The sequence below is a fragment of the Oceanisphaera psychrotolerans genome (assembly GCF_001870485.1).
GTDB lineage: Bacteria > Pseudomonadota > Gammaproteobacteria > Enterobacterales > Aeromonadaceae > Oceanimonas > Oceanimonas psychrotolerans.
The window spans coordinates 57,095-101,363 of record NZ_MDKE01000003.1 but is presented as its reverse complement, the minus strand read 5'-3'; the positions used below and the strand labels follow the sequence as shown (position 1 = coordinate 101,363).

Annotated in this window: 31 protein-coding genes and 4 pseudogenes (1 of these 35 only partly in view); 12 read left to right on the top strand and 23 right to left on the bottom strand. The window is 60.2% G+C overall.

What is annotated here, in order from left to right; translation table 11 throughout:
* Window positions 1-364: pseudogene (locus BFR47_RS17910) on the top strand (ribonuclease E); the annotation flags it as partial.
* 58 nt (window positions 365-422) lie between these two features.
* Here the strand turns inward: BFR47_RS17910 and BFR47_RS01425 are convergent.
* From BFR47_RS01425 to apbC, 4 genes and pseudogenes are all read right to left on the bottom strand, one after another.
* Window positions 423-856: pseudogene (locus BFR47_RS01425) on the bottom strand (low molecular weight protein-tyrosine-phosphatase).
* Window positions 857-1,244: 388 nt separating this feature from the next.
* A complete protein-coding gene (locus BFR47_RS01420) occupies window positions 1,245-3,167 on the bottom strand; it encodes an AsmA family protein (protein ID WP_071471405.1) in 1,923 nt (640 codons plus the stop codon).
* Window positions 3,168-3,188: 21 nt separating this feature from the next.
* On the bottom strand, window positions 3,189-3,770 hold the full coding sequence (gene dcd, locus BFR47_RS01415) for a dCTP deaminase (protein ID WP_071471404.1): 582 nt from the start codon (window positions 3,768-3,770) through the stop codon (window positions 3,189-3,191).
* 103 nt (window positions 3,771-3,873) lie between these two features.
* A pseudogene (gene apbC / locus BFR47_RS01410) lies at window positions 3,874-4,946 on the bottom strand (iron-sulfur cluster carrier protein ApbC).
* A gap of 251 nt (window positions 4,947-5,197) precedes the next feature.
* Here apbC and metG point away from each other — a divergent pair.
* A complete protein-coding gene (metG, locus tag BFR47_RS01405; RefSeq protein ID WP_071471413.1) occupies window positions 5,198-7,234 on the top strand; it encodes a methionine--tRNA ligase in 2,037 nt (678 codons plus the stop codon).
* Between the two features lie 98 nt (window positions 7,235-7,332).
* Here the strand turns inward: metG and BFR47_RS01400 are convergent, their stop codons facing one another.
* The 3 genes from BFR47_RS01400 to pabB form a co-directional block, all read right to left on the bottom strand.
* Entirely contained in the window at window positions 7,333-8,715 is a 1,383-nt protein-coding gene (locus BFR47_RS01400) for an L-serine ammonia-lyase (RefSeq protein WP_071471403.1), read from the bottom strand.
* A 187-nt stretch (window positions 8,716-8,902) separates the two neighbouring features.
* The gene (locus tag BFR47_RS01395; protein ID WP_071471402.1) at window positions 8,903-9,466 is read right to left on the bottom strand and encodes a CoA pyrophosphatase; all 564 of its coding nucleotides are present in this window, start codon (window positions 9,464-9,466) and stop codon (window positions 8,903-8,905) included.
* Window positions 9,463-10,839 carry an aminodeoxychorismate synthase component I gene (gene pabB / locus BFR47_RS01390; protein WP_071471401.1) on the bottom strand — a complete coding sequence of 459 codons (1,377 nt, stop codon included), beginning with the start codon at window positions 10,837-10,839 and terminating at the stop codon, window positions 9,463-9,465. The genes BFR47_RS01395 and pabB overlap by 4 nt, the downstream gene beginning before the upstream one ends.
* Before the next feature lie 128 nt (window positions 10,840-10,967).
* Here pabB and BFR47_RS01385 point away from each other — a divergent pair, with 128 nt between their 5' ends.
* On the top strand, window positions 10,968-12,488 hold the full coding sequence (locus tag BFR47_RS01385; RefSeq protein ID WP_071471400.1) for a fumarate hydratase: 1,521 nt from the start codon (window positions 10,968-10,970) through the stop codon (window positions 12,486-12,488).
* 290 nt (window positions 12,489-12,778) lie between these two features.
* Here the strand turns inward: BFR47_RS01385 and yccX are convergent, their stop codons facing one another.
* Window positions 12,779-13,051 (bottom strand): acylphosphatase, encoded by a 273-nt coding sequence (gene yccX / locus BFR47_RS01380; RefSeq protein ID WP_071471399.1) that lies wholly within the window; start codon window positions 13,049-13,051, stop codon window positions 12,779-12,781.
* Between the two features lie 77 nt (window positions 13,052-13,128).
* On the opposite strand from yccX, the gene BFR47_RS01375 reads away from it, so the two are divergent.
* The 6 genes from BFR47_RS01375 to glpK all read left to right on the top strand — a co-directional run bounded on the left by BFR47_RS01375 (window position 13,129) and on the right by glpK (window position 20,299).
* Window positions 13,129-14,322: a class I SAM-dependent methyltransferase gene (locus tag BFR47_RS01375; protein WP_071471398.1), complete on the top strand. Its 1,194-nt coding sequence runs from the start codon at window positions 13,129-13,131 to the stop codon at window positions 14,320-14,322.
* 292 nt (window positions 14,323-14,614) lie between these two features.
* Window positions 14,615-15,652, top strand: coding sequence for a selenide, water dikinase SelD (selD, locus tag BFR47_RS01370; protein ID WP_071471397.1), 1,038 nt, complete (start codon window positions 14,615-14,617; stop codon window positions 15,650-15,652).
* A gap of 10 nt (window positions 15,653-15,662) precedes the next feature.
* Window positions 15,663-16,754 carry a tRNA 2-selenouridine(34) synthase MnmH gene (gene mnmH / locus BFR47_RS01365; RefSeq protein WP_071471396.1) on the top strand — a complete coding sequence of 364 codons (1,092 nt, stop codon included), beginning with the start codon at window positions 15,663-15,665 and terminating at the stop codon, window positions 16,752-16,754.
* A gap of 27 nt (window positions 16,755-16,781) precedes the next feature.
* Entirely contained in the window at window positions 16,782-17,414 is a 633-nt protein-coding gene (locus BFR47_RS01360) for an MBL fold metallo-hydrolase (protein WP_071471395.1), read from the top strand.
* Between the two features lie 507 nt (window positions 17,415-17,921).
* Entirely contained in the window at window positions 17,922-18,767 is an 846-nt protein-coding gene (locus tag BFR47_RS01355) for an MIP/aquaporin family protein (RefSeq protein WP_071471394.1), read from the top strand.
* 26 nt (window positions 18,768-18,793) lie between these two features.
* Window positions 18,794-20,299 carry a glycerol kinase GlpK gene (gene glpK, locus BFR47_RS01350; protein ID WP_071471393.1) on the top strand — a complete coding sequence of 502 codons (1,506 nt, stop codon included), beginning with the start codon at window positions 18,794-18,796 and terminating at the stop codon, window positions 20,297-20,299.
* A gap of 131 nt (window positions 20,300-20,430) precedes the next feature.
* Here the strand turns inward: glpK and BFR47_RS01345 are convergent, their stop codons facing one another.
* Window positions 20,431-21,192: a DeoR/GlpR family transcriptional regulator gene (locus tag BFR47_RS01345; RefSeq protein ID WP_071471392.1), complete on the bottom strand. Its 762-nt coding sequence runs from the start codon at window positions 21,190-21,192 to the stop codon at window positions 20,431-20,433.
* Between the two features lie 293 nt (window positions 21,193-21,485).
* Between BFR47_RS01345 and glpD (BFR47_RS01340) the strand changes: the two genes are divergently transcribed.
* Window positions 21,486-23,000, top strand: coding sequence for a glycerol-3-phosphate dehydrogenase (gene glpD, locus BFR47_RS01340; RefSeq protein ID WP_071471391.1), 1,515 nt, complete (start codon window positions 21,486-21,488; stop codon window positions 22,998-23,000).
* Window positions 23,001-23,138: 138 nt separating this feature from the next.
* Here the strand turns inward: glpD (BFR47_RS01340) and BFR47_RS01335 are convergent, their stop codons facing one another.
* On the bottom strand, window positions 23,139-23,753 hold the full coding sequence (locus BFR47_RS01335) for a hypothetical protein (protein WP_071471390.1): 615 nt from the start codon (window positions 23,751-23,753) through the stop codon (window positions 23,139-23,141).
* 93 nt (window positions 23,754-23,846) lie between these two features.
* On the opposite strand from BFR47_RS01335, the gene mepA reads away from it, so the two are divergent.
* Window positions 23,847-24,605, top strand: a complete 759-nt coding sequence (mepA, locus tag BFR47_RS01330; RefSeq protein WP_071471389.1) for a penicillin-insensitive murein endopeptidase — start codon at window positions 23,847-23,849, stop codon at window positions 24,603-24,605.
* A 14-nt stretch (window positions 24,606-24,619) separates the two neighbouring features.
* Here the strand turns inward: mepA and BFR47_RS01325 are convergent, their stop codons facing one another.
* Genes BFR47_RS01325 through BFR47_RS01300 form a run of 7 tightly spaced genes read right to left on the bottom strand, consistent with a single transcriptional unit; the run spans window position 24,620 to window position 36,463 of the window.
* A complete protein-coding gene (locus BFR47_RS01325; RefSeq protein WP_071471388.1) occupies window positions 24,620-25,405 on the bottom strand; it encodes a response regulator in 786 nt (261 codons plus the stop codon).
* Entirely contained in the window at window positions 25,375-28,203 is a 2,829-nt protein-coding gene (locus BFR47_RS01320) for an ATP-binding protein (RefSeq protein ID WP_175514042.1), read from the bottom strand. Before BFR47_RS01320 ends, BFR47_RS01325 begins: the two co-directional genes overlap by 31 nt.
* A 5-nt stretch (window positions 28,204-28,208) precedes the next feature.
* On the bottom strand, window positions 28,209-31,091 hold the full coding sequence (locus BFR47_RS01315; protein ID WP_071471386.1) for an ATP-binding protein: 2,883 nt from the start codon (window positions 31,089-31,091) through the stop codon (window positions 28,209-28,211).
* A 2-nt stretch (window positions 31,092-31,093) separates the two neighbouring features.
* On the bottom strand, window positions 31,094-31,456 hold the full coding sequence (locus tag BFR47_RS18940) for an EAL domain-containing protein (protein WP_217645421.1): 363 nt from the start codon (window positions 31,454-31,456) through the stop codon (window positions 31,094-31,096).
* Window positions 31,457-31,467: 11 nt separating this feature from the next.
* Window positions 31,468-32,301 (bottom strand): EAL domain-containing response regulator, encoded by an 834-nt coding sequence (locus BFR47_RS01310; protein ID WP_217645420.1) that lies wholly within the window; start codon window positions 32,299-32,301, stop codon window positions 31,468-31,470.
* A 38-nt stretch (window positions 32,302-32,339) separates the two neighbouring features.
* Window positions 32,340-35,279, bottom strand: a complete 2,940-nt coding sequence (locus tag BFR47_RS01305) for a PAS domain-containing hybrid sensor histidine kinase/response regulator (RefSeq protein ID WP_139215076.1) — start codon at window positions 35,277-35,279, stop codon at window positions 32,340-32,342.
* On the bottom strand, window positions 35,186-36,463 hold the full coding sequence (locus BFR47_RS01300) for a CHASE domain-containing protein (protein ID WP_175514041.1): 1,278 nt from the start codon (window positions 36,461-36,463) through the stop codon (window positions 35,186-35,188). Before BFR47_RS01300 ends, BFR47_RS01305 begins: the two co-directional genes overlap by 94 nt.
* Before the next feature lie 362 nt (window positions 36,464-36,825).
* Here BFR47_RS01300 and glpD (BFR47_RS01295) point away from each other — a divergent pair.
* Window positions 36,826-38,333 (top strand): annotated as a pseudogene (gene glpD / locus BFR47_RS01295) (glycerol-3-phosphate dehydrogenase).
* 21 nt (window positions 38,334-38,354) lie between these two features.
* On the opposite strand, the gene BFR47_RS01290 reads toward glpD (BFR47_RS01295), so the two are convergent.
* From BFR47_RS01290 to BFR47_RS01260, 6 genes are all read right to left on the bottom strand, one after another.
* A complete protein-coding gene (locus BFR47_RS01290) occupies window positions 38,355-40,118 on the bottom strand; it encodes a putative bifunctional diguanylate cyclase/phosphodiesterase (RefSeq protein WP_245748747.1) in 1,764 nt (587 codons plus the stop codon).
* Between the two features lie 122 nt (window positions 40,119-40,240).
* Complete coding sequence (locus tag BFR47_RS17680) at window positions 40,241-42,382, bottom strand: hypothetical protein (RefSeq protein WP_139215075.1); 2,142 nt, start codon at window positions 42,380-42,382, stop codon at window positions 40,241-40,243.
* Window positions 42,379-42,771 carry a hypothetical protein gene (locus BFR47_RS01275; protein WP_245748746.1) on the bottom strand — a complete coding sequence of 131 codons (393 nt, stop codon included), beginning with the start codon at window positions 42,769-42,771 and terminating at the stop codon, window positions 42,379-42,381. The genes BFR47_RS17680 and BFR47_RS01275 overlap by 4 nt, the downstream gene beginning before the upstream one ends.
* The gene (locus BFR47_RS01270) at window positions 42,761-43,528 is read right to left on the bottom strand and encodes a prepilin-type N-terminal cleavage/methylation domain-containing protein (protein ID WP_071471380.1); all 768 of its coding nucleotides are present in this window, start codon (window positions 43,526-43,528) and stop codon (window positions 42,761-42,763) included. Before BFR47_RS01270 ends, BFR47_RS01275 begins: the two co-directional genes overlap by 11 nt.
* A complete protein-coding gene (locus tag BFR47_RS01265) occupies window positions 43,525-44,088 on the bottom strand; it encodes a type IV pilus modification PilV family protein (protein ID WP_071471379.1) in 564 nt (187 codons plus the stop codon). The genes BFR47_RS01270 and BFR47_RS01265 overlap by 4 nt, the downstream gene beginning before the upstream one ends.
* Window positions 44,078-44,269, bottom strand: partial view of a prepilin-type N-terminal cleavage/methylation domain-containing protein gene (locus BFR47_RS01260; protein WP_071471378.1) — the 3' portion only. 369 nt of this gene lie beyond the right edge of the window; the window shows 192 of its 561 coding nt (coding positions 370-561); its start codon lies beyond the right edge, outside the window; its stop codon occupies window positions 44,078-44,080. The genes BFR47_RS01265 and BFR47_RS01260 overlap by 11 nt, the downstream gene beginning before the upstream one ends.

Sequence of the window (44,269 nt, the reverse complement as noted above, 5' to 3'; positions counted from 1 at the left end):
CAAGGTTGAAGCCACCGAGCCGAAAGCCGAAGCCGCCGAGCCCAAGGTTGAAGCCACCGAGCCGAAAGCCGAAGCCGCCGAGCCCAAGGTTGAAGCCGTTGAGCCCAAGGCCGAAGCCGTCACGCCCAAGGTTGAAGCCGCCGCGCCCAGGCCTGCAGCGCAAGCGACGTCGGCCACCGGCCTGTACTCGCGTGCCCGTCAGGCTTCCGCCCCCATGGTCAAACCGACAGTAGTGGCACAGCCTGCTTACGTTAAGCCGGAATATCCGCCGCTGCAGCGCCAGACCGTCGCCACCAGCGGCCGCCAGGCCGGTAGTGCCGCCGCGCGCAATACCGCCTCCGCGCCCATGACCAAACCGGAGTAACCTTACTCCACTAAAAAAGGCTCCTTCGGGAGCCTTTTTATTTGTCTGTTTTTTATTCTCAACGCGTCCTTAACTGCGTCAGCACACCGGCACAGGCCGATTCAATCAAATCCAATACTCGTTCGAAGCCCTCTTCTTCATCGTAATAGGGATCCGGCACTTCCTGCTCCGGCCCTCATGATAACTCAGCAACAACTTGAGCTTGTGCTGATACTCGGGCGGACACAGCGCCTTGAGGTCGGCCAGGTTACTGTGATCCGCCGCCAGGATCAGATCGAAGGCAAGAAAATCATCCGCCCTTACCTGACGGGCGGTGATCCCACTGAAATCATAACCTCTGCTTTCTCCTGTGACCCGAGCGCGCTGGTCGGGCATCGCCCCGCGGTGATAACCGATGGTCCCGGCAGAATCGATGATGATGTTCACCCCGGCCCGTGTCGCCTGCTGGCGCAACACCGCCTCGGCGGTGGGCGAACGGCAAATATTACCCATGCAGACCATCAACACACTGGGTTGGCTTTTATTGTTCAATGGGTGTCTCCTCGCTTCAGATATCATCGCCCTTGGTTACCCCATCACAGGTGGCGATGAGTCAAGGGGTCTGAAAACATTCTGAGCAAGTCATACCGTAAAAACAACCAGGCGGCAACACTCGGGCAAAGGGATCTGCTCAGCCGACCATCCGCACCACGGATGGTGCGGCTGAGCCTCCAAGGATGGATTTACGGCGAGTCGGCGGAGTAGACCCTTTGTCCGAGATGGGCATGACCGTCAAAAAGATCGAATATTTAATGCGATGGGTATAAATACACCGCCGCTTTCAGACTGAAACTCACAAGGCGTGAGCGCAGGCCGAAGCGACGGCGTTTGGCAGCCAGCGTTACAGGCCCAGTTTGTCGAGCAGGCCCGGCAACTTGTCACCGAGCTTGTCGCCCAGTTTCTCACCCAGCTTTTCGTTGAGCTTGCGCTTGACCCGCTCGGCTTCCTTGTCGGCCTTGTCGCGTAAATAGAGGTCAAACACCTGCTGCAGATCCAGGCTGTATTTCGGCTGCTGGTAACTGCCACCGATGCGCACCGGCAGTATGATGTTTCTGAGCTCGCTCAGCTCTTCCCCGTCCTGGCCCTTGAGGCTGCCGACGATGGCGGTGTTAAGCAGCACATCGAGCGACTCGTCGAGCAGACTGGTTTCACCCTCGCCATCGATACGTAACAGCGGAGATGCCATCTGCAGGTTATCGGTGCTCACCTTGCCCTTCGCGATGGCAAAGTCGGCCGTCAGGGCGCTGAAATCGGTTTGCTCAACGGCGTCTTCCTCCGGTAACGGCAGTCCCTTCACCCTGGCGTGTGCCCGGCGGATCAACGCGGCGATATTCACGCCGTGCAGGGCACCATCGGCCACGTTAAGCTCGGTATTGCCCTTCACGCTGCGCTTGATGGCGTCGGCGGTCAGGCCGGTACCACTCAGGTCCAGAGCCAGATCCGCCCGCCCCTCCAGGTAGTCGATGCCGGCGGCCGCGGTCAGCAGCTCCCGGGCATTGACCCCGGTCAGCGTTTTCTGCACCCGAAAACGGGCCGGATGGGCATTGACGTCCAGCTCACCACTGGCGTCAATGTTGCCCTCATACAGGCGGGCCTGTATCTGATCGAGCTTCACCTTGCCCTGATCCACCTTCACCTTGATGGTCAGCTGTTCCAGTTCCATTCCCTGCACCAGCACCTTGTCTGCGGCCAGCTGGCCTTCGACCCTGAGGCGCTTCAGTACCGACAGGTCCGGCTCACCGGCAACGGTAGAGGCAGGCAGCGTCGATTTGGCGGTAGAAGTGCCGTCAGCAGCTTCGTCATCAACCGATACCGGGCTCCATTCAGCCTGCAGGGCGTCCACGTCCAGCAGCGCCGTGTTCAGGTTGAAACGCAGATCCGGGATGGCGTCATGTCGCACCGACAGTGCGCCGGTCACATCCAGTGATCCCAGTTTCAGGGTCATGTCGCTGAACTCGGCCAGCTTGCGTTCGAGATCATAAGCCAGGTTGCCCTGCAGACGCAGTTGCTTGTTATCGGGAATGGCGCGACCGGTGGCGTCGACATCCAGCTTGAGCGCATCCAGCCGAAGGCGATCGAATTCCGGCGCCAGCCACAACTGGCCCGCGGCATCGATATTGGCCTGGATCTCGTCGCTGAACAGATTGCCAGACAGACTCAGGGGCACCGCCTTGCCGGGCGCAAATTCATCGAGTTTGAAGTTGACCCGATTGAGGCGCGTCAGGGTATTGCTGACGTCGTTCTGCACCACTACCTCGGCATCCACCACCTGCACTCCGGCCAGGCTGATGCTCATCGGCTGACGGGATCCATCCGCATTGGCTGACTCGTCGGCGGCATCATTACTCTTGTCCGGGCCGGTTGCGGCCGACAGGGTACGCAGATCGTCGATATTGGTCACGCCATCGGCGCGGGTGATCAGATGCAACCGAGCATTACCCAGCACCGCCTCGCCGATCTCCAGCCGGTTATCGAGCAACGGCTTAAGCCCCACGTCCAAGCTGACTTCACCGACGGACAGGGTATTGCCGGCGGCAAAACCGGGCGGATTGAGCAAGGCGGTATCGGTCAGGGTAAAACCGATGGAAGGAAAGAAGCGCCAGCTCAAATCACCGTTAATCACCAGGGTACGACCGGTTTTTTCTCTGGTCTGTTCAATCAGTACCCGCTTGACCCTGTCGGTGTCCACCACCTGGGTCAGAATCACCAGCGCCAGCAACAGCAGCAGTAGCAGCGCCCCTGCGCCGTAGAGTAGCTTTTTCATTTAGTCATCCTGTCTTGATGTTCAGTCCTGATTGATGCGGCTGGCATCCGCCCCCTGCTGCGCCTTGTACTTGGCGCTGGCACGGCTCATGTAAGGCCGCTCCGCCGGGCCGGACATGGTTTCGAAATTGAGCGCACCAATCACCATCTTCGGGCGCAGCGCCAGCGGCAGCTTGCCGCTGTTGTAGAACTCCAGCACGATGCGCCCGGACCAGCCCGGATCGATGCGGTGGGCCGTCACGTGCACCATGAGCCCGAGCCGGGCCAGAGAGGAGCGGCCATCCAGCCAGCCGACGATGTTATCGGGCAGGGTGACAGATTCAAGTGTTACCGCCAGTGCCAGTTCACCCGGGTGCAGGAAGAACGCCTCGCCATCGGGGATGACAATTTCATCACTCATCACCCGGTTGATGGCCTCGGACACCTGCCCCTTGGGGCCGCTCAGATCGATATAGGGGGCGGTATGATCCTGAAACACCCGGAATTCGTTGCCCAGCAGCACATCGACGCTCACGCCGCTGATCCGGTCGGGGTCCGGAGCCGGACTGATATGAATTAAACCCTCGGCCAGATAACGCTTGATATCCCGGTCACAAAGACGCATGAAAACTCCTTCACTCAAAGTTGATGCCAGCCACGGCAGCGACGGCGCTTGCCGCGGTGCGCACGGTTCAAGGTCATGCCGCTGCTGCGTGGTGGTAATGCAGTTAAACCTGCCGGGTATAAAGGCGGGTAGGAATGGTGTTGCCACTGAAATACAGACCCGCGGCCACCCGGGCGGCGATGTTCAGATAACGTTGGGCCAGCGGCCCCTCTGGCTCGGTCACCAGCACCGGTGTGCCCTTGTCCATCTGCCGGCCGATGGTCGCGTCCAGCGGCAACTGGCCAAGCAGTGGCACCTGATGCTCGCCGGAGACCTTCAGGCCACCGCCTTCGCCGAACAGGGCTTCCTGATGGCCACACTGGCTGCACAGGTGGTAGCTCATGTTTTCCACCACCCCCAGTACCGGAATATCGACCTTGCGGAACATGCTGATGCCCTTGACGGCATCGGCCAGCGCCACGTTCTGCGGCGTGGTCACCACCAGGCGCCGGTGGTCGGTACCTGCTGGGCGATGGTGATCTGAATGTCGCCGGTGCCCGGTGGCAGATCCACCACCAGATAGTCGAGATCGCCCCAGCGGGTTTCGCGCAATATCTGCGCCAGCGCCTTGCTGGCCATGGGGCCGCGCCAGACGGTGGCATCCCCGGCACCAACCAGAAAGCCGATGCTGTTGGCCTTGATGCCATGCGCCAGCACCGGCGCCATGGTCTTGCCATCGTCACTTTCCGGCCGGGCGTCACTCACGCCCAGCATCATCGGAATGGAAGGCCCGTAGACATCGGCATCCAGCAGACCCACCCGGGCACCGAGTCGGCTCAGTGCCAGCGCCAGGTTGACGGCGGTGGTGGACTTGCCTACCCCGCCCTTGCCGGACGACACCGCGATGATATTACGCACACCCGGGACGGCCTGAGCCTCGTTGGCCGGCGCCAGGGTCGCCACCTCGTGACTCAGTTGCCAGCGGACCGATTGCGCGCCACTCAACCGGCACAGATCGGCATCCAGGGCTTTCAGCCCGGTTTCAAGATCGTAATCGACGAAGGGCAGCGCCAGCGAGATCACCAGGGTGTTCTGCTCCAGCGCCACGCCACGGACAAAACCGGCACTGACCGGATCCTGCGCCCAGTGCGGCGGCCTGAACCGGGCCAGCCGGGCATTAATCTGTTCATTATTCATGCTGTGTTGCCTGCTGACGAATCTGTTCTGCACTCTACCAAAAAGCCCGCAGCGGCGAAACGCCGGGCCGAGGCGATATGCGGCTTTGCGGGCCGGATGTCGTAGATATATCGGCCATATACCGGGGTGGGACCATGGTAAAAACCCGGTGCGGGCTCTTTGGCCGGAAAAAGCCGCCAAAGTGTGTATAACCGAAAAAAACTCGGGTAACATGCTCTGTCCCACGTAATTGACTCAACAGAATGGAAATTATGGCTACCGAACCTCGTAAGATACTTGTCACCTGCGCCCTGCCCTATGCCAACGGTTCCATCCACCTTGGCCATATGCTGGAGCACATTCAGGCCGATATCTGGGTTCGTTATCAGCGAATGCGTGGCCATCAGGTTCATTTTATCTGTGCCGACGACGCCCACGGCACCCCCATCATGCTCAAGGCCCAGCAGCTGGGTGTGGATACCGAGCAGATGATTGCCGCCGTGCAGCAGGAGCACAAGGCCGATTTCGACCGTTTCAACATCGGCTTCGACAACTATCACTCGACCCACAGCACCGAGAACCGCGAATTTGCCGAGCTGATCTACGGCCGTCTCAAGAGCAACGGTTTCATCGAAAACCGCACCATTTCCCAGCTCTACGATCCGGAACAGAACATGTTTCTGCCGGACCGTTTCGTCAAGGGCACCTGCCCCAGTTGCAAGGCGGAAGATCAGTATGGCGACAACTGCGAAGTGTGCGGCGCCACCTACAGCCCGGCGGAGCTGATTGACCCGCGCTCGGCCGTGTCCGGCGCCACCCCGGTGATGAAAGACACCGAACATTTCTTCTTCGACCTGCCCCAGTTCGACGGCATGCTCAAGGCCTGGACCCGCTCCGGCGCCCTGCAGGAAGAAATGGCCAACAAACTGGAGGAATGGTTCGAGTCCGGGCTGCAGCAGTGGGACATTACCCGCGATGCGCCCTACTTCGGTTTCGAGATCCCCGATGCACCGGGCAAATACTTCTACGTATGGCTCGATGCGCCCATCGGCTACATGGGCTCGTTCAAGAACTACTGCGACAAGCGCGGCGATCTGAGCTTCGACGAATACTGGAACAAGAGCAGCAGCACCGAGCTGTATCACTTCATCGGCAAGGACATCGTCTACTTCCACAGCCTGTTCTGGCCGGCCATGCTGGAAGGCAGCGATTTCCGCAAGCCGACCAACATCTTCGTGCACGGTTATGTGACGGTGAATGGTGCCAAGATGTCCAAGTCCAAGGGCACCTTCATCAAGGCCGATACCTACCTCAATCACCTGGATCCCGAGTGCCTGCGTTATTACTACGCCGCCAAGCTGTCCAGCCGCATCGACGATCTGGACCTGAACCTGGACGACTTCGTGGCCCGGGTGAACAGTGACGTGGTCAACAAGCTGGTCAACCTGGCCTCGCGCAACGCCGGCTTCATCGCCAAGCGCTTCGACGGCCAGCTTGCCGGCGACTGCGCCGAGCCCGAGCTGTATGCCGAGTTTGCCGCGGCCGCCGAGCGCATCGGTCAGGCTTATGAACAGCGCGAATTCGGCCGTGCCATCCGCGAGATCATGGCGCTGGCCGACAAGGCCAACCGTTATGTGGACGACAAAGCGCCCTGGGTACTGGCCAAGCAGGAAGGCAAAGACGCCGAGCTGCAGGCGGTGTGCTCCATGGGTCTGAACCTGTTCCGGGTGTTGATGACCTACCTCAAGCCGGTGATGCCCAAGCTGACCGAACGCGCCGAGGCTTTCCTGAACTGCGAACTGAGCTGGAACGCCGTGAACGAACCGCTGCTTGACCACGGCGTGAACAAATTCAATGCCCTGTTCAGCCGCATCGACGCCGACAAGGTCGCCGCCATGGTCGAAGCCTCGAAGGAAGATCTGGCCGCCGAGCAGGCCCAGGTCAAACAGGCCACCGGCCCCCTGGCCGACGACCCCATCGGCGAGACCATCGGCTTCGACGACTTTGCCAAGGTCGATCTGCGCGTGGCGTTGATCAAGAAAGCCGAAGCGGTGCCCAAGGCCGAGAAACTGCTGCGGCTGGAACTGGATCTGGGCGGCGAGACCCGTCAGGTGTTCGCCGGCATCAAGTCCGCCTACAACCCGGAAGATCTGGAAGGCAAGCTCACCGTCATGGTCGCCAACCTGGCCCCGCGCAAGATGCGCTTCGGCCTGAGCGAAGGCATGGTGCTGGCCGCCGGCCCCGGTGGCAAGGATCTGTGGATCCTCGAGCCCCACGACGGCGCCCAGCCCGGCATGCGGATCAAATAAAGCCAGCCCCTTCGGGGAGCGGTAAGACAAAAGCCCGGTTTTCACCGGGCTTTTTCGCTTCACGCCTTATACCTCTCCCCTCCCGGCAAGGCGTATCATCAACATTCGATGATGTTGACCGCCAGGCCGCCGCGAGCGGTTTCCTTGTATTTGGTCTTCATGTCCATGCCGGTTTCGCGCATGGTCTTGATCACCTTGTCCAGCGATACCTTGTGTTCCCCGTCGCCACGCATGGCCAGCCGGCTGGCATTGATGGCCTTGACCGAGCCCATGGCGTTACGTTCGATACAGGGCACCTGTACCAGCCCCCCGACCGGATCGCAGGTTAACCCCAGGTTGTGCTCCATGCCGATTTCGGCGGCGTTTTCCACATGCTCTATGGTTCCGCCCACCACGGCGGTCAGCGCCGCGGCCGCCATGGAGCAGGCCACGCCCACTTCGCCCTGGCAACCCACTTCGGCGCCGGAGATGGAGGCATTTTCCTTGTACAGGATACCGATGGCGGCGGCGGTCAGGAAATACTGTACCAGCACGTCGTCATCCACCGGCTGCACGAACTTGTCGTAGTAATGCAGCACCGCCGGAATGATGCCCGCCGCGCCGTTGGTCGGCGCCGTGACCACCCGGCCACCGGCGGCGTTTTCTTCGTTGACCGCCATGGCAAACAGGTCCACCCACTCCATCACGCTCAGCGGATCCTTGTTATAGTGGGACTCACTGGTCAGACGGCGATACAACGACGGGGCTCGGCGACGTACCTTGAGGCCACCGGGCAGAATGCCTTCGGTCTTGCAGCCACGCGAGACACAGGCCTTCATCACGCTCCACAGCTTGCGCAGGCCTTCGATAATTTCTTCTTCGCTGCGGTTGACCTTTTCGTTGGCCATCATCAGGCTGCTGATCGACATGCCGTTTTCACGACACAGCTGCAACAACTGATCACCGCTCTTGAACGGAAAGGGGGCCGGTTTGGCACTGGACTCGGCCGCGGCGCTGGCCTTGGTGTGGGCGAACTCTTCCGCCTTGACGATAAAGCCGCCCCCAATGGAATAGTAGGACTGCTCATGTAACAGCCGATCGCCCTCGAAGGCACGGCAGGTCATGCCGTTGCTGTGCAACGGCAGGGTCTTGCGGCGATGAAAGACGATGGCGCCGCTACGGGGAAACGCCGCCGGGTGGCGCTGGTTGAGCAATATTTCCTGGCTGGACTCGACCCGCTCCAGAAAGCCCGGGATCATGTCCACATCCACGCTTTCCGGATCGAAACCGCCCAAGCCCAGGATCACCGCCTTACCGGTACCATGGCCGATACCGGTCTGGCCCAGAGAGCCGAACAGCTCGACCTCGACCCGGCTGGTCCGGGTCAGAATATCCTGCTTTGCCATGGCTTCTACAAAGTCATGCGCCGCCCGCATCGGCCCCACGGTATGGGAAGAGGACGGACCGATACCAATACTGAACATATCGAACACGCTGATCATGGCAACACTCCAAACGCACTTGGGTTATAAAATACAACCGGGTTAACGGATCAGGGTTGAGCGGAATCCACACCGGGCTACCCACTCAACTATTATTGAATGATTGTAGAATTATTTGAGAGAAGACCCAACAAAATTTTAACCGCGGCCAGAACAGCCAACCGGGATTTGTGATGGTGATCGCCCGTCAGCGGGCAATCTGTCGTGCAAGCTGGTGAATAACGGCGGCGGTGATGCCCCAGATCCAGATGCCATGCCAGCGAATGAACACCACCCGATGCCAGCGGCCCTTGCGGCGCAGGGTAAACAGATGGTGGTGGCGCAGATCCAGCACGTAATCCAGCGGTACCCGGAACAGCTCTTCAACCTCCGCCGGATTAAGCACAAACTCCGGCTGGCCTTCGATCACACCGACGAAAGGCGTCAGCGCGAAGCCCGATACCGTATGCTGGGCCCGCAGCCGCGCCAGCTGGCGGCACCGCTCGGGCGCCAGCCCGATCTCTTCAAAGCTTTCACGCAGCGCCGTGTGCCACAGGCTGGAGTCGGTGCTGTCCGCCCGGCCACCGGGAAAGCTGACCTGACCCGGGTGCTGGCGCAGATGGCGGCTGCGCCGGGTCAGCACCAGCTCCAGCCCCTGCTCCGCCTGCAGCAAGGGAACCAGCACCGCCGCCGGATAGGCGTGATCCGGCAGATGCGGATCCGCCGTCGGCGGCAACAGCTTGATGCGGGTTTCCAGCTCAAGCAGGGTCACAGGGCTTCCAGCACCGGCAGTATCTTGCCCAGCTTGTCGAACAGCTCCTGGTATTCCGCCGCCGCTTCCGAGTCGGCCACCACGCCACCACCGGCCCAGCAATAAAGCCGATTCTGCTCGGCCAGCAGGGTGCGGATGGTAATGCTGGTATCCATGCGGCCGTGAGCGCTGAGATAGCCGATGCTGCCGCAATAGCCGTGACGCCGATGCGGCTCCAGCTCTTCGATGATTTCCATCGCCCGCACCTTGGGCGCGCCGGTGATGGAACCACCGGGAAAGGTCGCCGCCAGCAGTTCGGTGCCGTCCAGCCCCTCCGCCAGCTCGCCGGTAATGGTCGACACCAGATGATGCACCGCCGGAAACGACTCGATGGCGAACAGCGAAGGCACCCGCACCGTGCCGGGCACACAGACCCGGCCGATATCGTTGCGCAGCAGGTCCACTATCATCAGGTTTTCGGCACGGTCTTTCGGTGCCTCACGCAGTTCCCGGGCGAAACCCCGGTCTTCGGCCTCGGTGCTGCCTCGCGGCCGGGTGCCCTTGATGGGCTTGGTTTCGACCCGACGCCCCTCGAGGGCGATAAAGCGCTCGGGCGACAGGCTCAGCACCGTGCTGCCGGGCAATTGCAGAAAGGCGGAAAAAGGCGCCCGGTTGTGTTCGCTCAAATGACGATAAGCCTGCCAGGCGTCCCCGCTGAAACCGGTGTTGAAACGCAGGGTCAGATTGATCTGGTAACAGTCGCCGGCCTGCAGATACTGCTGTACCCGATTGAAACTTTCTTCATACTCGGCCGCCGTTTTATTGGCCATCCAGGCACCGGTCAGGTGAAAGGGCTCCGGGGTGGGTGCCTGTTGTGCCTGCCACCAGGCTAGCCGCGTGGCCAGACTGGGCTCGTCGCCCAGCACCAGCAGATGGGCCTGCTCCTGTTCGCGGTCGATGACCCAGGCCCAGTCGAAGATGCCCACCGCCATGTCCGGGGTCGCCAGCTCGTTGATGGCCAGCGCCGGCAGTCGCTCCAGCCGTCGGCCCAGATCGTAACAAAACAGGCCCAGGGCACCGCCGGCAAAGGGCAGATGCTGCCAGTCGGCGGACAGTTCTAGCTCACCCAGCAGCCGCCGTTGCCAGTGTTTGAGCAGGGTAAAGGGGCAATCGGTGGAGGTGACGACACCGTTCTGATGATCGATCACCGTTTCCTCGCCGCGGGTCACCAGCGTGGCCAGCGGCTGGGCGCTGATGATATGAAAGCGGCTGTCGCCGCCGACCGGAGCGGCTGACTCCAGCAGCATGGCCCAGGGCCGTTCGGCAATCGGAGAAAAAAAATCATGCACCGAGCCGGAAAACGGCTGGCTGTGAATGTGCAAAGGCAGTCCCATTAATGTAATCCACTCGACAATTTTGGCATCCCGGCCGGCGCTCAGGCTGGTCAGCCGGGGGCTGCTAAGCGTATCATAGCGGCACTTATAACAATACAGAGCTAACGCCGATAACCCATGAGGAAGCCATGAGCATTATCAAGAAGCAGGACTTTATCGACTCCGTTGCCGACGCGCTGCAATACATCTCCTACTACCACCCGCTGGACTTTGTGCAGGCACTGGAAAAAGCCTACGAAAAAGAGCAGAGCCAGGCCGCCAAAGACGCCATCGCCCAGATCCTGATCAACTCGCGCATGTCAGCCGAAGGTCACCGTCCCCTGTGCCAGGACACCGGTATCGTCACCTGTTTCGTGAAAATCGGCATGCAGGTTCAGTGGGAAAGCGACATGACGGTGCAGGAAATGGTGGATGAAGGGGTGCGCCGCGCCTACAACAACCCCGATAACCCCCTGCGCGCTTCCATCGTGGCCGATCCCGCCGGTCGCCGTATCAACACCAAAGACAATGCCCCCGCCGTGGTGCACATCGACATGGTGCCCGGCGATCATGTGGAAGTGGCCATCGCCGCCAAGGGTGGCGGCTCCGAGAACAAGTCCAAGATGGTAATGCTCAACCCGTCCGACGACATCGTGGAATGGGTGCTGAAGACCCTGCCCACCATGGGTGCCGGCTGGTGCCCGCCCGGCATGCTCGGCATCGGCATCGGCGGCACCGCCGAAAAGGCCGCGGTGCTGGCCAAGGAATCGCTGATGGATCCGGTCGACATTCACGAGCTGATCGAACGTGGCGCCGAAACCACCGAAGAAAAGCTGCGGCTGGAAATCTTCGAGAAGGCCAACAAGCTGGGCATTGGCGCCCAGGGCCTGGGTGGCCTCACCACCGTGGTCGACATCAAGATCAAGTCCGCCCCTACCCACGCCGCCTCCAAGCCGGTGGTGATGATCCCCAACTGCGCCGCCACCCGCCATGTGCACTTCCATCTGGACGGCTCCGGCCCCGCCGAGCTGACCCCGCCGAAGCTGGAAGACTGGCCGGAAGTCACCTGGGAAGTGGGCGAAAACGTGCGCCGGGTCAATCTGGACACCGTGACCCGTGCCGACATTGCCGACTGGAAGATGGGCGAAACCGTACTCTTGTCCGGCAAGCTGCTTACCGGCCGCGACGCCGCCCACAAGCGGATTCAGGAAATGCTCAACAACGGCGAAGCACTGCCGGTCGATTTCAAGGATCGCTTCATCTATTACGTGGGCCCGGTTGATGCCATCGGTAACGAAGCGGTTGGTCCCGCCGGCCCCACCACCTCCACCCGCATGGACAAGTTCACCGACATGATGCTGGAGCAGGCCGGCCTGATGGGCATGGTCGGCAAGGCCGAGCGTGGCCCGGCCACCGTCGACGCCATCCAGAAGCACAAAGCCGTTTACCTGATGGCCGTGGGTGGCGCCGCCTATCTGGTGGCCAAGGCGGTGAAAAAGGCCAAGGTGCTGGCGTTTGAAGATCTGGGAATGGAAGCCATCTACGAATTCGAGGTGGAAGACATGCCGGTCACGGTGGCGGTCGACAGTGAAGGCAACAACGCCCATGTCGCCGGCCCCGCCATCTGGCAGGCCAAAATCGAAGAGCTGGATGCCAAGCTGAAAGCCTGAGCACCCGCTGATTAACGACCAAGCCCGGCCCTGCCGGGCTTTTTTGTATGCATTGGATAACGGATATCGTGTTTGTCGGGTCGAATATATTCAACCAAGAGTTTGACACGCGGACCCGCTGGTCCAATAAACCGGCCCCTAGGAGACGGACAAGCTTGCAGTTGTTGTAGCCGCGGCTTTAGCTGGCGGATCAGACAACGCAGAGCTATCAGATCCGGTGCCGTTTCTGAGCACGCCGATTCATATGCTGGTTTGCGCCGCATAAATGGGCGCCTACGGGTGCATGGTGCTCAGCCGGTCACGAAGCCCTGATGTTGGGCTAAAGACACGTCTTCCTCGGTGATGCCGTCCACCACGGCGGTGTCGGGACCCTGTCTCAGCCAGCTCACCAGTTGCCGCACCCTGGCGGCCTCGCCTTCGGCAAACACTTCCACTCTTCCGTCCGGCAGGTTACGGGCATAACCGCGCACGCCCAGCTTCTCCGCCTCGCACTGGGTGTAAAAGCGAAAGCTCACTCCCTGTACGGTCCCGCTGACCCGGATTATTTTTGCGATCTCGGCCATCTTGTTCTCTCCCTGTTTGTGTTTTACTTCGCGCGCCCCTAGAATTATGCCCCTTTTATTGTTAGCAGCGCCAGCCTATGACCACCTCCATTACCCTTATCGCCGGACGGGAAAAGTCCCTTCTGCGTCGTCACCCCTGGGTGTTTTCCCGTGCCGTCGACAAGGTACAGGGCCAGCCCAATGCCGGTGATACCGTCGATATTCTCAGCCACAACGGCCAGTGGCTCGGTCGCGGTTTTTATTCGCCCCAGTCCCAGATCCGCGCCCGGGTATGGACCTTCGATCAGAATGAAGTGGTCGACGAGGCGTTCTTTCTGCGCCGCCTGGAACGCGCCAAGGCCAGCCGCCAGCCGCTGATTGCGGAGCAGGGCCTCACCGGTTACCGCCTCTGCGCCGCCGAGTCCGACGGCCTGCCCGGCATTACCATCGATGTCTACGCCAAGGTGGTGGTCTGCCAGCTGCTGAGCACCGGTGCCGAGCGCTGGCGTAGTGCCATCGTCACGGCGCTGACCACCCTCTACCCGGATAGCTGCATCTATGAGCGTTCCGACGTGGCAGTACGCAAGAAAGAAGGTCTGAAAGAACGCAAGGGCCTGCTGGCGGGCACCCTGCCAGAACAGCCGGTGGTCATCGAAGAGAACAACGGCGTACGTATCCTGGTCGACGTAGAGCAGGGTCACAAGACCGGCTTTTATCTGGATCAGCGCGACAACCGCCGTATCGCCGGCCGTTACTGTCAGGACAAGCGAGTACTCAACTGCTTCAGCTACACCGGCACCTTCGGGGTGTACGCACTCAAGGGTGGCGCCAGCGAGGTGGTGAACGTGGACATGTCCGAGTCGGCGCTGGCACTGGCCCGGCAGAATGTCGAACTGAACCAGCTGGACCTGAGCCGGGCCAGATTCGAACAGGCCGACGTGTTCAAGCTGCTGCGCCAGTACCGGGATCAGGGCCAGCGTTTCGACGTGATCGTGCTGGACCCGCCCAAGTTCGCCGAAAGCAAGGCCCAGCTCAACGGCGCCTGCCGTGGTTATAAAGACATCAATATGCTGGCCTTTCAACTGCTCAATGCCGGCGGTGTAATGCTGACCTTCTCCTGCTCCGGTCTGATGACTCAGGATCTGTTCCAGAAAATCGTCGCCGACGCCGCCCTGGATGCCGGCCGTGACGCCCAGATCCTGGAGCGACTGAATCAGGCCGCCGACCATCCCATCGGTACCGCCTATCCGGAAGGCCACTACCTGAAAGGACTGGTGGTTCGGGCCTGGTAAAGGTGTGAGCGTAAGAGGCAACACCGAGTTGCCTGCAGATAGTGCCAACAGACGACTCTGTAGCATCAAGAAGGGCAAAGAGATCGGCTCAGCCGACCGTCACATGACAGGGACGTCATGTGCTGAGCGTGACAAGAAGGTGCTTGAGCGAGTCGGCTGAGCTGGCTCTTTGTCCGTCTTCGCCCGCATTGTCATCATACCCAAAGCCTCTCCCTAGCTTCCCAACGGATGCGCTCCCTGCCCATAAGCGTTACTATATGGCCTTTCCGTTAGTGACTCCAAGGAAGCCCAAGTGGAACCTATTCGCCTGACCCAATACAGCCACGGCGCCGGCTGCGGCTGCAAGATTTCCCCCAAAGTTCTCGACACCATACTGCACAGCCAGCTGCCCCGCTTCACCGACCAGAGTCTGGTGGTCGGTAACGACAGCCGGGACGACGCCGCCGTGGTCGACATTGGCAACGGCATGGGCATTATCTCCACCACCGACTTCTTCATGCCGATAGTGGACGACCCCTTCACCTTCGGCCGCATCGCCGCCACCAACGCCATCAGCGACATCTATGCCATGGGCGGGACGCCCATCGTGGCCATCGCCATTCTCGGCTGGCCGGTCAACCTGCTGGCACCGGAAGTGGCCCAGCAGGTGATCGACGGTGGCCGTCAGGCCTGTCACGACGCCGGCATTTCACTGGCCGGGGGGCACAGCATCGATGCGCCCGAGCCCATCTTCGGGCTGGCGGTCACCGGCCAGATTGCACTCGACCAGGTCAAACGCAACGACACCGCCGCCGCCGGCGACCTGCTGTTTCTGACCAAACCGCTCGGCATCGGCATTCTGTCTACCGCCCAGAAAAAAGGCGTACTGCAGGATGAGCACGCCACCCTGGCCGCCGAGGCCATGTGCCAGCTCAACAAGCCGGGTCAGGATTTCGCGACGCTCGAAGGGGTGAGCGCCATGACCGATGTCACCGGTTTCGGCCTCATGGGGCACCTGCTGGAGGTGTGTGAAGGCGCCGATGTCAGCGCAACACTCAACATGGCCGACATACCGCTGCTGCCCGCCGTCGATCACTACCTGCAGGCCGGCGCCGTGCCCGGCGGCACCCTGCGCAACCTGGACGCCTATGGCCACAAGCTGGCCCCGCTCACTCAGCGCCAGCAGCATATTCTGTGCGATCCCCAGACCAGCGGTGGCCTGCTGGTGGCGGTACGCCCCGACGCGGTCGACGCCTTCCTGACCCTGGCCGCCAGGCATTCCCTGCAACTCTCTCCCATCGGCGAGCTGACCACCGCCGGCGAACATCGCATCGAGGTGACGGGTGAGTGAGCCAGACCACATGACCGAGCTGACCGCCGACTACGACCGGCTGCTGGGCGACGATATCCCGCTGCTGGATCTACGTGCTCCGGTGGAGTTTGTCGAAGGCGCCTTTCCGACGGCCTGCAATCTGCCGCTGATGAGCGACGAAGAACGGGCCCGGGTCGGCACCTGCTACAAGCAGCAGGGCCAGGCGGCGGCCATCGAGCTCGGCCACCGGCTGGTGGCCGGTGAGTTGCGCGAGCAACGACTGCAGGGCTGGCTCGACTGGCTGGAACAGCACCCGACCGGCGTTATCTACTGTTTTCGCGGCGGCCTGCGCAGCCAGACGGTACAGCAGTGGCTGCGGGACGCCGGCCGCCCCGTCACCCGGGTCGAGGGCGGTTACAAGGCGCTGCGGCGTCACCTGCTGCAAGAGATTGAAACCGGCTTTGAACAACCGGGATTCGTGCTGTCGGGCCTGACCGGTAGCGGCAAGACCGACTGGCTGGCCCGCACCCCGCTGGCGCTGGATCTGGAAGGCTACGCTCATCACAGGGGCTCCAGCTTCGGCCACTGGGGCGAGCCCCAGCCCACCCCCATCGACTTCGAAAACCGGCTGGCCATCGCCCGACTCAAGCAGCGTCGGGCCGGCATCGGCAGCTGGCTGGTGGAAGACGAAAGCGCCATGATCGGCCGTTGCCCGGTGCCGAAGAGCCTGTACCTGCGCATGCAGCGCACGCCCATTTTGTTGCTGGAGGTGCCCTTCGATCAGCGGGTACGCCAGATCCAGCACGATTATGTGGATGTGATGCAACGCCACTTCAACGACGACATGGAACGACTGGAGGCCTATCTGCAGGACAGCCTCAAGCGGCTGTACAAGCGTCTCGGCGATCGGGACTGGCGCCGGCTGTCGCAGCAGATGACCGATGCCGTCAAACAGCAGCAGCTGGGCTTTGGCAGTGACGGCCATCAGGAATGGATCGCCGAGCTGCTCGGCCGCTATTACGACCCCATCTATCGACGACACCAGGTCGACAAGGAAGAACGTATCATCAAGCGCGGCGAAGCCGATGAGCTGGCCGAATGGCTGGCCAACCAACCCGAAGCCCAGACTGCGCAATCCTGAGTATTATGTTAAAGGAAATCTAGACCGATGCTGAACCGAATCACCCTGCCGGTGACTCCCTTCGACCAGAACTGCAGCCTGTTATGGTGCAGCGAGACCAACAAGGCCGCCCTGATCGATCCGGGCGGTGAAACCGAACGGCTGCTGGCGGCCATTGCCGAGCGCGGCCTGACGCTGGAGTCCATTCTGCTGACCCACGGCCACCTGGACCATGTGGGCGCCACCGGCGAGCTGATTGCCCGGACGGGCGTACCGGTAACAGGCCCGGGGTCAGACGATGCCTTCTGGATAGAGGGTCTGCCACAACAGGTGCAGATGTTCGGGTTTGATCCCGTGTCCGGGTTTACGCCCGACCGTTGGCTCAACCAGGGCGACACCGTGACCGTGGGTAACGAACAACTGGATGTCCATCACTGCCCCGGCCATACCCCGGGCCACGTGGTGTTTGTACATGAAGCACAGCGGCTGGCCTTTGTGGGCGATGTGCTGTTCAACGGTGGCGTCGGGCGCAGCGACTTTCCCCGTGGCGACCACGCCACCCTGATCAACGCCATTACCCATACCCTGCTGCCGCTGGGCGACGATATCACCTTCGTGCCCGGTCACGGACCGGAAAGCACCTTCGGCCACGAGCGGCTGCACAACCCCTATTTGCGCTAAGCCTGTTTGACTACCTATTGGTCACGGCACAAAGAGGCAACCCTGTTGCCTCTTCCTGGTCGCTGAACCATCTGCTGGCACGCCAACCGTCGATGCCGGCACCTCACCCGCCCCATCCGCCCGAACAGCCTCGTCTCCCAACCCCAGGCCGGAACGGCATACCACGAAAACGACCACCGCCTGCAGGCACCCATGGAGGCGGCGCGGCTCGCAGGATCGCGCGCAAACATTGGATTGCTCGATAACGAACATTAACGGACCGGGGGCAAATTAAGACACAAACGGAAATCCCCCCAACACCGAACAAGTCAGCATAAACACAGCCCTAAAACAGTCATAAATGCCGAGCACGTACAGCCCCTTCAACAACACTGGCTCTTTTCGAAGATAAAAGCTCAAAAAATAGTGACCAATAACACATTTTTAACAAGTTTAACTGTTCGAATACGAGCAAAAGAACGAAAATCGCCGCATTGGATAACGTTAGATACATAAAGGAGTCAGAATATGTCCATCAAACGACCGGGTACCCTGTTCGGAGAATGTGTGGCAGAGTTTATCGGCACCGGCTTGCTGATTTTCTTCGGCGCCGGCTGCGTGGCCGCACTGGTGGTGGCCAATGCCAGCTTCGGACTCTGGGAAATCAGCATCAGCTGGGGCGTGGGTGTGGCCATCGCCATTTATGTGGCGGGCGGTGTTTCCGGCGCCCACCTCAACCCCGCGGTCACCCTGGCCCTGACCCTGTTCCGGGGCTTCGACAAACACAAGGTACTGCCCTTCATTGGCGCACAGATGGCGGGCGCTTTCTCGGCTGCCGCCCTCGTTTACGGCCTGTATCAGCCACTGTTTCTCGAATGGGAGCAAAGCACCGGCATCATCCGGGGAAGCCAGGAAAGTCTGGCGCTGGCCGGGATCTTCTCTACTTACCCGCACAGTCTGCTGTCCAACGGGCACGCCTTTCTGGTCGAAGTCACCATCACCGCCGTGTTGATGATGGCAATACTCGCCCTGGTGGACGAGCGCAACGGTGGCCCCAAAGGCATGGGCGCGGCACTGCTGATCGGCCTGCTGATCGCCGTGATCGGCGCCGCCACCGGCCCCTTGACCGGCTTTGCCATGAACCCGGCCCGTGACTTCGGCCCCAAACTGTTTGCCTGGCTGGCCGGCTGGGGAGACATGGCGCTTTCCGGCGGACGCGACAACCCCTATTTCTGGGTGCCGATACTCGGCCCCGTCGCCGGTGCCTGTCTGGGCGCCTGGTTGTACGATAACGCCATCGCCCGCTTCCTGCCCGCGGCGCAATCCGAAGAAAACACCAATACTTCTCAGCAGGGGCAGCAGGCCGAAGCCTGAGCCCGACTCGACAAGGAGACAGCGAAATGTCACAAGCCAAACAGTATGTGGTTGCTCTGGATCAGGGTACCACTTCGTCCCGCGCCATCATCTTCGACGAAAACGCCACCATCCAGAGCGTGGCCCAACGGGAATTTGGCCAGATTTACCCCCAGGCCGGCTGGGTCGAGCATGACCCGATGGAAATCTGGGCCAGTCAGCGTTCCACCCTGACCGAGGTACTGGCCAAGACCGGCATCAATGCGGATCAGATTGCCGCCATCGGCATCACCAACCAGCGCGAAACCACGGTGGTGTGGGAAAAGAGCACCGGCAAGCCGGTATACAACGCCATCGTCTGGCAATGCCGCCGTACCGCCGACATCTGTGAGCAATTGAAGGCTCGCGGGCTGACCGACTACATCCGGGAAAACACCGGTCTGGTGCTGGACGCCTATTTCTCCGGTACCAAGCTCAAGTGGATACTGGACAACGTGGACGGAGCCCGGGAAATGGCCAGCAACGGCGAGCTGCTGTTCGGCACCATAGATACCTGGCTGATCTGGAAACTGACCGAAGGCCGGGTACACGTCACCGACTACACCAACGCCTCGCGTACCATGCTGTTCAACATCAACAGCCTGGAATGGGACGAGAAACTGCTGGATGAATTGGGCATTCCCGCGTCCATGCTGCCCGAAGTGCGCTCTTCCAGCGAGGTGTACGGCAAAACCAATATCGGCGGCAAGGGCGGCACCCGCATCCCCATCGCCGGCATCGCCGGCGACCAGCAGGCGGCGCTATTCGGCCAGTTGTGCTTTAACAAGGGCATGGCCAAGAACACCTATGGTACCGGCTGCTTCCTGCTGATGAACACCGGCGAGAAAAAGGTCAACTCCAGCCACGGTCTGCTCACCACCCTGGCGGTAGGCGCCAAGGGAGAAGTCAACTACGCCCTGGAGGGCTCCGTGTTCATGGGCGGTGCCACCATTCAGTGGCTGCGGGACGAACTGGGCCTCATTCGCGAGGCGGACGATACCGGCTACTTCGCCGAGAAGGTAGCCGACACCAACGGTGTCTACCTAGTACCGGCCTTCGTTGGCCTCGGCGCCCCCTATTGGGATCCTTACGCCCGCGGTACCCTGATGGGCCTGACCCGGGGCGTGAACCGCAACCATATCATCCGGGCCGCACTGGAGGCGATCGCCTACCAGAGCCGGGATGTGCTGGAGGCCATGCAGGAAGATTCCGGTCTCCGGCTGGCCACGCTCAAAGTGGACGGCGGCGCCGTGGCCAACGACTTCCTGATGCAGTTCCAGTCAGATATCACCAACGCCAGGGTAGAACGCCCCAAACAGACCGAGACCACCGCCATGGGCGCGGCCTTCCTCGCCGGCCTGGCGGTGGGCGTATGGCAAAGCACCGATGAGCTGGCCAACAAGTTCTCCGTCGACCGGGAGTTCAAACCCAATATGGACAAAGACACCCGCGCCACCCTGTACAGCGGCTGGCAGAAGGCGGTGACACGCTCGCTGGACTGGGCCGAGCACTGAGAGCAACACATACGCAACAAGGGCGCCATCAGGCGCCCTTTTCAGTTTGGTCGATAACGCCGGTACGCAGCCCCTTTCCACCAAAGGGCGCTTCACCGATAGGAACAGATCAAACCTCGTTGCAGGCGGACTCACTCGGTGATGTGGCAGGCCACCTGATGTTCGTCCATGATTTTCTGCAGCGCCGTGGGAGGGGCCGCGTCGGTGAACAGGGCGGTGATTTGGCTGATATTGCCCATATTGACCATGGCGCTACGGCCGAACTTGCTTTGATCCGCCGCCAGAAACACCTGCCGGCTGTTGCTGATGATGGCCTGGGCAATACGCACCTCGTGATAATCGAATTCGAGCAGAGAGCCGTCGGTATCGATACCGGAAATGCCGATGATGCCGTAGTCGGTGCGAAACTGCTGCACGAAGTCCCGAGTCGCCTCACCGACGATACCACCGTCCCGATTGCGCACCTCGCCACCGGCGATGATCACGGTAAAGTCTTCCTTCTGACTGAGAATGCTGGCCACATGGATGTTATTGGTGATAACCCGCAACTCCTGGTGGTCAAGCAGCGCTCTGGCCACCGCCTCCGTGGTGGTACCGATGTCGATGAACAGCGAAGCGCCGTCAGGAATTTCGGCGGCAATGGCCCGGCCAATGCCGTCTTTCTCCCGGGCATACATCACCTTGCGGGAATCATAGGCGGCGTTGACCGTGCTCGACATCAGAGAAGCGCCGCCATGATGACGGCGGATACGGTTGTGCTCGGCCAGGTCATTCAAATCGCGACGAATAGTCTGCGGGCTCACATCAAACTGGGCGACCAGATCTTCGGTGCTGGCAAAACCTTTGTGTTTCAGCAACTCGAGGATCTGTTGATGGCGCAGGGTTTGCTTCACGCGGTAACTCCCTGTAATGGATGAAACTTTACGCTCGATTGTACTCGTTCCACCACCAAAAGCACAGACAGGCGCGCAAAGGCCATGCCATCTCACCTCGACCGGTCCGGAACCACCCGCCATGATGGCAAAGAACACACTCTATTGTTGAACACTGTCGCAAAGAACCAAAAAACACATCATTCTCTTCGTTTATGTTTGAATATTTTCCTTTTCGAATATTATAATCCGTATATCGAGATTGAACCCATACCCAAGGCAACAGGGCCGCGGTGCCGAAAGGAGAACAAAGCATGACTTCAGAGCAAACTATTCATGATCTGCTGGTAGTTGGTGGTGGCGTCAACGGCACCGGCATCGCCATGGATGCAGCAGGCAGAGGCTTGAAGGTGGTGCTGTGCGAAATGAACGATCTGGCGTCTGCGACGTCGTCCAACAGCAGCAAACTGATCCATGGCGGACTGCGCTATCTCGAACATTACGAATTCCGGCTGGTGAAGGAAGCGTTGGCCGAGCGGGAATCCCTGCTGCGCAATGCCCCTCACATCATGTGGCCGCTGCGGTTTCGCCTGCCCCATCGCCCCCATCTTCGCCCGGCCTGGATGATCCGTATCGGTTTGTTCCTTTACGACCACCTGGCCAAGCGTGAACGCCTGGCCGGCTCCAACGGCCTTCGTTTTGGTGAAAACAGCTCGCTGGTGGGCGAAATCAAAAAGGGGTTCGAGTATTCCGATGGCTGGGTCGATGATGCCCGTCTGGTGGTGCTCTGCGCCATGGCGGCGCGCAATCATGGCGCGGACATCCGCACTCGCACCCGCTGCATCCGGGCCGAACGGCAGGATGGCCTGTGGAAGGTAACCCTGCAGCACAACGACAGCGGAGAGCGGCAAACACTGCGGGTGAGGGCATTGATCAATGCCGCCGGCCCCTGGGCCAGCAAGCTGTTCGACGAGACCATGAGCCTCAAGGCGCCCAAGAAAATACGCCTGGTCAAGGGCAGCCACATCATAGTGCCGCGCCTGCATGACGAACCCGAAGCCTACATACTGCAGAACGAAGATAACCGCATCGTGTTCGTGATCCCCTATGAAGACAACTTCTCCCTGATCGGCACCACCGACGTGGACTATCAGGGCAATCCATCGGAGGCGGCGATCAGCGCGGAGGAAGTGGACTATCTGTGCGCCGTGGTCAATGACCATTTCAAGCGCAAGATAAGCGCAGACGATGTGGTGTGGACCTATTCCGGGGTCAGGCCGCTGATGGACGATGAGCGGGGCGAAGCCCAGAAAGCCTCGCGTGACTACACCTTCGAGGTGGACGCGCCGCAGGGCGAGGCGCCGTTGCTGTCGATTTTCGGCGGCAAGATCACCACCTATCGCAAACTGGCGGAGGCCGCCACCAATGCCATCTGTCGCTTCTTTCCCGAGGCAAGCGGCCCCTGGACCAAGGAAGCCACGCTGCCGGGTGGTAATTTCGAGCATCATGACAGCCTGAATGCGTCACTGAAACGCCAGTTCCCCTGGCTGCCAGAGGCCATGTGCCAGCGTTTTGTACGCACCTATGGCAACCTGTGCCACCACTTCCTCGACGGCTGCACCCGGCTGGAAGATCTGGGGCCGGTCCTCGGCGCCACGCTGCACCAGAAGGAAGTGGACTACCTGATCGAGCATGAATGGGCGGTCACGCTGGAAGACATCATCTGGCGCCGCACCAAGCTCGGCCTTTACCTGACCGAGGCGGAAAAAAGCCGCCTGCAGCAATACCTGTACGGCCGCCAGCCCCAGTCACAGCGCCTGGCCGGCTGAACACGGCCTGACCGGCGTCCGCCCCAGGGCGGAGGCCGGTAAAAGCAGTCGTTCTGAACCGTCAGCAGGCCATATGGCCTGCTGACGGTTTGCTTTTCCCCTCTGCTACCACCCGGTTCACTCCAGAACCGCATCGGCTCAATCGTCCCAGTCGTCGTCATCGTCGTCGACCGGCTGATCATTGGCATCGATCACCACCGCCGGTGCCAGCACCGAAATGGTTGCCAGCAAGACACGCCGGGGCTGCCAGTTGCCGACAAAACCGAAGCGATAACAGTCGTCATCCAGCTTGAATCTGTCTTCGGCCTGGGTGCCCAGGGTCTCGTGGATGGTCGCCAGCTCCTGTTCGTTCAGTGACAGATCCAGGGTAAAGGCGATAATGGCGCCGTCGTGGCCGGGCAGCTTGCCCTTGTTGACCGCCCGCACCCGCTCGCGCGGCAAGGCCACCGCCTGTTTGTCGCTGCCGTTCACCAGATACAAATGCTCACTGTCGAAGGCCAGGTTGATCAACCGTTGCCGGCTCCAGCTGGCCGGCCACAGGCTCAGCAACAGCACGGTGCCGCCGAAGATCAGGCCGACCCAGTGGATAAGGCCAAAACCGGTTTGTGCATCCCACAGCGACACCCCCACCGCCACCAGGCTGGCCAGCAGCACCAGCGAATGGATCAGGTAAAAGCGCCAGGCGGGCGGGCTCAGCACAAACTCCAGCGGTTGTTCCAGTAGCTGCGGCAGGGGTAGGCGCTGCACGGTCATGTTGTTATTCCATCTGTCAAAAGGGGCATCACCCTAGCAAAAAAAACCGCAACCATAAATAATGGTGACATGCGGTCGTTCGGGAGCACGGAAATGATTAAATGGATCGGGTTATTGTTATGGCTGCCCAGTCTGGTCTGGGCCGAGGCCATCGGCAGTTATGCCGCCGGTTGCCAGCTGAACGCCCGGCCGCTGCCCGCCTCCGGGCCCGGTTTTTATGTGATCCGCGCCAACCGCGAGCGTTTCTATGGCCAGCCGCCGCTGATCGATTATTTGCAGGATTTGGGGCGTCACGTCCGGCAGGCCGGCCTGCCGCCGATGCTGGTCGCCGACATTGCCATGGAGCGCGGCGGTCCCTTCCGGTCTGGCCATCGCAGCCATCAGACCGGGCTCGATGCCGATATCTGGCTGCGCCCGCCCCCCAGGAACCCGGACACCCGACGGCTGGAGCGCATCAAGGCGGTCGATATGGTGGATCATCGCTACTATATCCTCAACGCCCATTTTCGCGATCCACAACGCCAGCTGATCGCCCTGGCGGCGCAGGATGAGCGGGTCAGCCGTATTTTCGTGCACCCCCTGATCAAGAGCGCCATGTGCCGGGCCTACGGCGAGGCCGACTGGCTGGGCAAACTCCGCCCCTGGTTTGGTCATTCCAGCCATTTTCATGTACGGCTGCACTGCCCGCCAGGAGATAACCAGTGCGAGCCCCAGGCCGCCGTGCCCGCCGGCACCGGCTGTGGCCGCGAGCTGGCCAGCTGGCTGAACGACAAGGCGGGCGCCATCCCCGCCGGTTCGCGCCCACCCTATCGCCCCGTTCTGCCCGAGAGGTGCATCGGCTGGGTGCGTTGAGGCTTACCGTTAGCTCACCTGTTGTTTAATCCGATGGGTATCAACTGCTCTTCAATACTGGTTTCAACCAGCGTCAGGTTTCGCTCGAACTGACTGATCAACGGCGTCAGTCCGGCCTGTTGCCCGGCCTTGCACACGGTTTCCAGCTCGGCGCAGCTGTCCGCAAACGCCAGCGCGCCGACGGTTCGGGCGGCAGACTTCAACTGATGGGCTATCGCCCCCACTTGCCGGGCATCCCCCTTGATATAGGCCTCACGCAATGCTATTGCCGACCGACGGAGCGACACCTGAAAATCCGACAACACCGCCTGTATGATCTGCTCGTCATCACCGACCAGCTCCCTCAGCACCGACAGCTCCACCACCGTCGATGACGGCACCCGCTCCGGCGCCTCGACGGCGACTTCCCTGGCGCCGGGGAGCCAGTGATGCAGCATATCCCCCAGCACGTCCAGCTGAATTGGTTTGCTCAGGCAATCATCGAACCCCGACCCATCGATGATACGCTGACGCACACTGAGCACATCGGCGGTCAGGGCGATAATCGGCAGGTGCCTCCCCTTGCCTTCTTCCTGCCGGATTGCCCTGGCCAACTGCAAGCCATCCATCTGCGGCATATGCAGATCGGTCAGCAACAAGGCAAATTCACCCTGCCGCCAGCGTTGCAGAGCGTCCTGGCCGTTCGCCGCCACCTCGGCGCGATAGCCCAGCAACGCCAGCTGATGCAGAATGACCTTCTGGTTGGTGGTGTCGTCTTCCGCCACCAGGATCAACTGGCCCTTGCCCCTCGCCTCGGCCACCGTCGCGCCCGGGTCACCGGCTCTCCGACCGGCACCTCCGCCTTGCCGGCCGCCATCAGCACCGCCTGCTGCAACCGTTGTTGTTCGAGAAAATCACCGTCGAGGGTCAACAGATCATGATGCACCCACCTGGGCTGGCGACGACGCCCCCGGGTCAGCCACAACAGACGCCCGGACGGCAGGCCGGCGCCGGACAACAGCGCATCATCATCGACGTCGCTGTCATGGATCAGCACGGGATCGTCCCACTCGGCGGCCATGGCCTCGGCCTGCTGCCGGCTGTCCGCCACCCGCACCCGGGCACCGGCGGCCGTCAGCAGGGTCTGGATATCCTCGGCGCGTTCGGTCTCACCGCCGATCAGCACGCAGTCGACTCCGCTCAACGGCGCCTGCTGCACCACCGGCTCCGGATCGAGCAGGGGCAGCCTGATGGTAAATGTCGACCCCAGCCCCGGCCGGCTGTCGAGGGAAATCTGCCCTTGCATCATATCCACCAGCCGTTGGCAGATGGCCAGGCCCAGGCCCGAGCCGCCAAAGCGCCGGGTAGTGGAGCTTTCCGCCTGTACAAAGGGACGGAACAGCTCCTGCTGCATGGCGGGATCGATGCCGATGCCGTTATCGATCACCCGCACCCGCAGCCACCGGGAATTCACACCTAGCGTGATCCGGAGCCGGACCCGACCACGCAGCTCATCGCGATCGGCACTGAACTTGATGGCATTACCGAGCAGGTTGTAAATCAGCTGGCGCAGCCGGGTCGGATCGCCCTCGATCATCTGTGGTACCTCGGGCCCGATATAGCAGGTCACATCCACCTGCTTGTCGATGGCCATCGGATACAGGGTGGCGCAGACGCCTTCCACCAGCGGACTCAGCGCAAAGCGGGTGCGCTCCAGCTCGAGCCGCCCGGCCTCTATCTTGGAAAAGTCGAGAATATCGTCGATCAGGCTCAGCAGCGACAGGGCCGAGTCCCTGATGATGTGAATGGTATCCCGCTGGCCGCTGTCGGTACTCTGCCGTTCGAGCACCTCCAGCATTCCCAGCACCCCGTTCATGGGAGTACGAATTTCATGGCTCATGGTCGCCAGAAACTCCGACTTGGCCTGACTCGCCCGTTCCGCCTCGCGGCGGGCGACGTGCAGTTCCTCGGTACTCTCGGCGACCCGGCGCCGGATATGCAGGCTCTGCTCGACGGACACCAGGGCAAAGGATATCGCCAGCAGCAGGATGATCATGGCGGCGATGATGTACACCGTCATCATCACGGACTGACCCGCCGCCAGCAAGGGCGCCGGGGTCCAGCTCTCCAGCAGGAAGCGGGCATCACCCAGCGGCTCCGGATGCAGCTGCCACTCAGGTGGTCGTTCTGCCTGCGAGGGCAGGCGCTGATCCAGCAACAGGCTGGCATTCCCTTCACCATCAATCAGGGTGAGCCGGCTGAGCAGGCCGCCTTCCGCCCCCTTCCCGGCCAGAGCCGTGATCAGGCCCTCCATCCGGATAAAGCCAACGGCAAACCCCCGCAAGGCAACGTGGCGTTCATCGGCCAATGCCCGCCTGTCCGCCTCCCCCTGGCGGTAAACCGGCACCAACAGCCGCCAGTGGCCGATGGATTCATCATCATAGAGGTGACAGGCGCAACCCTGTACCAGCACCGGCTGCATGCTGATTGCCGCCCGCATCATCGCCGAGCGGAGCACGGGGGCACTGCCCAGATCCAGGCCGGTGGGCGGCATGGCTGCCGTTTTGCCATGAAAGCTCAGGGGAAAATAAGTGTCTCGCGCCAACACCGGAATAAAACCGTCTTCCCCGTCCGGCTCCACCAGCCGAAAGCCTGACAGCCCCCGGCGCCGCATATCCGCTACCAGCGAGTGCCGGGCATCGGCCGCCACCATGGGCACCCAGGCCAGCCCCTGCACCACACCGCTGTCCAGTATCCGTTGTGAAAAACGGCTGAACTGGGCCTGGGTAATGGCGCCACTGCTGGAGACAAAATCCGCCACCGAATCCACGGCCTGCTGCTGGCGCAGTAAATGCCCTTCCAGATATTCATGCAACACTTCGCCGGCCGTCCCGATATCTTGTCGCCGCTCGGCCTGCTCCGCCCGCTGCAGCAGGGTGAAGCCCAAGGTGGTCAGAACAACCACCAGCAGCGGCAAAAACAGCAGCTTGCGGGCAAGCAAGCTGCGCTCCTGATAGAGACCGGACCACAGGGGCAGCAGCAGGGCCGCCACCAGCAGCACGCCGAAGGTATCGCCGGCCCACCAGGTCATCCAGCTGGCGGCGATCAATTCGATCTGCAATCCCTCGAACAGGGCCAGGTTGACCACCCCCGTGGTCGCAGCCACAGCGCTGGCGACCGGCCCGGCCAGCAACAGCCGATGCAGTACCTGGCTTTCCTTCAGGTTGCCCCGTTCGGGCGCGACCAGCGGATTCAGCCAGCGGGCACCCAGCAAGGCACTCAGGGTCATGCCTATCGACGGCAACACGCTGAACAGAACCGCAAACAAGGTCGCCGGCTGGTCGATCAGCAGGGTTCTTTGAAACAGCGAAACACAGAAGGCCCCCAGCCAGACTGCCGGCCAGTAGCGGTTTCCCCACAGCAACAATGCAAACAACGCCAGGCCGGCGGCGGGCCAGAGCAACGAGGCTCGTACTGGTGGCCCTGCCAGCCATTGACCCAGGCCGGCCAGGACCAGATAGCCAAGCACTATCAGAGCGGCCTTGATCCAGGAGAAGGCCTCGTCTGGCCTGTGCCTACGGTGGTCCTGATCCTGTGCGGTCTGGGGTGCTTCCTGCATGCGGTTCATGTCTCCTGATTTAAGGGGGCGGCTGGCTGACAAGGCCAGCCTGGATCCGCCGCCGGCAGCCATTGCTGCAGCTTGGCGGCCAGCACATCCAGCCGTACCGGCTTGGTCAGGTAGTCGTCCACCCCCCGAGGTCGTTCGGCCTGTGACCGTGCACTCAACACATCGGCGGTCAGCATGATGATGGGCAGCGGATGTCCCTGCTGCCGTCGACGGATGGCGCCGGCCAGCTGATAGCCGTCCATCTCCGGCATGTGCAGATCGGTGAGCAATAACACAAACCCGCCCTGTTGCCAGCGCCGCAGCGCCTCCCGACCATTAACCGCCAGCTCGGCCTGATAACCGAGTAACGCCAACTGGCGCAGTATCACCTTTTGGTTGACGGCATCGTCTTCCGCCACCAGGATCCGTGCCCCCGTGACTGCCGGTACCCTGATGGTCCGGGCAGGCACAACCAGACCAGGCCCGGGTTCTGCCCACCCACTCTGCGGCGTCACCGCCTGTACCGGCAGGCTCAGGGTAAACACGGCCCCCGCGCCAAGAGCACTGTCGACCCGAATGTCGCCGCCCATCATCTCCACCAGTCGCCGGCAGATGGTCAGTCCCAGGCCGGTGCCTCCAAAACGACGGGTAGTGGAGCTTTCCAGCTGAATAAACGGCTGGAACAAGGCTGCCTGCTGCTCGGGGGCAATGCCGATGCCGTTGTCGGCCACCTGCAATGACAGCCGCAGCGGCTCCCGGCTCTCCCGTTCGACCCGCAGCCGCACCTGCCCCCGCAGACCGGGGCGACCCGCACTGAATTTGATGGCATTGCCCAGCAGGTTGTAGAGCAGCTGACGCAAGCGCAGCGGATCCCCGCCACACTCGGCCGGCACCGCCTTATCGATCTCGCAACTGATGTCCACCTGCCTGGCCGACGCCATCGGCTGCAGGCTGAGGTGCACGCTCTCCACCAGCTTGTGAATATTCATCCGGGTTTGCTCGAGCTCAAGCAGACCCGCCTCGATTTTCGAAAAGTCGAGGATGTCGTCGATCAGTTGCAACAGTGATTGCGCCGAGGTTCTGATGATACCCACCGTCTCGTTGCGGGTGTCGATGTCATGCTGGTGCGGCAGCAATTCGGCCATGCCGAGAATGCCGTTCATGGGGGTACGGATTTCATGGCTCATGTTGGCGAGAAAGTCGGATTTGGCCTGATTGGCCTGTTCCGCCGCACGGCGGGCCTCGTCCAGTTCGCGGGTTCTGTCCGCCACCAGGCGTCGGGTACGGATGCTCTGGCCGATGACATTGGTGGTAAATGAGGTCACCAGCAGCAACAGCAATACCACCCCCACGATAAACAGCTTCATCATGGGGGACTGGCCCGGCTGCCAGGGCAGCGGCGCCCAGCTTTCCAGTTCGAGCCGGGTATCACCGAGCCATTGGGGGCCAAGCTGCCAGTCGGCCCGTATGCCCTCGTGCACCGCCCCTCGCTGATCCAGCAGCGTCAGCGGCTGGCCCTGCTGAGTCAGGGTCAGCCGGCTGGAGAGTCCAACCTGAGTGGAGCGCTCGGCCAGACCAAGCACCAGCTCCCTTGCATGAACAAAGCCCACGGCAACCCCCAGCAAGGCCTGCCGTCGCGCCGCAGGCGACGCCGGCTCAGCATCAAAGCCGGGCCGGTACACGGGAACAAAGAGACGCCAGGCACCCCCCTTGACTGTTTCCAAAGGGGCTTTCCACAGTTGCAGCACCGGCAGGCCACTGGCGGCGGCCTGGGTGATTGCCGCCATACAGTCCGCCTTGGCACCCAGATCCTCCCCGATGACGGGGGCATACTCCGGCGCCGAGGCGGCAAAAACAAACGGATAGTATTCGGCGCGGGCCGAGGCCGGCACAAAATCCCCCCGGGCGTTTTTCTCGAGCAGATGAAACTCCGGCCAGCTATGCTGAGCGATAGCTGACTCGAATACCTCGCGGTCGGTGGCCCGCACCCTGGGTACCCAGGCCAGTCCCTTCACTACCCCGCTGTTGATCAGCCGCCGGGTAAGGCGGACAAACTCGGCCTGATCAAGGTCATCATCCCCCGAGGCCACATCGGCCACCTCGTACACCGCCTCCTGCTGGCGCAACAGGCTGCTTTCGAGGTACTCATGCAGCACCTCGCCGGACACATTGATATGCTGTCGATGCTCCGACTGCTCCATGCGCCCAAGCAGCATCAGGCCGATCACCGACACTATGATCACCAGCAGGGGTAAAAACATCATCTTGAGCACACTGGCCGTGGTTTCACGGTAGGCGTCGGACAACAGAGGCAGCAGGAAGGGGGCTATCATCAGCACCCCCAGAGTATCGGCCGACCACCAGGCCAGCCAGTTGCCGAGCAACAGTTCGACCGACAGGCCACCGAACAGATACATGGTGGTGATGCCCGCCGTGGCCGACAGGGTACAGGCCACCGGGGCGGCCAGTACCAGCCGCAGCAGGACTTCCCCTTCCCGCTCGGCCTGGCGGCGCGAGTCGGCCAGAGGGGCCAGCCAGACCGCCCCCAACCAGGCCCCCAGGGTGGCCGCCACCGCCGGAATGGCGGTCATCAGCATCACCGCCAGGCCCGGATCATCGCCGGTCAACCAGGTATTGTGCAGAAAATCCGCCCCAAAGCCGCCCAGCCAGACTGCCGGCCAGTACTGCCGGCCCCAGATCAACAGGCCAAACAGCGCCAGCCCGGCGGCAGGCCAGATCGGCGCCGCATACACGGGCGGGGTGGCCAGCCACATGCCCAACCAGGCCAGCACGGCATAACCCAGTATCAAGGCGCAGGAACGCCACAGCGGGCGAAGCCAGGGACGGGCACCAGCCCATGCTTGGCTGTCGTCCAACGTCGGCGATGGTACGGCAGTCATGATTATGGTTCCCGGGGGGGCGGTAGCCGGTTCATTTGATCATGCCACTGGTCAAGCCAGGCGCTGATTTGTCCGGCCGGCATGGGCCGGGCGATAAAGTACCCCTGAGCCAGCCGGCATCTGCCCGTCTGCTTCAGGTAGTTCCAGTCATCGGCATCTTCCACGCCTTCGGCCACGGTGCTCATGCCCAGTTGCTCGGCCATGCCCAGAATAGCGTCAAAAATGGTCTTGCGGGTTGGATCCCGGTTGGCTTCATGCACAAAACTGCGATCTATCTTGAGCTCGCTGAACGGAATGTCTCTCAGCTGGGCGAGGGAGGAATAACCGGTACCGAAATCATCGATAGAGAGGCCAATGCGCTTCAAACGCAGCCGGGTCAGGTATCGAGCGCCTTCAGGGGCTCCGCCATCAGCTGGCTTTCTGTCACTTCCAGGGTCAGCTGCTCCAGCGGCATGCCGGTTTCCGCCGCCAACCGGGTAACAAAGTCGGGAAACAACAGCGAGCTGATATTATCCATGCTGACATTGACGGCGATATTGAAATCGAGGCCCTGTTGTCGCCACTGACGAGCATCATGCAGTGCCTGACGCATCACGCAACGGGTCAACTCGTCGATAAGCCCATGCTGCTCGGCCACCGGGATAAACAGATCGGGATAGATAAGGCCATGCCGGGGGTGCTGCCAGCGCACCAGCGCCTCGACCCCATCCACCGCTCCGCTGGCCAGCACCACCTTCGGCTGATAATGATTGATCAGTTCGCCGGCGGCGATGCCCCTGACCAGGTCGTCCGGGTTGCACAACTCACCAAGCCCTCCGTTCAGCGTTGCGGGTGAGGGCTGAGTCTGCGCTAAAATCTGGCTCAGGTGTTGAAGGGAAATCGGCTTCTGGATCGCGTCGAGCACATTCAACCCATGCCCCCTGGCCAGAGATTGAGCCGTCGACAGAATTCGTTCGTCTTCGCCACTGAGCAACAGCAGCTTGCCTGAATAACCGATACGAGCCAGATGACGGACACACTCGATACCATCCATATCCGGCATTTGCAGATCCAGTATCACCAGGCCAATAGTACCGTCGTCCTGCCTCATCAAGCTCAACGCCTGCTCGGCAGAGGTGCAGGCAATAATTTCCTTGCTACTGGCAAGCGTAAGCTGGCGCTTCAATACCTGGAGCATAAAAGGATCATCGTCGACCACCAGTATTTTCATATCGGACTCGTACCCCTACTCATCTTTGTTATTAATTGTTAGTTGATAGTTGATGCCCGGCTATCTTCACTCAGTATTTCGGAAAGACAGTCCTCGACTCGTTTTGTCTGCGACTCGAACTGCATGAACAGAGGAGCCAGTTCACTCTGGGTACGGTGTTGGCTCTGTACTTCCAGTTCCGCGCACAACTCCGCCAACCGCAATGCACCGACCACACGGGAAGAGGACTTTAGCCGATGTGCCAGTTCGGCAATCGAAGCAAGGTCACCTTCCTGATGGGCAGTAAAAAGCGCACTGCCTGCATCCAGCAGCCCGACCTGGTAGGCGGCCAGCAGCTCACGGATCACCTCCTGGTCAGTACCGATCTGGCCATACAAGACCGAGAGTTCCAGCACCGGTTCTTCGGTTTCCGTTGCTTGCATAGATTCCAGCGGCGGAGAGTCAGACAGCCACTTCTGTAACGTGGCGCCGAGCATATCGAGGCTGATGGGTTTGGTCAGGTAATCATCCAGATCCGAGTTTTCGTGCTTTCCGAGCCGTAACACATCGGCGGTCAGCGCCAGAATCGGCATCGGTGGTCCCTGCTCTTCCCGGCGGATGGCCGCCGCCAGTTGATAGCCATCCATTTCCGGCATATGCAGATCGGTCAGTAGCAGAGAAAACCCGCCATTACGCCACTGCTGCAAAGCCTGGTAACCGTCTTCAGCCACGACCGAACCATAGCCCAGCAACGCAAGTTGCTGCCGTATCACTTTCCGGTTGGTCGGATCATCCTCCGCCACCAGTATCAACTGCTCCCGCTGTTGAACCGCCGTCCCCGGGGACAACGCATCATCCGTTTCTGGGTCTGCCGAGACCGTCTCCGCCAGCACCGGCCCAACGGCAACGGGTTCAGGCACCGGCTGTACCGGCAGCATCAGGGTAAAGGTCGTCCCCTTTCCGGGAGTACTCTGTACGCTGATATCACCCTGCATCATGTCAACCAGCCGCCGACAGATGGCCAGCCCCAGACCGGAACCACCGAAGTGGCGAGTCGTCGAACTTTCGGCCTGAACAAAGGGGTTGAACACATCGGCCTGCAGTTCGGGGGGGATACCGATGCCGTTATCATTGACCGCCAGCTTCAGACACCACGGTTCCCTGCTGTGCAGCTCGATGCTGAGTTCTGCCAGCCCGGGCTGCTCCGGACGACCGGCACTGAACTTGATGGCATTGCCCAGCAGGTTATAGAAGATCTGACGCAGTCGTACCGGATCCCCATAGATCTGTTGCGGCACATCCGGGGCAATACGGCAACTGACGGCCACCCGCTTGTCTTCGGCCGTGGGCATCAATACCGTGCAGACTTCTTTTATCAGCGGATCGAGCGCCAACGGCAGCTGCTCCAGCTCCAGCCGCCCCGCCTCTATTTTCGAAAAGTCCAGAATATCGTCAATCAGGCTCAACAAGGTTCTGCCCGAATCCCTGATAATATCAATCAGCTCTTCAAGCCCGGACTGAGTATTCTGCCGTTCCAGCACGTCGAGCATGCCCAGCACACCGTTCATGGGGGTGCGCATTTCATGACTCATGGTCGCCAGAAAGTCCGACTTGGCACGGTTGGCCCGCTCCGCCTCCCGTTGAGCGGCCCCGAGCTCGACGGTCCGCGCTTCCACCCGAATTTCCAGCTCTTCAGCCTGTTGTGCCATCGACAGTTCCGCCATTTTACGGGCGCTAATATCATCGTGACTGACCACTACCCAGACCTTGCCAGCCTCGGCCAGCCGGGTGATACGGCAATGAAACCATCTCTGATGATCCGGGCCGTGACAGTCGTATTCGAAGCCGGCATCCGTGCGCAGCCCGGCTATCACCTCACCAATAAGGCCGGCGACATTGAGACCGTTTTCCTGCTCATAATCACACTGAGCCAGGTAGTTTTTTCCCTCGCTCACCGCGGCCACATCGCCACCATTGGCGGTCGCAAAGCGACGCCAGCCCCGATTGGTTTGCAGTATCATCCCCTGTTGATCGAGTACGGCAATATGGGAGGGCAAGGCATCAATCACTCCCCTGATGAAATGTTCACTGTCCTGCAGCTGACGTGTCCGCCTTGCTACCCGCTCCTCCAGCTGCTGGTTCAATTCGTGCAGTGCCTGCTCACTGCGCAACAACGCTACTTCAACCTGCCGGCGGGCGCTGATGTCCACCGCCGAGGGGATCAGCTTAAGCACTTTCCCCTGTTCATCCCGCACTGGCACCAGAATGAAATCCATGGTCATCAGGGTGCCATCGGCGGCCACCAGCTCAAGATCATGACGTACCACTTCGCCGGCGGCGGCCATGCGGATGTCTGCGCGCAACCGGGCCTGCAACGCCGCCGAATGAGTAAACCAGGGGGTCTGTTCGAAGGGCCGGTCGAGCACCTCTTCACGCCGTAAATCAAATGTTTCCAGTGCGGTCCCGTTGCACTCCAGCAGGGTGCCGTCCGGAGTCATTTCCCCCACAAAAACGGGCATGGCATCGATAATGCCACGCAACCTGGCTTCCGACCGAGCTATCTTCAGGGTTCGTTCGGCGACCTGACGGCCGATGCGAACATGCTGTCCCGCCGCCGACAACACATACACCGATAACAGCAACAAGATGATCACGCAGCCCATCAAGTAGATCTTCATGGCAGTGGAATTGCCTGGAATCCAGGGCTGCAGATCCCAACTGGTCAGCCGCAAGGCATTGCCGACCAGAGATTCCACGTGGCTGTTCAACAGGGTATAGGATGGATTATGCGCCGGCATAGTGCCGCTCAGGGGCAGATAGTTGCCATCCGGATGAGTGAGGCCGACCCCCATTCCCAGTTGCGCGGCCTGTTGCTGCAACGGCTGATAGATGTCATCCAGGTAAATCAGGCCCACGGCAAAGCCACGCAACGCGGCGCGACGGTCGGCCAGGGTGGCCGACTCGGGCACAAATCCGGCTTGATAGACGGGAAAGAACAAGCGGTAATCGTCGTTGCGCTCACTATCGGCACCGTATAGAGCTGCCGGATTTCCAGCACCGGCAGCCCGGTATCTCTGGCCTGACGGATCACGGCCAGGGCGTCGGGGTGGTAACCGAGATCCAGCCCCAGGGCCGGTGCCGGGCTCCCCGGACGCAACTCCGAATACAGCAAGGGATAATGCTCGCTGGCCTCTGCGGCCGCCACCAGCCGACCCTGGTCATCGACCTGGCGGATGGTAAAGCGGGTCAGGCCGCTCTGCCTGACCTCCTGTTCCATTGCGACGCGTTCGCTCCCCGCAAGCCGGGGCGCCCAGCCCAGGCCACCGATATCGTTGTTGTCACGCACCATCCTGTGCGTGAAACGGGCAAAGTCTTCCCGGCTGACCCGTTCACTGGCATTGAACAAACTGGCCACCGACTCCACCGCTCGCGTCTGGGTCAGCAACCATTGCCCCAGGGTTTGATTCATGCGGAGGCTATCCTGATATTTCTCCTGCTGATGCAACACCCGATTGCTGTGGGCCAGCCAATGGTAGCCGCCCAGCATCAACAGGCTGGTCACCAGCAAGGGTAAAATAATCTGCCAACGGTGCGCGCGCCAGATTTGACCGGTTGCCGGTATAAAAGCCACCGACAAAGACAACACCAGCAGCACGCCCAGGCTGTCACCGGCCCACCAGCTGAACCAACGGGAGCTCAGTACCGCCAGCGCTTCTTCCTGCAGAAAATAAAATCCCGCCATGGCAAAGGTGGCCGAGATCAGGCTCGCCAGTGGGCCGGCCAGCACCAGCAAGGCACAGCAGCCCGATGCCCGTTCGAAGCGTGCCCGGGCATCGAAATAGGGTTGGATCAGCCGAAAAGCCACCCAGGCCTGCAAGGCCACAGCCAGACCGACCACCAGCGACATCCAAGCAAGCATGGGGAACAATCCATCCTCCTGTATGACCTGCAACGCGAAGGCACTGGCGGCACCCAGCCCGATCCCAGGCCAGCTACGCGGCCCCCACACCATGAGCCCGACCAGCGCTGCCCCCGCCGCCGGCCACAGGGGCAGCGAGAACATAAATGAAAACATCAGCGGCTGTTCAAGCCACAGCGTCAACTGCGCCAGAGAGACATACATCAGCGCCTGTAGCAGGATACCTGACAGCAGACTGCGTTCCTTGCCGACACTGTCAGCCAAATCCGCATCCGGGGCAGAGCCACGAAATAAGGGCAAGCGCATATTATTGAAGGCTCCAGGATAAAATTAAAAAACAGCAGTATGGATATGGATAAAGAATTTTTTCCTAGAGTAATGTATCCGATTACGGATGAATAGAACTCGATACCCGCTCCAGCTGCTTTAATAACAACTAAACCGATACATTTTGAATAAAAGAAATACTTCTATATGAAATCATTCAGTTAAATGGAGACATCCCATCGGCTTATCCGGTTTCTTTCCACCGATGACGATGAATACCAGAAAGCAGCGATAAATAAGGCACGGTAAAAATACCCATCGAGTAACTACAGACATCATCCCCGCGCAAGGAGCCGGAAATGACAGCTGAACCTCCTCTTTACGATCTGCTGGTCATTGGTGGTGGCGTTAACGGCGTCGGCATCGCGATGGACGCGGCGGGCCGGGGTCTTCAGGTCAAGTTATGCGAAATGAACGACCTGGCATCAGCCACCTCCTCGAACAGCAGCAACTGATCCACGGCGGCCTGCGTTATCTGGAGCATTATGAATTCGGCCTGGTCAAAAAGGCGCTGGCGGAGCGGGAGTTATTGCTGAAGAATGCGCCCCATATCATGTGGCCGCTGCGCTTTCGCCTGCCCCATCGCCCACACCTGCGTCCGGCCTGGATGATCCGCGCCGGCCTCTTTCTCTATGACCACCTCGCCCGGCGCGAGCGGCTGCCCGGATCCTGCGCCATTCGCTTCGACCAAAACAGCCCGCTGCAGCCTTACCTTAATCGCGGCTTTGAATATTCCGACGGCTGGGTGGACGATGCCCGGCTGGTGGTGCTGTGTGCCATGGCCGCCCGCAACCAGGGCGCGGAGATCGCCACCCGTACCCGCTGCATCCGGGCACAACGTCACCAGGGTCTGTGGTACATCACCCTGCAAGACACCGCGACCGGAGCGCAGCAGCAGTGCCGCAGCCGGGTGCTGGTCAACGCCGCCGGCCCCTGGGCCAGCAGGCTCTTTGCCGAGACCATTCCCCTGCCCGCGCCCCAACAGCTGCGACTGGTCAAGGGCAGTCATATCGTGGTGCCGCGACTGCACGACGGCCCCGAAGCCTATATGCTGCAAAACGAAGATCGTCGCATCGTCTTTGTGCTGCCCTACCTGGACCGGTTTTCACTGATCGGCACCACCGATGTGGACTACGAGGGCGATCCGGCCGAGGTACAGATCAGCGAACGGGAAGTGGATTACCTGTGCACCCTGGTCAACGACCATTTCAAACGGCAGATAAGCCCGGCGGACGTGGTATGGCGTTATTCCGGCGTACGCCCCTTGATCAGCAACGAGGGTGGCGAGGCGCAGCAGGCCTCGCGCGATTATCGCTTCGAGCTGGACGCGCCCGCCAATGACGCGCCGCTGCTGTCGGTATTTGGTGGCAAACTCACCACCTATCGTCTGCTGGCCGAGGCCGCCACCAGTGCCCTCTGCCGGTTTTTTCCCGAAGCCGGTCCGCCCTGGACCCACCACGCCGTGCTGCCCGGCGGCAACTTCCATTCGCCACCCCGGCTGGCTGCCGCCCTGCAACGGCACTACCCCTGGCTGCCGGCTGCCCTGCAACAACGCCTGGTACGCAGCTACGGCACCCTGTGCCATCGGTTTTTGCATGGCTGTGAACAGCTGGACGATCTGGGAGAGGCCTTTGGCGCCGGCTTGTATCAGAAAGAGGTGGATTACCTGATGGAACAGGAGTGGGCCAGAACCGTGGACGATATTCTCTGGCGCCGCTCCAAGTTGGGGCTTGAACTGCAGGATGAGGAACGGGCCCGCCTGCAACGCTATCTGCAGACCCGCTTGACGAACAACTCTGTCCGATGAAAAACAAGACCTGATGCCAGTTCAGGGCTGTCTGTCGGCCAGCAACGCCGTCATGTCGGTCACCGACAGCGGCCGATAAAAATAATATCCCTGCACCGTGAGGGGGCCAAAGTCTCTCAGCAACGCCAGCTGTGACGCCTGCTCAACCCCTTCCACCACCAGACTCAGCGACAGCTGCTGTGCCAGGCTGGCAATGGTTTTCAGCAGCACGAAGGCGCGCGTATTATGGCAGGCCTCGACCATGAAGCTGCGGTCGATTTTGAGCTCATCCAGCGGGTACCGGTGCAGGCAGGACATCGCCGAATAACCGGTGCCAAAGTCGTCCAGAGAAATGCAGAACCCCTGCCGCCGCAAGCGTTTCAGCATGGCCACGCATGAGTCTTTATGCTCCATCATGGTGGTTTCGGTCACTTCCAGCTTCAGGCGGTTGGCCGTGATCCCCGCCTCATTCACACACGCCTGCAACCAGTCGGAAAAATCCGCCTGACCGAACTGCTGGGCGCTGAGGTTGACGGACACCACCGGCAACCGGGAATAGTGGTACTGCCACTGTGCCACCTGAGCGCAAACCTGCTCGATCACCCAGCGGTCCAGTCGCACCGAGAGGCCGTTTTTCTCGGCCACCGGAATAAACTCGCCCGGAGATATCGCCCCCAGTTGCGGGTGCTGCCAGCGCAACAAGGCTTCCAGCGCCCTGATGGTGCCCGTATCCGGGCAGACCTGAGGCTGATAATGCAGGCTGAGGCCTTCACCCGTGCCGGTGTTCAGTATGTGGTACAGGCCCTGCTCGATGAGCAGTTCCCGATGGTGCAGGACATGCTCGCGTTGATCCACAAACTGAAAACGATTGCGCCCGTCCCGCTTGGCCATGGCATGCGCATGCTCCGCCGCCTGCAACAAGCCGGTGCTCTCGGCCGCATCCCGCGGATAATTGGCGATGCCGATACTCGGTTGCAGGCTGACCACATTCTGATCGGCCAGCACTATCGGTTGGGCCAGCAGGCCCAGCAGCTTGTCGGCCAGCTGGGCCATGGCGGTGTTTTGCGCCCGGCTGTGACGCAACACCGCAAACTGATCGCCTTGCAGCCGCACCAGGGTATCGGCCTCGTCTACCGCCGCCTGCAGCGTACGAGCCTGCTGACGCAGCACGTCATCACCCCAGGTCAGGCCGAGTTGCTCGTTAACGGGCCGCAGGCGACCGATATCGAGCACCATCAGCCCCACTTCTATCTGGTTGCGCTCGGCTTCGGCCAGCGCCTGTTCGAGCCGGCTGGTCAACAACTGGCGATTACCCAGCTGAGTAAGCGGATCTTTGAAGGTAAACAGCATACGTTCGCGCTTGGGGCCGGCGATCGCGGTAAGGTCGTGGCCGATGGCCACCCGGTGAGTGATTTCACCGTCGTCATCGGTCAAGGTATTGATAGTAAGCCACTGCAGATAGACTTCTCCCGACTTGCGCCGGTTCCATATCTGGCCGCTCCAGCTGCCGCTGTCTTGCAGTTGCATGCGCATCTGCCGGTAAAAGTCGGGAGAGTGCCGTGCCGACTGTACCAGCCGGGGGGTCTGCCCCAGTGCCTCTTCGGCACTATAACCGGTGATGTGGGTAAAGGCGGCGTTCACCCGCTGAATAATGCTGTTGGCATCCGTGACCATGATCAATTCGAGCGAATGCTCGAGCACATGCTCCAGCAGTTGCCGTTTGAATTGCAAGGCGCGCTCCAGGGGCCGAGAAGATAATCCGGTAGATTCCTGCCAGCTTTCCAGGGAGGTGATTGAATTCTGCACGATTCGGGAATCCTTACCTGATTCTTCAAGTCATTGTTCTAGCTGAGAAATAATAATATTCAAACACATACAAGGCAAACTGAGGGGCCACCATACTGGTACGGCCGCCCCTGCTCCGGAGATTAACGGGCCACTTCCCGGCGGTTGAACACCCGATCGTTGCCGCGCTTGCGCGGATCTTCGGTGATATTCAGTCTGGCCGATGGATGGGCCAGAGCGCCGTCCTTGTGAGGCTGTAACCACAGGGGAACTTCCATACTCACCTTGCCACTCCACGCCTTGTCGTAGGCGCTCACTTCTATCGACTGATCTGCTACCGTCAGTGTCAACGGCGGAGACGGCATGTCAGGTACATCAAGCACAGCTGACGGCTGCAACACATAAGTAAATGTGGTGTCTTCGGCCACGGTACCAGTGTCGGTCGAGTAGTAATTCAGGTGGGTCGGCATTTTTCCTTCCAGACCAAGCGGTAACTCGAGATCTTCCAGTGTCAGATAGCCGAAGCGCAATTTATCGTCTGCATCCGCCAGCGTGGTTTCACCGTTTACGCCCAGGGTTTGGTCATGCCCCTTTATGGTCAGCTCCAATGGCAGATTCAGACCGGTTTCGGCAAAGGGCTGGTCTTTAATGAATGACAGACTGTCAGGATCCAGTTCTATCCGATGCTGCCCCGGCTCGGGCTCGGAGTAAGAAAGTGCCAATTCGGAATATGACAAGGTGGTATCCAGCTCGACCCGACTATTACCAGAGGCCTTGAGGCCACCGGCAAATTCACCGCTGTAACTGGGCAAGGCCGAGCCGTCAATATCCAGCCCTTTCACCACAAAGCCGGGTATTGCTTCAAACTCAACAGACTCCTGCTGCCCGGCATAAACCACATCACCGGAAATATCGCCGGCTATGATTTGTTCTACGCTAAGCGATGCGGGCACGGTGCGGCCGATGATTGCAGTATCGCCTTGGGTTTGTTTGTCACCACAATCGGGAGCATAAGAAACACAGTGTTGATTCACCGTGGCTTGTACCAAAGCCACATCATCAAAGAGAATTTCATCATCGAAACTGGAAAGGAAATGTTCGTTAACTTGCACTGCTTTGTCATTGGGCAGTACAAACTTATAATAGGTGAGTTCCGAACCTTTTGTTTTGTTACTGCCGTCGACACCATAAGAAACAAAGTTTAACGATAAAGAGGTTTCTTCACTGGCCTTGGCCAGTACAGGACAGCCTGAGTGCTCCGCATAGCTAAATGTCTCCCCTACTTCCGGGCATTTGGCAGGTGACGTTACTTCCACCATGTAGGGCACAAACTTAAGACTGACACTCTGAGCAGCTTGTCCTTCTATCTGTGGATCCAGGGTCAATGTGAGTGATGCTGCTTGGTCATGCTTGATGTAAAGCTCGGTGTTTAATGGTAATGAATATGTGCTACCGCTTATAAGATCTTTGTAATCGCCATCACTTCCAGTCACGGCTTTATAAGACAGGGCTCCAGCATCATAGCTAACCTTGAAATCTTGGGCGGTATTAGTGGCGGTGCTTTCGATGAGTATTTTTGCGGCATTATCACCTTCACCATATACGTAACCAATTGAACTTGTTGGTGATAAATCATACTCGAATTCTTCTTCATCAATCCAATTAAAATCGAATGAGCATGTATCCCGGCTATCAATCGTCGCATTGGCTTTCACATCCTGATTCGTTGAGCTTACGCGCCCACAAAAGCCAGTGTGTGGTGTTTGTATTGTCACATCACCTGTAGCATAAAGGTAGCCGTAAAACTCACCCTTTATATCTGCATCACCTTCAACAAAAATCAAGACGCCATCATCTACCCCACCAACTTTACCATTTGGCTTAACCTCGAAATCACCATTGATGATATAAAACTTTCCATTACCATCGAACGTACTCCAGTTATTCACGGTATAGTCACTATTCTTTATTTCAACTTTTTCTTTTGCTTTGTATAGCTCTAAATCTGCCTTAGGCGTATTCTCATACTTAGACGAAGGTGGGACGGAACAGGGATATCCATAACAACGTTTATCATCTTTTTTTCCACTATCGACATACGTAAAGTTAACCTCCCCACTGTCATCATTTTTCCCTTCTCCATATATGAAGGAATTATTATGAATATTTATATAACCATCACTATGGCTCTGCACCGTATAGGGGAAAATCTCTTCGATGGTCTGCGCCAGGCCGGATGCACTCCAGCATAGAGGGACAAAAAGCAGAACCTTTAAATACTTCATTCAATCACCTCGACTTCTATGTTGCGGATCACCGTCAGTTGACCGGTGTTACAAGTCCCTGTGGCGATGACATTCACCTGGGTGACGCCGGCGCTCGTGCTGCTCTCCGGGACCATGGCGATTCCTGTACAGCCCGCCACGTCTGTCGTGACGGCACTGCTGGCTGTAATAACGTCCAGCAGTTCAAACACCTTTTGCTCCAGCACCGACTCGGCGGCCAGCCGGGCCTTCAGTGCCAAGGCTTCGTATACCAGCTGCTGACTGCTCTGGCCCGACAGCGTGGCCATCCCGGCCATCAGCGCCGCCATCACCAGGATGATGAACAACACGCTCAGCAGCATGCTGCCGCGCTGCCTTGAGTGAGCACCGGGGTTGATATCAGGGCTCATAAATCACCTGGACTTGACTGGGTAGCACCAGCTCACCTTCTCGGGTCGGCATCGACAGCGTCATCCATAGTAACTGAAGAGACTCATCATAGTCTGAAAATAGCGGCCCGGATTTGATGTTGGTCAACATCAGGGTTTTGTCAGACCAGTCGCTGGTTCCTTCTTTTATCTCGCGCCAGAGGTTACCGTCATCGTCCAGACAGAATCGAACCTGATACCGATACAGCAGGACATAACGATTACCCTGGCCCTCCCAGTCAAAGCTGACTCCTGACGCGAAGGCATCGGAGAATAACAGCACGGCTTGCGCCGAGCTTTGATCCTTCAACGCCGCCACGTTGTCCGGCAGTACCTCGGGGTAATCCTGCCAGACGGCCTCGCCGCTGTCGGCACGTACCGCCAGGTTGACACCATCGATAATGTCTTCCTGCAGTATCAGCGGAACAATAAACTGCGCGGTACCATCGGTTACCTGACCGAGATATTTGCCTGAGGCCAGCACCGGCACGAAGGAGACACAACGATTGGCGGCGCCGTCATAAGAGCCGATATAGACGCTGGGGCTGTAGGCCAGGCCGAGTTCGCGCCGGATACGTTCCATGGCAAAACGGGCGCCGGCCAGGGCCTGACCGCGCTCGGCGGTACCGACATAGCTCGTGGCCATGTCGGCGATGAACCGGGTGCCAAAGACGGCGCCGATGCCGATGAGCACCAGCACGATAACCAGCTCCAGCAGGGTAAAGCCACGCGCCTTCATCGGATGTTGTACCGGTGCAGGGTAAAGGACAGGGTCGTCCCCTGGTCGATAGCGACTTTTATCTCTACCCGTTTGAAAATATTGTCGGGGTCATCCTCGTTAACCGACACACAGGTTTCTACCGTAAAGCGTCGATAAAGCTGTGCTTCCGGCAAGTCCAGCTGAGCGGCCAGCGCCTCACCACCAACGGCACCCACGGCTCCCTTCTCACCGTCATTACACCAGAGCTGAAAATCATCCACCACGGCAAAGCTGCTCACCTCATCGGATGCCGATGCCTGCGGACTGTTGGCACAGGCTGGCACGCCATCGATACCACAACGCTCCTGTGCGACGGGATTATTATTGGCGTCGTATTTTACCGCCACGATTTGCTCGGCCAGGGCTTCGGCCAGTGACACCGCCCTGAACTGAAACACCGGGTCCAGCTGGCGGGGCTGACTGAGAAAAAACAGCCCGGCACCGACCAGCACGATGGCCAGTATCACCAACCCCAGCACATATTCCAGCAGGCTGATGCCACGCTGACCACCAGGAACGAGCAAGACGTCAGGGCGCATGAATATAGCCCTCGGGTTCGATGTACACGACCTTGTCGCCCAGGGTAATCATCATCGCCGTATTCAGCGGTACCGGCCCCGAGGACCTATGCAGATAGGGCCGCCCCAGACGGCTATCGTTACTCAGGTAAGCAGACGCTGCCGCCGGCTTGCCAAATTGCACGACCAGCGGCAGCGTGTA

Coding starts and splice junctions, on each gene's coding strand:
- BFR47_RS01420 (WP_071471405.1), bottom strand. CDS start 3,167: ATGAAAAAGCTACTCTACGGCGCAGGGGCGCTGCTACTGCTGCTGTTG.
- dcd (WP_071471404.1), bottom strand. CDS start 3,770: ATGCGTCTTTGTGACCGGGATATCAAGCGTTATCTGGCCGAGGGTTTA.
- metG (WP_071471413.1), top strand. CDS start 5,198: ATGGCTACCGAACCTCGTAAGATACTTGTCACCTGCGCCCTGCCCTAT.
- BFR47_RS01400 (WP_071471403.1), bottom strand. CDS start 8,715: ATGATCAGCGTGTTCGATATGTTCAGTATTGGTATCGGTCCGTCCTCT.
- pabB (WP_071471401.1), bottom strand. CDS start 10,839: ATGGGACTGCCTTTGCACATTCACAGCCAGCCGTTTTCCGGCTCGGTG.
- BFR47_RS01385 (WP_071471400.1), top strand. CDS start 10,968: ATGAGCATTATCAAGAAGCAGGACTTTATCGACTCCGTTGCCGACGCG.
- yccX (WP_071471399.1), bottom strand. CDS start 13,051: ATGGCCGAGATCGCAAAAATAATCCGGGTCAGCGGGACCGTACAGGGA.
- BFR47_RS01375 (WP_071471398.1), top strand. CDS start 13,129: ATGACCACCTCCATTACCCTTATCGCCGGACGGGAAAAGTCCCTTCTG.
- mnmH (WP_071471396.1), top strand. CDS start 15,663: ATGACCGAGCTGACCGCCGACTACGACCGGCTGCTGGGCGACGATATC.
- BFR47_RS01360 (WP_071471395.1), top strand. CDS start 16,782: ATGCTGAACCGAATCACCCTGCCGGTGACTCCCTTCGACCAGAACTGC.
- BFR47_RS01355 (WP_071471394.1), top strand. CDS start 17,922: ATGTCCATCAAACGACCGGGTACCCTGTTCGGAGAATGTGTGGCAGAG.
- glpK (WP_071471393.1), top strand. CDS start 18,794: ATGTCACAAGCCAAACAGTATGTGGTTGCTCTGGATCAGGGTACCACT.
- glpD (WP_071471391.1), top strand. CDS start 21,486: ATGACTTCAGAGCAAACTATTCATGATCTGCTGGTAGTTGGTGGTGGC.
- BFR47_RS01335 (WP_071471390.1), bottom strand. CDS start 23,753: ATGACCGTGCAGCGCCTACCCCTGCCGCAGCTACTGGAACAACCGCTG.
- mepA (WP_071471389.1), top strand. CDS start 23,847: ATGATTAAATGGATCGGGTTATTGTTATGGCTGCCCAGTCTGGTCTGG.
- BFR47_RS01320 (WP_175514042.1), bottom strand. CDS start 28,203: ATGCAGGAAGCACCCCAGACCGCACAGGATCAGGACCACCGTAGGCAC.
- BFR47_RS01315 (WP_071471386.1), bottom strand. CDS start 31,091: ATGACTGCCGTACCATCGCCGACGTTGGACGACAGCCAAGCATGGGCT.
- BFR47_RS01310 (WP_217645420.1), bottom strand. CDS start 32,301: ATGAAAATACTGGTGGTCGACGATGATCCTTTTATGCTCCAGGTATTG.
- BFR47_RS17680 (WP_139215075.1), bottom strand. CDS start 42,382: ATGAAGTATTTAAAGGTTCTGCTTTTTGTCCCTCTATGCTGGAGTGCA.
- BFR47_RS01275 (WP_245748746.1), bottom strand. CDS start 42,771: ATGAGCCCTGATATCAACCCCGGTGCTCACTCAAGGCAGCGCGGCAGC.
- BFR47_RS01270 (WP_071471380.1), bottom strand. CDS start 43,528: ATGAAGGCGCGTGGCTTTACCCTGCTGGAGCTGGTTATCGTGCTGGTG.
- BFR47_RS01265 (WP_071471379.1), bottom strand. CDS start 44,088: ATGCGCCCTGACGTCTTGCTCGTTCCTGGTGGTCAGCGTGGCATCAGC.